Below are 56,431 nucleotides of genomic sequence, written 5' to 3'. Positions count from 1 at the left end.
GATCTACACTGCTCCGCATGACGGGGATCTGGGATCATGCATGTATCGATGCGACGGCCGCACCGCTGGACGAGGCGCTGATCGGGCTGCGGCGGGACATCCACCGGTGGCCGGAGCTGGCGGGTGAGGAGCGGCGGACGGCCGGGCTGGTGGCCGAGCGGCTGCGCGCCGCCGGCCTGGACGTGCGGACGGGGGTCGGCGGGCACGGCGTCGTCGCCGTCGTCGAAGGCGCCCGGGAGGGGCGGACGCTGCTGTACCGGGCGGACATGGACGCCTTGGTGGTCGAGCAGGGCACTGCCGGGGCCGCGCACCTCTGCGGGCACGACGTGCACACCGTGGTCGGGGTCGGCGTGGCCGAGGTTCTCGCGGGCCTGCGGGACCGGTTCGCGGGGCGGGTCGTGGTGGTGTTCCAGCCTGCGGAGGAGACCCTTGAGGGCGCCAAAGCGATGCTCGACGACGGGGTCCTCGAGCCGCACCTGCCGGAGGAGGCGTACGCGCTGCACTGCGGGCCCCTGCCGGTCGGCGTGTTCGCCGCGATGCCCGGCGCCGGCCTTCCCGGGCTCGACGCCGCCCACCTGGAGCTGCCCGGCGCCGACGCCGGACGCGCGCTGCTGGACCGGATCGCCGCGATGTCGACGGTACGGCGCCCCGAGTCGGACGCAGAGTTCGCCGACCTGTTGGCCGCGCTGCAGACCCCGGACGGGCCGCTCGCCCGGTTCGTCCTGACCGGGGCGCAGCTGGACGCGGACGCGGACCCGGTCACCGCCGACGTGTGGGTGCGGGCCTGGCCCGAGGAGCGCCACCCCGAGCTGCGCGACGACCTGCGGCGGCTGGCCGCGGAGGCGGGTGCGCGGATCACGTTCCCGGCGCCGCCGTTCCCGGCGATGGTGTGCTCACCGGAGCTGACCGAGGCGGCGGCCGCGCACCTGCGCGAGCACCCGGGCGTCGACACGGTGATGACGATGCCCGCGGCGTGGCCGTTCAGCGGGGAGGACTTCTCGCTGTTCCTGCACCGGGTCCCCGGCACGATGTTCTACCTCGGCGTCGGCGAGCAGGGTCTGCCCCACTCGCCCGGCTTCGTCGCCGACGAGCGCGCCATCGGCGTCGGCGTCCGGGCGATGACGGCGCTCCTGCTGCACCGCCTCGACGCCTGACGCCGCCCGCCGCTCAGCCGTCCCGGCGGGCCGGCTGAGCGGCGGCGGGGCCGTCCTCGGGGCGGGTCGCCCTGGCGATCAGCAGGACCGCGGTGGCGGCGAAGAGGGCGCCGGCGAGGCGCTCCGGGGTGCCGAGCAGCATGCCGGTGAGCGGCTGGACCGGGTTCGTCAGGTCGAACGCCCGCTCGACGACCCAGCCGGTGGCCACCGCCGCGGCCGAGGCGGCCAGGGTCACCGACACCGCCGGGGAGCGGGCCAGGACGGCGATCGGCACGGCGATGAGCGCCAGCGCGAGCAGCTGTGCGGCCTCCAGGCCGAGGTTGAAGCCGAGCAGCGGCAGGATGAGGTCGGTGCCGGTCAGGGCGAGGCGCTGCAACGTACCGGCGAACCCCAGACCATGGACGAGCCCGAAGACGGCGGTCAGGGCCAGCTCGGTGCGTGCCGACAGGGCCGGGCGCACCGCGTGGGCGGCGGCCACGACGATGGTGAGCGCGATGCCCGCGTCCACCACCCGGGTGGGCAGCGACACCCAGTCGAGCGAGGCGAGCGCGAGGCTCACGGAGTGCCCGGCGGTGAACATGGCGGTGATCCCGGCCATGAGCGTGACCCTGGCCCGCAGCCGGGCGCGGCGCAGCGAGCGGCGGGCGGCGGCGAGGGCGATCACGCACAGGAACAGCAGATGGTCGGCGCCCTGCCGGAAGTGCTCGAAGCCGGCGTGCAGCATCGACGCCGCCGGCACGGACGCCGGTGGCGGGGTGGGCACGGCGAGCCGCACGACCGGGGTCTGGTGGGTGAGCAGCGAGGTCCGCCCGTCGGCGGTGACGAGGACCTTGTGCGAGTAGACGACGTCCGTCACCACGTCCCACCGCAGCTCGGCGGAGCGGGCCCGGGTGGCGGCGGTGGGCAGCGCGGCGGTGAGCCGGACCCGGGCGGTGTTGAGGCCGCGCTGCCGGTCCGCGGAGACGTCGTCGACGGTGACCGGCCAGGTGGCGCCGTCCGCGGCGGTGAGCCGGACCCGGTCGCGGACCACGGTGGCCAGCCAGTTCGCGGATGCCCGCACGGCGGGGGCCGGGTCGGAGTCGAGCCGGGTGTGGTAGGCCAGGTCGATCCGCGACAGCGGGATCTGCGCCGTGATCTCCAGGTCGGCGTCGCCGGAGGACCCGACGGAGACCAGGGTCGTGCCGGGGTCGTGCGCGTGCGCGGACGCCGGCAGGAACGCCTGGAGGACGAGGATGACGGCCGCGAGCGCGGCGGCCTGCAGGAGGCGGCGGATCATCCGGCACCCGTGCCGTAGTCGAGCTGCTTGTCGCGGTACAGGGCGTGCTGATGCAGCCCGCCCGCGGGCGTGCTGGCCCACTCCAGCCACAGCCGCGGGCCGTCGATGCGGAAGTACGCGTTCTCGCTCCTCGGGTCGGCCGTGCCGGCGTAGCCGATCGTGGTCTGGTCCAGCTGCGTCGCGTACAGGTCGAGCAGCGGCTGTGCCAGCTCGGCGGCGGCGTCCCCGACCAGGCCCTTGATGACGGCCCGCACCATGGCCTGCTGTCCGGCGTCGAGTCTCGGGAACGGCAGGCCCGCCCGCACCGGATAGCCGGTGTCGGCGCCGGGTCCCATGACGACGTCGTCGTAGGTGCCGGGCAGCCTGGCGCCGGCCTGCTGCTCGGTCGTGAGCGACTTGAACAGCGCGAACACGTCCGGGCTCGGCTCCCGCGACGGCGATCGGCGCGCCGACGGCCTGTCCGCCCTGCCGCTGGCGGTGGTGGCCGCCGGCTGCGCGCTGCTGAAGTACGGCGAGACGCTGACCGTGCCGCCGCCCGTCGTCACGTGCACCGCGAGGTGCGGGCCGCCGAACTGCAGCGTCCACCGCTGCGCCCCGGACGGCTGGCCGAACAGCGCGATGTGGAAGCCGTCGCGCCCTCCGTCCTCGGCGTCCATCTGCCGCAGCACCTTGGCGTAGCCGCCGGCGGACAGGACGCCGCGCAGCACGGCGAGCGCGGCCGCCTGCTGCGCGTCGCCGAGGTCGCCGAGCCGCAGGCCGGTGCGCCCGGTGAACTCGCCGTCGGGGCGGCTGGACCAGCTGCACCGCTTCGCGTCCAGGACGTCGTCGCGCAGGGCCTGGGTCCGCTGCGACTCGGTGAGCGTCCCCAGGAACGTCTGCACCTCGGCCACGTCCGGAGTGGCCGGGGTGGCCGGCGCGCCTGACGGGGCCGCCGACGGCGTGACCGCCGACGGGACGCACACCTGCGACCCGCCGGCGCTCGCCGGCAGGCCGCCCGTGGTGTCCGTGTCGCCCGCCCCGCCGCACCCCGCCGCGGACAGCAGCACCAGCGCGCAGGCGAGCAGGCTCCAGCGTCTCTGCACAGCGACGAGTATGCCCGTTATGTCCGGACATGCCGGTGAAGTGGCGGCCGTGTCCACCCGACCGGGTCAGGCGGGGTACAGGGTGAGCCGCGGGTCGCGGGCGATGTCGACGGCCTGCTCACCGGTCAGGGGCGGGTTGCCGGTCAGCGACGGCTCGTTGCTGACGGACACCTCGACGGTGCTGCCGTCGCCGCGTTCGTGCCGCGCCACGTTCCGGATCATGCCGGGCCGCTCGTCGCGGTGGGTCTCCGTCGTGTACGACGGAACCCCGTCCTCCGGGATGCACGCGTACGCCGTATACGGCGGCACCAGGTCCGGCTTGACGGTGATCGTGCGGGGGGTGGGGTGGCACGAGGTGGTCACCGACGCCGCGTACTGCCGCACCATGGTGATCCGCAGCGCGCCCGTCACACCGCCGGCGGTCACGTCGGCGGCCACCACGTACGCGTAGGTCTCCTCGAGCGAGTCGGCGGCGGCCGGCACCACCCGCCGCTCCACGGTGGGGCGCCCGACGACCCGCGCCCCGGGGACGACCTGCGCCACCACCACCGGGACCGTCCCGGCGAGCCGCTCGACGGCGGACTCGAGGGGCTCGACCGGCTTCAGCCCGAGCAGGCCGCTCGCCGTCTGCTCCGGCGCGGTCGGAAACGTGTTCGGCGGGGCGCCGGTCAGGGCCGGTGGCGCCGCCCCCGGCAGGATCAGCGCGGCGGCGAACGCGGCGAGGGCCACCCCGCCGCCGGCGGTCGCGAGGCGGCGGTGCCGGACCCGGCGCCGGGAGCGGCGCACGAGCGTGTCGAGGGTGTCGCGGGCCGGGGGCTCGTCGCTGAGGACGGTGTCGAACAGCTGCTGGTGGCTCATCATGCCTGCCTGACGGTCGGGACCGGGGTCGGGGTCGGGGGCGCGGCGAGGGCGCGCAGGGTCTCCAGGCCGCGGGCGGTCTGGCTCTTCACGGTGCCGACGGAGACGCCGAGGATCTCGGCGGTCTCCTCGACGGAGAGGTCGCAGTAGAAGCGCAGCACCAGCACGGCCCGCCGCCGCGGGCCGAGCTGCGCCAGGTAGGTGTCGAGGGTCAGCCGCTCGACGGTCGCGTCGGCGTGCCGTGGCGGATCGGGCGCCGGAAGGTCGTCGCCGGGCACCTCGCGCCGCCACGGGCGGCGGTGCTCGTCGACGACGGCGCGGGCGAGCATGCCGCCGACGTACGCGTCGAGGCTGCGGATCGAGTCCCGGCGGTGCCACTGCCGGAACAGCTTGTCCAGCACCGTCGCCACGAGGTCGTCCGCGAGGTGCCAGTCGCGGCACAGCAGGAACGCGGTCCGGCGCCAGGTGGCCATCCGTGGCCCCGCGTAGTCGCGGAACTCTGCTTCGTCCGACGTCTTCACCCCTGTGGGACGGGCGGCGTGGCGTTCCGGGTTGCCGCGTTGGTGCGACTTCGTAAACCCGGCCCCGCGACGGCCGATCAGATGGGTGGAAGAGGGGGTGTCCGTGCTGGTCCGGGCCTACGTGTGCGTCGTTGTGACGCTCAGCGCGGCGTACTACCTCACGCCCGACTCGCCGCTGCGGTCGGTGCTGTGGACGGTGATCTCGGCGTCGACGGTGGTCGCGATCGCGGCCGGTGTGGCCCGGCACCGGCCGGCGCGGCCGCTGCCGTGGGTGCTCGTCGCCGTCGGGCTGGCGGCGTACACCGTCGGGGAGGCGCTGTTCTACTGGCCGCAACTGGTGGACGACCGGCAGCCGGCGGGGCCGTCGCTCGCCGACGTCTGGTACCTGGCGCTGTACCCGCTGCTCGCGGTCGCCCTGGCGATCCTGGTCCGGCGGCGCAGCCCCGGCGGCGACCGCGCCGCGCTGCTCGACGCCGCCATCATCACCGTCGGCATGTCGCTGCTGACCTGGGTGTTCCTGATCGGCCCGTACCTCAACGACGCCACCCGCGGCACTGTGCTGGAGCGGGCCACGGAGGTGGCGTACCCGCTCGGCGACGTGCTGGTGCTGGCCGTCCTGGCCCGGCTCGGCAGCGGCCGGGCCGCCCGCGACGCGCCGTTCTGGCTGCTGCTCGGCAGCCTCCTCGCGCTGCTGGCCACCGACGCGATCTTCGCGTGGCAGTCGCTGCGGGACCAGTTCCACGCCGGCAGCTGGGTCGACGCCGGCTGGATCCTGTTCTACCTCGGCATCGGCTGCGCCGCCCTGCACCCGGACATGCGCCGGCTCGACGAGCCCGTGGCGCCGGGGCCGGCCCGGCTGACCAGCGGCCGCTTCGCGGTGCTGCTCGCGGTCGCCGCCCTGCTCATCCCGGCCGTGATCACGGTCGAGTCGGCGGCGGTGGCGGAGCTGGCGGTGTTCCTCGCCGCGTCGTGCGTGCTCTTCGTGCTGATCCTGATCCGCATGGCGGACCTGATGGCGGCGCTGCGCGACGTCCAGCGGCGGCGCGCCGAGGACCGGTTCCAGCGGCTCACCGAGCAGGTCACCGACGTGCTGTCGATCTGCGGCCGGGACGCGAGCATCCAGTACGTGACGCCGTCGGTGCGCTCGCTGCTGGACCACCACCCGGACGCGCTGCTCGGCACGCCGCTGACCGACCTCGTCCACCCCGACGACCGGCACCGGGTCGCGGTCCTGCTCGGCAGCGCCGTCGCGGAGGGCGGCCGGGTCGGGCCCATCGAGTGCCGGCTGCGGCGCGCCAACGGGCAGTACATCGTGACCGAGACCGTGGGCCGGGTCGTCGACGACGCCGACGTCAACGGCTACCTGCTGACCACCCGCGACATCACCGAACGCAAGGCCCTGGAGGACCAGCTCACCCACCGGGCGTTCCACGACGAGCTGACCGGCCTGGCCAACCGGGCCCTGCTCGCCGACCGGGTGCACCACGCGCTGGAGCGGCGCGGGACCCCGTACCAGCACATCGCCGTCCTCGTCGTGGACCTCGACGACTTCAAGACCGTCAACGACTCCCTGGGCCGCTCGGCCGGTGACGCCCTGCTGCGGGCCGTCGGCGACCGGCTGCGCACGTGCCTGCGCTCCGCCGACACCGCCGCCCGCCTCGGCGGCGACGAGTTCGCGATGCTGCTGGAGCACCTCGACGACGCCGCCGAGGCCGCCCGGGTCGCCGAACGGATCCTCGCCACATTGCGCCAGCCGCTGTCGATCGGCGGCCGGGAGATCCAGCCGCAGGCGAGCGTCGGCATCGCGCTGCCCGACCCCGACCGGCTCCCCGACGCCGACGAGCTGCTGCGCAACGCCGACGTGGCGATGCACATGGCGAAGCGGCAGGGGCGCAACCGGTTCGCCTACTTCGCCCCGAGCATGCACGCGGGCCTGCTGGAGAAGCTCGACCTCGCCGAGGAGCTGCGCGGCGCCGTCGAGCGGCATGAGCTGCAGGTGTACTACCAGCCGTTCGTCGACCTGTCCGACGGCGCGATCGTGGGCGCCGAGGCGCTCGTACGCTGGCCGCATCCGCGACACGGGTTCATCCCGCCGGACCGGTTCATCCCCCTCGCCGAGGAGAGCGGGCTGATCCTGCCGCTCGGTTACGCGGTCCTGGAGACGGCGTGCCGCCAGACGGCCGCGTGGCCCGGGCTGAAGATCAGCGTCAACCTGTCGCCGCGGCAGGTCCAGGATCCCGCGGTCGTCCTGTACGTGCAGCAGACCCTCGCCCGGTCGGGGCTGGCGCCGCACCTGCTGACGCTGGAGATCACGGAGTCGCTGCTGCGGGAGGACGCGGACGTCGCCCAGCACCGCCTCGGCGAGCTGAAGGCCCTCGGCGTGCAGCTGGCCGTCGACGACTTCGGCACCGGCTACTCGTCGCTGTCCCGCCTGCACGACTTCCCGATCGACGTCCTGAAGATCCCGAAGCCGTTCGTGGACGGGGTCGCGGCGGGCGCCGAGCAGTCCGCGCTGGCGCGGGCGATCCTCGACCTGGCGGCCGCGCTGGGGCTCGGCGTGGTCGCCGAGGGCATCGAGCACGCCGAGCAGGCCGCGGAGCTGCACCGCCTGGGTTGCGAGGTCGGCCAGGGCTTCCACTTCTCCAAGGCCGTGCCGGCCGCGGAGTTCGACGCGCTGCTGCCTATGCGGTTGGGAGCAGCAGGCAGGTGACGAGCTCCGCCATCCAGTCGGCGACCTGCTTGTCGTCCCAGCGGAGATGGTGCGCGACCAGCCAGCCGGCCTGATGGTTGAGCACCGTCCACAGCAGCGTGCCGCCGTGCTCGACGCTCAGCCCGTCGCGCAGCGGACCGAGCGCGGCGACGGACTCCACCAGCCGGCGCATGTCGGTGAGGCGCTGCTCCTCCAGCTCCTCCCACGTCTCGTTGATCGCCGGGTCGGCCCCGGCGGCCTGCATGAAGGCCCGGCTGATCGGGGTCAGCGTCTGCGCCCGGTCCGCGACGGTGCGGGCGAACGCCTGGATCAGCTCCCGCTGGTCGTCGACGGCGAGCGCGGCGCGCACCTCGTCCCGGTCGTACAGCGCGATCGGCCGGTCGTCGCCGACCACCGCCTCCTCGTGGGCGCGGCGCAGCAGCTGCGCCTTGGAGCCGGCCTTGTAGACCGACTCGACGGCGACGCCGGCCTCCTCGGCGATCGCCTGCATCGTGGTGCCGGCGTAGCCACGCTCGGCGAACAGCCGACCGGCGGCGCGCACGATCGCGGCCCGGGTCGCCTCGGCCTGCGCCTGGCGCCGCGGTGAGCGGTACGCCCGGCTCTGTGTCGTGTCCACGATATTGACTCCATACCTGCTGGCTCGAATACAGTGTGGCTGTACCGAATATAACCGAGGAGCGAACACGATGACAGACCAGTCCGGATACCTGTTGATGCACGCCGCGATCCGGGTCGAGCTCGACCGGCTCGCCACGTTCGCGCAAGACTTCGCCGCGGGCCGGCGACGGCCCGGCCCACGCCAGCTCGCCGCGCTGCGCGCCCACATCGGCGACGTGATCGACATGATCCACCACCACCACGTCGGCGAGGACCGGTTCCTGTGGCCGATGCTGCGCGAGGCGGTCGGGCCGTCCGCGGAGCTGGACGCGCTCAGCGACGACCACGACGAGCTGGACCCCCTGATGGACACCATCCGGGCCGCCCTGCAGGAGGGCCCGGGCGGCGCCGCCGACCTCGCCGACGCCGCGGTGCGGCTGCGGGACCTGATGACCCCGCACCTCGCCGAGGAGGAGGCGGTCGTGGTGCCGATCGTCGCCGAGCGCATCAGCCCGAAGCGGCACGCGGCCATGGAGAAGGCCATGCGTAAGGCGCTGCCGATCAGGATGGGCTTCGCCGTGCCGTGGGTGATGACCGCGGACGCCGAGCTGGCCCGGCCCGTGCTGCGCAGCGCCCCGTTGCGGATGATCCTGCGGCTCACCCGCGGCCGGTACACCCGCCGCCTCCAGGACGCGTACGGCGACCTCGCGCCCGCGCACCCCGACATCGCGCTGACGGCCCGCGCGGAGGTCGTCATCCCGGTCGGCCCCGAGGCCGTGTACGCCGCGATCGCCGACGTCACGCGCATGGGCCGCTGGAGCCCGGAGTGCTACCGCAGCGAGTGGGACGACGCCGCGACCGGCCCCGCGACCGGCGCCCGCTTCAGCGGGTCGAGCCGCCACGGCATCGCCCGCTGGACCCGGGAGTGCGTGGTGACCACCGCGAGGCCCGGCGAGGAGTTCGCGTTCCGCACCCTGTGGCGCGCCCCCTTCTTCGACAGCACCACCTGGCGCTTCCAGCTCTCCCCCGTGCCCGGCGGCACCCGGCTCGTGCAGACGATGGCGCTCAGCGCGGGCCGCGGCATGCTCCTCTACGAGCGGGTCACGGGCCGGGACCGCTCGACGCCGAAGGCCATGGCCACGACGCTGGACCGCATCCGCGCCGACCTGTCCGCCCACTCCCCCGCCGGCGTGTGACGCCCGTACCGCGCACCGGCGGCCCGGATCCGAGAAACCGAAAGATTCTCGCTTCCTGTTGACAGTGACCGCTGCCTATCAGACGCTGGTCTGACTTCACCGGCCGCCGGAGCGCGCGTTCCGGCACGCATGAAGGGGCACCGCCTTATGTCCCTGTCGCTACGCCACCCGACCGCATTCCTCACCACACTGCTCGTCTCCGTCGCGGCCGCCTCGGTCGCGGCCGCACCACCGGCCTCCGCCGCCGCGATCACCGCCAACGCCGACGCGCTCGACGGCACCTGCGCCACGCTGCGGGTCTTCAACGGCTCCAGCGCGACCGGCTACGTCGTGCGCAGCGGGGCCGGGTACGGCTTCACGGCCTCCGCCTCCGGTGCCACGCCGTTCCGGCTGGAGGCCACCCAGCTCGGCCGGTACGAGCTGTTCGGCTCCGACGGCAAGCCCGCGTACCAGAGCGTCGTCGGCTTCATCATGGCCGGCGACTCCTACGGGGACCGGGCCGACTTCACCGTCACCAAGGCCGGCGACCGCTACCGGTTCACCGCCACGGCCACCGGCCAGACCATGGGCTCGTTCCTGTGGAGCCTCGGCGCGGCCGGCACGTCGTACACCGTGGCGCTGGCGACCGCGACCGGCTGCTTCACCCCGCCCGACATCGACCCGGGGGTCACCGGCACCGCCGCGCCCGGCGTCGACGGCAGCGGCAGGCTCGTCGGCACGATCGACGCGCACGCCCACATCACGGCCGCCGCCGCGTTCGGCGGGCAGATGCACTGCGGCGAGGCGTGGGCGTCCGGCGGCGTGCAGGTCGCGCTCGCCGGCTGCGACACGCACCGCAGCCTCAACGTCGGCGCGCTCTTCGAGGCCATCGTCGGCGGCACCGACGCGGCGAACTCGCCCGAGGACGGCTGGCCGACGTTCGGCGACTGGCCGCAGCACAACTCGCTGCTGCACGAGCAGTCGTACTACCGGGGCATCGAACGGTCCTGGCGGGCTGGCCAGCGGGTGCTCAACGCGCTGCTGGTCGCGAACCGGTCGATCTGCGAGCTCTTCCCGTTCCGCGACACCCCCTGCGACGAGATGGACCAGATCCGGGTCCAGTCCCGCTACCTGTACTCGATGCAGGACTACATCGACGCGCAGAACGGCGGCGCCGGCAAGGGCTGGTTCCGCATCGCGACCACGCCGGCCCAGGTGCGCAGCATCGCCGCGCAGGGCAAGCTGGCCGTCACGATCGGCGTCGAGAACTCCGAGATCTTCGGCTGCCGCGAGAGCAACGACGTCCCGCAGTGCACCACCGCCCAGATCGACGCCGGGCTGGACGAGCTGCAGGCGATCGGCGTCTCCGGCCTGTACCCGATCCACAAGTTCGACAACGCCTTCGGCGGCACCCGCTTCGACGCGGGCCTCACCGGGGCGTTCGTCAACGTCGGCAACCTGCTGTCCACCGGCCACTGGTGGACCGCGACCAGCTGCACCGGCCCGTCCGACAACGAGCAGCCCCTCGTGCAGGACGACCTCGTCCGGCTGCTGAGCTTCGGGGTGCTGAGCCTGCCGCCCGGCACCGTGCTGCCGGTCTACCCCAGCGGCAAGATCTGCAACACCCGCGGCCTGACCAGCCTCGGCCGCTACCTCATCCAGCGGATGATGGAGCGCGGCATGATCATCCACGTCGACCACATGAGCGTGAAGACCGCCCAGGCCGTGCTCGACATGGCCGCGACCGCCCACTACCCGGGCGTGACCTCGGTGCACAGCTGGTCCGACCCGACCATGATCGACCGGATTCTCGCGCTCGGCGGCTTCGTGGCCACCTACGCCAACTCGGTGCCGGAGTTCCTCAGCGAATGGCGCGCCAACCGCGCCGCCCCGCACGGCAACGCCATCACCGGCTACGGCTACGGCACCGACGTCAACGGCCTCGGCGACCAGGCGAACCCCCGCCCCGACGCGACCACGACCCCGCTGCTCTACCCGTTCACCGCCCCGAACGGCACCACGGTCACGAAGCAGGTCTTCGGCTCGCGCACCTTCGACGTCAACACCGACGGCGCCGCGCAGTACGGCCTCTTCGCCGACTGGACCACCGACCTCATCCAACGCGCCGGCCCCGACAGCACCCTGCTCCGCCAGCAACTCCTGTCCGGCGCCGAGGCCTACGTACGAATGTGGGAACAGGCGATCGCCTGGTAGCTCTTGCTGATCCTCGCCACCCAGCTTGATCGAGTAGCGGATCCGGTCGCCATGACAGCCGGATCCGCTACTCGATCACGGCTCTCCGAGCGACGATCCCGCGGGACGCGACGGGTGGGGAAAGTTTCAGAGGGTCGGGGCGGCGAAAAGATTTCGGGAGCTGTAGAGAACCTTAAATCTCCGCACATCCTGTCACAAGGATTGACGTGGAGCGATTCGTACTGCCAGGGTGCCGAAAAGGATTTCGTCGATGCGCATCGGCCCCGCCCCCACCCTTGTGACAGGGAGTCCGAATCATGCCCCGAAAACGAACCACCCGCCTGGTCGTGGCGGCCGTCGCGGCGCTCGGCCTGGCCGTGACCGGTGCCTTCATGGGCACGGCGTCCGCCGGTGAGAGCAGCGCCGGGCTGCCGAAGAACGACGTCGCCAAAGGGCTTGTCTACGACGGGCTGCAGCGGCGGGCCGCGGGGCCGTGCGGCGCCGGGCTGCTCGAGGTCAAAGGCACCAGCCCGATCATGTGCACGCACGGCCCGGACGCCGCCCCGGCCGGGTTGTCGGTGAAGACGCCCGTGCCCGCTCTCGCCGGCACGGCCAAGGCCGCGGCCGCCGTGCAGTCGCTCGCGGTCTGCGAAGGCGACGGCACGAGCGGCCGCCGGGTCGAGGTGCTGTACATCCACGGCTCGACCAGCCGGTACACGCAGTACCTCGAAACGTTCCGCACCCTCGCCGAGGGCGTCGACACCATCTTCAACGAGAGCGCCAAGGAGACGGGCGGCGAGCGGCACGTCCGGTACGTCACCGAGACCGTCAACGGCGCGTGCCGGCCGGTCGTGCGGGACGTGAAGATCGCCGACTCGGCGCTGAACGCCAACGACTGGGCGCCCCTGCTCAACGCGGTCAAGGCGGCCGGTTACAACCGGACGGACCGCAAGTACCTGCAGTTCGTCGACGCCAACGTGTACTGCGGCATCGGCGGGCTGGCCGGCGACACGCGCAAGAGCGACGCGAACCGGTCCAACACCGGACCGGAGTACGCGCGGGCGGACAACGGCTGCTGGTCGGCCGGCGTCGCCGCGCACGAGCTCGGGCACACGCTCGGCGCCGTCAACAACAACGCGCCGAACGCGTCCGGCTACGGGCACTGCACCGACGAGTGGGACGTCATGTGCTACAAGGACGGCGACAACGTCGTCATCCGCACGGTGTGCACGAACCGGTCCCACGACGACCGGCTCGACTGCAACCACGACGACTACTACCACACCAACCCGCCGGCAGGGTCGTACCTGGCGCAGTACTACAACGTCGCCGACAACCTGTTCCTCATCAAGGGCGGCGGCAGCAACCCGCCGCCGCAGGACAGCAACCTGGCCCGGTCGGCGACGGCGTCCGCGTCGTACACGTCGGCGTGGGAGTCGGTCGCGGCGATCAACGACGGCATCGACCCGCCGTCGTCCAACGACACCGTGAACCCGCGCTGGGGCACGTGGCCGAACAGCGGCCAGCAGTGGGCGGAGCTCACCTGGAGCACCAACCAGGCGCTCAAGCGCGCGCAGGTGTACCTGTTCGACGACAACCAGGGCATCGACGTGCCGTCGAGCTGGAAGCTGCAGTACTGGACCGGCAGCGCGTACGCCGACGTGCCCGGCGCCAGCGGCTACCCGGTGACGGCCAACGCGTACATCACGGTGACGTTCACGCAGGTCAGCACCGCCCGGTTGCGGGTCGTGCTGCAGTCCAACGGCACCAGCTCGGTCGGTCTGCTCGAGGTCAAGGCGTTCGCGAGCTGACCGCCGGCGTGGGCCCGTGCGCCGCGGCTGACGCGCGGGCCCACGCGACGACCGGCGGGACCAGGCCGCCGAGGACCGCGAACGCCGCGCCCAGCAGCAGCCAGCCCGGCGCGCCCCAGCCGACGGCGAGCGTCGTCACCACGAAGGGGGCCAGCATCTGGCCCAGCTGCATGCCCATCGCATAGGCGCCCTGGTACTGGCCGTGCGCGTCCGGCGGCGCGAGCCCGAACGAGATGCCCCACCCGGCGGCCGAGTGCCACAGCTCCGCGGCGACGTGCACCATCGACCCGAGGACCAGCAGCGCCACGGTCACCGGCATGCTCACGCCGCCGCTCAACGCGAACAGCCCGCACGCGGCGAACAGCGCCAGCCCCGCCCGTCGCGAGGCGCGGGCCGCGCCGGGCAGCTCCTCGGTGCCGCGGGCGGCCCGGACCTGGAAGAGCACGACGGCGGTCGTGTTGATGCCGAACAGCACCGCGATCAGCCAGCGCGGCGCGTCGGTGCGGTGCGCGATCCACAGCGGCAGCGCGACCTCGAACAGCCCGAAGTGCGTGGCCATCAGCCCGTCCAGGACCACGAACGCCAGGAACGGCCGGTCCCGCAGCGCGACCAGCCGGGGACCCTCCTGCCGGTTGGGCGCGGCCGGGACCGGGGCGAGGCGGCGCAGCACGAGCGCGGCGCCGGCGTACGTGACCGCGTCGATGGCGATCAGCGTGAGGTACGCCTGGCGGGTGTCCACGGCGAGCCCGATGCCGGCCACCGCGGCGCCGGCCGCGATGCCCGCGTTGGTGACGGAGCGCAGGTAGGCGCGGGTGTAGACGCGCCGGTCGGCGGGCACCGCGCCGGCGATGACCGCGCCCTTGGCCGCCCGCTGCGCCGCGTCGCCGACCGCCATCGGCACCCCGACCAGCAGGTACGTCCAGAAGTCCTGCACCGTCACCAGCGCCGCCGAGCCCGCGCACAGCACGAGGAGGCCGGCGAGCAGGACGCCGCGCGGTCCGCGGCGGTCCGCGACGTACCCCATCGGCGCGCTCGACACGAGGCACACCAGGGCGGTCACGGTCAGCGCGAGGCCGGTCTCCCGCACGCTCAGCCCGACGGAACGGGTCAGGAACAGCGCCACCGACGCCATCGACACGCCGTTGCCGAACGTGTTGACGAGGGTGGCGCCGGCGAGCAGGCGCACGGGTCCGGGTTCGGGAAGCACGCCGCGACTTTAACAAGACGTACGTACGGTTTTCTACCCCGTTGTCAGACGGCGGGCCCGGGGGTCAGGCGGCGGCGGGCCAGCTCGGCGAGCAGGACGGCGCCGTCGTGCAGGACGCTGTCGTCGAAGACCGCGCGCGGCGAGTGGTTGTTGGGCATGACGGTGTGGTCGTCGCCGCCCGCCGCGCCGAGGAACAGGTAGGCGCCGGGGACCCGCTCCAGGACGCGGGAGAAGTCCTCGGAGCCCGGGTCGGGGTGCTCCATGTGCTGGAACCGGTCGGCCCCGAACACGTCGCGGACCGTGCTCGCCACGAACGCCGCCGCCGCGTCGTCGTTGACCGTCACCGGGTACTCCGGCTCGAACCGCACCTCGGCGCGCAGCCCGTGCGCCGCCGCGATGCCCTCGCACAGCCGCACCGAGTCCCGGGCGATCTGCTCCGCGGCGGCGGCGCTGAACGTCCGTACCGTCGCGGAGAACACCGCCTCGTCGGGGATGACGTTGCGCAGCGTGCCCGCGTGGAACTCGCCGACGGTGAGCACGACCGGCTCGAACGGGCTGAACCGGCGCCCCACCATCGTCTGCAGCGCCGTCACCATCTCGCACGCGGCCGGGATCGGGTCGCGGGCGTCGTGCGGCGCCGACCCGTGCCCGCCCGCCCCGACGACCCGCACGTAGAGGCCCGCCGCGGCGGACATCAGCGCGCCCGGCCGGCACGCGAACACCCCGCGCGGGAAGTCCGTGGCCAGCACGTGCAGCCCGTACGCGGCGACCACGGTGGAGCCGGCGGCGTCCAGCACCCCCTCGTCGATCATCAGCCCGGCGCCGTTGCAGCCCTCCTCCCCCGGCTGGAACATGAACACGACGTCGCCGGCCAGCTCGTCGCGGCGCCCGGCGAGCAGGTGGGCCGCGCCGACCAGCCCGGCGGTGTGCAGGTCGTGACCGCAGGCGTGCATGGCGCCCGGCACCACCGAGGCGAACGGCACGTCGGCGAGCTCGGTGACCGGCAGGGCGTCCATGTCGCCGCGCAGCAGCACCGCGGGACTGTCCACACCGCCACGCCGGCCGCCGCGCAGCACCGCCGTGACCGACGACAGCGCGGTGCCGGTCGTCACCTCCAGCGGCAGGCCTTCGAGCGCGGCGAGCACCTTCCGCTGGGTGCGCGGCAGGTCGAGGCCGATCTCCGGGTGCCGGTGCAGATCACGGCGCAGGTCGATGAGGTCGTCACGCAGTCCCATCCCGCAGACGCTATCGCGTTTCGCCGGGCCCGCCGGGCATCGCCATCGCTAGGTTACGGAGAACGAACCGTCGGTGAAGGACAGCGACCGGCCGGCGGTGTGCGAGACGGCGTGGGGGCCGGTGAGCGCGGGCGTGTCGATCGACACGGCGGCGGTGCGCTCGAACTCCAGCGCCCGCGGGTTCCACGGGCCGTCGCCGTCCGGGACGGCCAGATTGACGACCGTGGAGGCGTCGCGCGGGGTGCCGAAGCGGACGTGCGCCGCCACGTGGTGGACCAGGGTGAGCTCGGCCTGCGCGGGCAGGTCCGGCGCCGAGGGCGGCGGGTCGCCGGCCGGGACCGCCGCCCGCGCCCAGTGGCCGTCCGGGAACCGGTCCGTGATGCGGTCCGCCAGGCACGGGCTCGCGGCGAGCCACCCCTCGGCCAGCTCCCGGAACGCGCGGTCACGGACCCGCCGGGGGCGGCCCGCCGCGGCGAGCACGCCGGTGCCCGCCCCGGCGAAGGCGGCGCACAGCTGCCCGAACCGCACCGACCCGACGTTGCTCGCGTAGCGCACCGACCGGAGCTCCAGCATCGCCTGGTGCACCACCAGGGCCGCGTCCCGGGCCGCGCCGCGGGCCGGTGGCCAGCCGATCGGCTCGCGCCGGAACGTGCGGCCGCGTGGGTCGGCCGCCGCCGCGTCCCGGCCCGCACCCGACAGGTGCCACGTGTCGTCGTCGAAGCCGACGTGCGCCGACGCCGCGCCGAACCGGCCGCGGGCGCCGACCCGCACCTCGACCCCGTCGCCGTCGACCGTCAGCGCCGCCCCCGAGCCGTCGCCGGTGTCGAACCGGGCCTCCCGGACGTCCTCCAGCATCACCTCGACGATCGCTTCGCCGGCGTTGCCGGGCGCGGGGTAGCGGCGCGGCGCCTCGAGCCACAGGTAGCCATGGACGCCGCGCTCGCCGCGCTCCAGGTGTACGGTGCGGACCCGGGCCCCGGCCAGGTCATAGTCGCGGGCGGCGCCGGCGGCCGCCGCCGCGGTCAGCGGGACGACGCCCGGCCGCAGGTCTCCCTTGTAGTCCCGCACGTGCGCGGGCTGCTCCTGCCGCTCCGGCAGCAGGGACTCCAGCCGGTGGCCGGCGGCCTGCTCGATCATCCACGCCCGGCGCGCGGGACCGCGGTCCGCCATCCACCGCAGGGCCGCCGCCGCCCGCCGCTCACGCAGCCACGACGGCCGCAGGAGCGCCGTGTCGAACAGCGGGAACGTGCTGTTGTCCCAGATGTCCGCGAGCCCCACGACCGCGCGCCGGTCGAACCGGCGGCCGTCCGCGGACAGCTCGGCGATCCGCGCCACCGAACGGTCGAGCAGCACGGCGAATGCCCGCATCCGTTCCGCTGTCATGGGCGCGGTTTGCCGGCGGCGTCGTACGAGGCCCGCGCCGCGTCGACGACCGGCAGGTGCGCGCCGGCCCAGTCGGCGAGCGTGTGGAACAGCGGCCCGAGGCTGCGGCCGAGGTCGCTGATCTCGTACTCGACCCGCGGCGGGATCTCCGGCGTGTACGTGCGGACGACGAGGCCGTCCCGCTCCAGCTGCCGCAGCCGCTGGGTGAGCACCTTCGCCGTGACCGTGCCGATGCGGCGCTCCAGCTCGCTGAACCGCTGCCGCCCGTGCTCGTGCAGCGTCCACAGGATCGGCGTCGTCCACCGGCTGAACACGATGTCGACCACGGGCGCGATCGGGCACGCCAGTTCCGGGATGGTTTCCTTCTGCATGGTCACTTTCCTGTAGGTACCTACTATCTCCACGATGCTAGCTTCGCCGGCATGAAGATCGTCGTGACGGGTGCGACCGGCAACGTCGGCCGCCCTCTCGTACAGACCCTGACCGCGGCCGGCGCCACCGTCGCCGCCGTCTCCCGCAACGCCGGACCATCGCACGGCTCCTTCGCCGCGGACCTCGCCGACCCGGCGAGCCTCCGCCCCGCCCTGCACGGCGCCGACGCGCTGTTCCTGCTGGTGCCCGGCGCGCCGGTCGACCACCGGGCGCTCGTCGCCACGGTCCGCGAGTCGGGCGTGCCGCGCATCGTCCTGCTGTCCTCCCAGGCCGCCGGCACCCGCCCCGACACCCCGTCGCACGCCCCGCTGCGCGACCTGGAGGCGGCGGTCCGCGGCGCCGGCGTGCGCTGGACGGTCCTGCGCCCGGGCGGCTTCGCGAGCAACACGTTCGCCTGGGCCCCGACGATCCGTTCGCATCGGGTGGCGTACGCGCCGTACGTGGACGTCGCCCTCCCACTGGTCGACCCCGACGACATCGCGGCGGTCGCGGCGACGGTCCTGCTCGCCGGCGCCGAGCACGACGGCGCCACGTACGTGCTCACCGGACCGGCGGCGACCACACCCCGCGACCGCGCGGCGGCGATCGCCGCGGCCACCGGCGCGCCGGTCGACCTCGTCGAGCAGACCCCGGAGGAGGCCCGCGCCCAGCTGCTCGGCTTCATGCCCCCGCCGGTCGCGGACGGCACCCTGGCCATCCTCGGCCGGCCCCGGCCGGACGAGCAGGCGGTGAGCCCCGACGCCGAGCGGGTGCTGGGCCGCCCGCCGGCCTCGTTCCAGACCTGGGTGTCCCGCAACGCCGCGGCATTCGCCTCCTGAGGCTGTCGAATTCGTGGCTCGCCGTTCGTCTTACTGCCAGTCTGGAACCGACGAGGAGGCAGCGATGCAGTACGTCATGCTCATCTACCAAGGCCCGGCGCTCGAGCGGCAGGCCGCGCTCACCGAGGAGGAGCAGAAGCAGGTCTACGCCGACTACCAGGCGATCAACCAGACCCCCGGGGTCACCACCGTGCCACCGCTGGGCCTCGCCGAGCACGCGACCACCGTGCGGGTGGAAGGCGGCAGGACGCTGACGACCGACGGCCCGTTCGTCGGGATGAAGGAGGCCGTCGGCGGCGTGTTCATCCTCGAGGCCGACGACCTCGACGCGGCCATCGAGGTGGCCGCCCGCGTCCCGGCGGCCCGCCACGGCGGAGCCGTCGAGATCCGGCCATCGGAAGTGTATTGGTAACGGCACTCGACGGGATCTTCCGCGCCGAGTGGGGCCGCGTCCTGGCCACCCTCATCGGCGTCCTCGGCGACTTCGACCTCGCCGAGGACGCCGCGCAGGAGGCCTTCGCCATCGCCGCCGACCACTGGCCGCGCGACGGCGTGCCGGCCAACCCCCGCGCCTGGCTGATCCGCACCGCCCGCAACCGCGCCACCGACCACATCCGCCGCGAGCGGGCGCTCGTGCCCAGGCTCGCGCTGCTCGCCGCCGCCGCTGCCCAGGAGGTGGAGATGACCGCGGTCCCCGACGAGCGCCTGGAGCTCATCTTCACCTGCTGCCACCCGGCGCTCGCCGTCGAGGCCCAGGTCGCGCTCACCCTGCGTACCCTCGGCGGCCTGACCACCGGCGAGATCGCCCGGGCGCTGCTCGTCCCGGAGCCCACCATGGCGCAGCGCCTGGTCCGCGCCAAACGCAAGATCAGGGCGGCCGGGATCCCGTTCCGCGTCCCGCCGGACCACCTGCTCCAGGAGCGCCTCGACGCGGTGCTCACCGTCGTGTACCTGATCTTCAACGAGGGCTACGGCGGCCGTGACGAGCTCGCCGCCGAGGCCATCTGGCTGGGCCGCGCGCTGACCGAGCTGCTGCCCGCCGAACCCGAGGTGCACGGCCTGCTGGCGATGATGCTGCTGCACGACTCCCGCCGCGAGACCCGCTTCCACGACGGCGAGCTGGTGCTGCTCGAGGACCAGGACCCGACCCGGTGGGACGCCGCCCAGATCTCCCGGGGCCGCGCCGTGCTCGACCGGGCGATCGCGCTGGGCGGCCGCGGCCCCTACGTCCTGCAGGGCGCGATCGCCTCCCTGCACGCGGAGACACCGTGCGACTGGCCGCAGATCGCCGCCCTGTACGGCGAGCTGGCCCGCCTGACCGCCTCACCCGTCGTCGAGCTGAACCGCGCCATCGCCGTCGCCGAGACCGAAGGCCCACTGGCAGGCCTGCGCATCGTCGACGGCCTGGGCCTGGACGACTTCCGCTACCTGCACTCGACCAGGGCCGAGCTGCTGCGCCGCCTCGGCCGCACCACCGAGGCCCGCGCCGCCTACCTCCGCGCGAGATCCCTCACCGACGACGGCCCCGAACGCCGCTTCCTGGACCGCCGCCTGACCGACCTCCCCGGCACGACACCCTCCGCGGCCGGGGCCGAGGAGTGACCCCGCCGTCAGTCGGGGGGTTCGGGGGCCGTCTCGTCGGTGGTCACGTCCTCGTCGCGGGGGCGTTCGCGGCCTTCCAGGGACACTGCGTCCGAGTCCTTGGACGGCTCCGGGGGCTGGTCGTCGTCGAGGAAGTCGAGGAACTGGTCGGGGTCGGTGGTCATGGCGATTCCCCTCACTGGATCGCGGAGACGGCGGTCAGGTCGACCGTCTCGCCGCGGGACATGGTGCGCACCGGGAGGCCGTCGGCGAGCCGCTCGAAGTGGTGCAGCGGGTCGCGCATGACGGTGTAGTCGTCGTGGTGGATCGGCAGGATGGTGCGCGGGCGGATCAGGCGCGACAGCGCGACCCCGCCGTGGGCGTCCATGGTGAGCGGCACGCCGAGGATGCGGGTGCCGCCGAGGTGGATCAGCGTCGGCTCGAGGCGCCGCTTCGACCACAGGCCGTAGCCGAGGTACGCGCGCTGCCCGGCGGGCAGGAAGTTGGGGTCGGTCAGCAGCGTGAACGCGCCGAGGCGCAGCAGCACCGTCGCGTTGCCGATGAACGTCGCTGACGTCTCCACGGGTCACCGTTCCGGGATCTCGTGCACGGCCAGCTCCTCGGCCGTGGCCCCGCCGCCCGCGGCGCCGGCGTCGTAGGCGATCGCGTCCTTCTCGGTGTCCTCGCCGGTGCCCTCATCGGGTTCGACGAGCCGGCCGACGGTGCCGCCGCGGACGCCGGCGCCCGTGTCGTACATCGAGACCTGCGAGCCGAGGTTGGGCTCGACCGGAGCGTCGTCCAGCGCGGTGTCCCGGTCGACGGCGTCCAGCGTCTCGCCGGACGCGTCGGGGTCGAACGACTCGGCGGCGATCGGCGACGCGGTCGCGTCGGGGCGCGGGCCGGCCTCCCCCAGCGACGTGTCGGGCAGTTCGCGGTCGAGCTTGTCGTCCAGCGACTCGGGGTCGGCGTGGTCGAGCCCGAGCGGCTGGTCGTCGCGGTCCAGCGGCAGCAGCGCGGGGTCCGGGCCGTCGGCGACCCGTCCGGTGTCGACATCGTCCCCCGCGGTGGAGTCGTAGTCGGCAGTACCGGGAAGCCCCAGGGCCTCGGGGTCGGACACCAGCCTCGGGAAGTTGTCAGTACGCATACTCACCCGCTACCCCACCCGCACGGGGTGACACGCGAACCGGGGCGAATTGTCAGAATTCGCCCCCGGGCGAAACGGGGTCCGGCGTGGCGAGGGGCAGCATCCGCCGCGCGGCGTCCCGGCCCCACTCCACCAGCAGCAGCGTGACGTCGTCGGCCGGGGCACCCTCGTAGTCCGCCAGCGCGGAGTGGCAGAGCCGGCGCAGCGTCTCGGGGGCCGGCAGCTCGCCGGTGTCGCGTTCGACGAGCTCGACCAGCCCTTCGACGCCGAACACCCGGCCGTCACGGCCGACGGCCTCGGTGGCGCCGTCGGTGTACAGCAGCAGGCGGTCACCGCGCTCCAACAGCTCCTCGGCGACCTCGTCCCGCCCCTCGACCCCCACCCCCACCTCGCCGAGGCCCAGCGGGAGCCGCTTGCCGCCGTCGAGGCCGCGGAGCACCCTGCCGCGGCGGATGAGCAGCGGCGGCGGGTGGCCGGCGTTGACGTACCGCAGCCGGCCCGAGTCCAGGTCGAGCTCGGCGAGGACCGCGGTGGTGAACCGCAGCTCCGGCAGGTGCCGCTCGAGCGCGCGGTCGGCGGCGCGGGCCATCGCGGCGATCCCCTCGCCGCCGCGGCGGGCGGCGCGGATCGCGGACATGACGACGGCGGTGCCGAGCCCGGCGCGCAGCTCGTGGCCGGCGGTGTCGAAGATCGCGAAGAACAGCGTCCCGTCGTTGGCCGCGTAGTCGAACGCGTCGCCGCCGACCTCGTAGCAGGGTTCGAGGACCGCCGAGACGACCGCTCGTTCGCTCACGAACGTCATCGGCGGCTGCAGGCGCCACAGCAGCTCCGACGCCTCCGACATCCGCCGCTGCCGGCGGACCTGCAGCAGCGCGTCGCCGTACGGCATCTTCGTCGCCACGAGGTGGCCGACGAGCTGGCCGAACAGGTCGCAGCCGGCCAGCAGGGCGGGGTCGTCGGCGGACCCGCCGTCGCCGAGCCCGAACTCCAGCACGCCGAGCCGCTCCGTGCCGTCCAGCAGCGGCATCCACAGCCGCTGCCGTCCGTCCACCGTGGACGCCCGTGGCCGGACGGTCATGAAGACCTGTCCGGCCACAGTGGACTCGACGGGGAGCGGAGGTGGTGGTGCCGCGGGCGGGCGCGGCACCGGCAGCAGGACCCGCTGCTCCTGGTCGACCAGGTAGACCCAGACGTCCAGCCCGAGCGGCGCGGCCGCGGCGGCGGCCACGGCGCCCAGCTCGTCCGGCTGGGCCAGCCGGTCCCGCTGGAGCAGGTCCACCACGGCCGCCCGCCACGGCCAGCGGTCCTCCGACGCGGCCACGGCACACCCCCTCGGTGCGGTTCCTACCCCACCGCCGGCGCGCGAACCATCAACGGCTACGCCAGGGTCCACCGCTGGTTCGTGCCCGTGCCGCACGCCCACAGGATGATCTTCGTGCCGTTGGCGGTGCCGCGGTTGCTGGCGTCCAGGCACAGGCCGGACTGCGCGCTGCTGATGGTGCCGTCGGCGTTGACGTTCCACTGCTGGTTCGCCTGGCCGTTGCAGTCCCAGATGACGACGGCGGTGCCGTTCGTGGTGCCGTTGTTGTAGGCGTCCAGGCACTTGGTGCCGTACACCGTCAACTGCCTGCTCGACGTCACGGTCCAGGCCTGGTTGGCCTGCCCGTTGCAGTCCCACAGCTGCACCTGCACGCCGTTGGTGGTGCTGGAGTTGTCGACATCCAGGCACCGGCCGGACTGCACGCCCTGGACGCGCACCGCCGCGGGCGCCGACGCCAGCTGGCGGACCTCGATCGCGTCCAGGTCCGGCGCCCAGGCGGCCGCGTTGGAGAACGTGAGCGTGTTGGCCGAGCCGGCGGTCAGCGGCACGATGACCGAGACGGTGCCGGCGGTGGTCCACGACCCGGTCGGCGGGAACGCGACGACCGTCGAGGGCTGCCCGTTGACCTGCAGCGTCGCCGTGCGCGTGGCGGGGTCGCCGTTGGTGTACGCGATGGTCGCCACGGCGAGGCCCGCGGACGGTGCGGCGACGGCGTTGAAGCGCAGGGTGCCGCCGTTGCCGATGCCACCGACCTTCGAGCCGCCCGAGCAGCCGGCGCAGGCGACGACCGTGGCGCCGGTGCGGGTGTTGCCGGTCGCCTCGGCCTCGTAGGTGGTGGCGGCGGCCTCGGTGCCGGTGACGGTCAGCAGCACCGCGTCGTTCGCCGGGACGTTGACTGTGTACGACGTGGCGAAGCTCCCGGCGTTCTGCGCGGACCACAGGTTCCGTACGGACGCCGACGTCGCGGCGAGGCCCAGGTCCGCCCACCGGACGGTCATCGACGCCGCGGCGGTCCCCCGGTTGAGCAGCAGCACGGCGCGCCGTCCCGAGCCGGCGAGCACCTTCCCGTACACCTGCCGCCCCTGCGAATCGGAGACCTTGACGCCCTGCAGTCCGCGCGGGTCCTGGTCGACGGCGATCACCTCGGCGTTGCCGAGCGTCGCCCTCGTCGTGGCGTCCATCGTGGCGAGGTCGTCGCCGATGAGCAGCGGCGCGCCGGAGATCGCCCACAGGCCCATGTGGGTGCGGTTCTGCGCGGCGGTCAGGCCGGGCATGCCGGCGATCATCATGTCGGGGTCGTTGTAGTACCCGGTGTGCTGGGCGGCGGGGTGCAGGCCCTGGTCGAAGTTGCTGAGGACCATCGCCTGGGTGGCGGTCTGGCCGTAGTAGATGATGTCGGTGCTGGTGCGCCACATCGCGCCCATGCCGGGCGCCCAGTTCCACGGGCTCTGCACGCCCCAGTTGCAGATGGACAGCACGAGCGGGCGGCCGGTGGTCGCGGCGGCGCTGGTGACGGCGGCGCTGATCGCGCGGTACGTGCTCTGCGGGTCGAGCCCTTCGGCGCTGCCGCCGCACCAGTCGACCTTGACGAAGTCGAAGCCCCAGCGGGAGAACTGCAGCATGTCCTGCGCGTAGTGGCCCTCGCTGCCGCTGCCGGGCGCCGCCGGGCGGCCGGTCGGGTAGTAGTAGCCGCAGCCGTCGCGGCCGGCGTCGGTGTAGATGCCGGCCTTGAGGCCCTTGCCGTGCAGGTAGTCGGCGATCGCGGCCATGCCGCCGGGCCACTCCGCGGTGTCGACGGTGATGTTGCCGGCGGCGTCGCGGGTGCCCTGCCACCAGCCCTCGTCGATGTTGACGTACTTGTAGCCGGCGGCGGCCAGCCCGGACGAGACGAGGGCGTCGGCCTGCGCCTTGATGACGTTGAAGTTGATCTTCGCGGCGAACGTGTTCCACGAGGCCCAGCCCATCGGCGGCGGCGGGACGGGCACCTGGGTGCCGGTGACGGCCGCCAGGGCGGGCCGGGCCGGGGTGGCGACACACACGGCGAGCAGGGCGAGGAGCGCGAGGAGGCGGACCGCATGCTTCATCTGCTGGTGTCCATGTCTCTAGGCGGGTGGCGACGATTGTTATCGCTCACATACCGTCGCGTCAATGCCCAGCCCGTCGCGGATGTGCGCGCTAACTTGTCGCGGTGACCAGGTAGTCGTCCGCCTCGGGGTTCCAGCGCAGCTGGACCGCGCCGCCGGTCGCGGCAGCCTTGCAGAACTGCAGGAACGTGCGGTAGCCGAGCTTCTTCTCGCTGAAGTCCGGCCGGACCCGGCGGACCTGGTTCTTCAGCCCCGACAGCGCGGCGCCGCCGCCCCCGGCCTCGAGCACCACGGACCGCAGCAGCGCGAACCCCGCCTCCTGATCGCCGTGCTCGGGCAGCGCCACCTCCGGGTCACCCTTGGCGCGGCCGCCGGACAGCTCGATGACGTTGCGGTCGGCGAGGTGGCGCAGCAGCTCCCCGAACGCGCGGAACCCGTAGTCGGACTCGCTGAACGTCGGGTCCTTGCGCAGCAGGGTCCGCTTCAGCGTCGAGGCGGTGACCTCTCCCCCGGAGCTGCCCTGCAGCCCGGCGACGGTCTGCGCCACGATCACGGCGAGCTCGTCGACGTCACCGACCTCGGGCACCGGCTCCGGCTCGGGCACCGGCTCGGGCACCGGTTTGGCCCGGCGCGGCTCCGGCTCCGCGGTGGCGCGGGCGGGCCGGGCGTTTCCACCCCGGGGCCGGCCCGAGCGCGCGTCCACGCCCTCGAGCCGGTCGTAGTACAGGAACTCGTCGCACGCCGGTGGCAGCAGGGCCGACGTGGACTTCTCGACGCCGACGCCGATGACCCGCTTGTTGAGCCCGCGCAGCTTGTCGACCAGCGGGGTGAAGTCGCTGTCGCCGGTGCACAGGACGAACGTGGAGATGTAGTCGCGCTCGAACGCCAGCTCCATCGCGTCGACCGCCATCTTGATGTCGGCGGCGTTCTTGCGCGAGGCACCCATCCGCTGCGGCATCTCGATCAGCTCGACGTGCGAGCGGGTCAGCATCCGGCGGTCCTCGTCGAAGTACGACCAGTCCGCGTACGCCCGGCGGACGACCACCCGGCCGCGCTCGGCGAGGGCGTCGGCGATCGGCCGGAAGTCGAACGTCATGCCGCCGAGGTGGTCCCGGGCGCCGAGCGCCAGGTTCTCGTAGTCGAGGAAGAGCGCGATCCGGTCTTCGGAGTCCACGCCGGTCACCCTACGCCCGTCGGCGATCATCGGCGCGCCATGCCAGACTTTTCGTCCAGAAGCTGGACGTCTACTATGAGCCGGTGGATGCAGGGGCGGACGCGATCCTGGCGGCGCTGCTGCCGGTCATCGACGGGCTGGCGGCGACGTTCGGGCCGATGTGTGAGGTCGTCCTGCACGACTACCGGCGGGGCGAGCAGTCGGTCGTCGCGGTCGCCGGCTCGGTGACGGGGCGCAAGGCCGGCGACGCGATCAGCGAGATCGGCCTGGCCGTGCTCGCCCAGGGCGACGCCGCCACCAACGACGTCAACTACGTCACCCGCGCCCCCGACGGCCGGATCGTCAAGTCCTCGACCATGCCGCTGCGCGACGGCGCCGGCCACGTCTTCGGCGCCCTCTGCGTCAACGTCGACGTCACGGCGCTGCGGCAGGCCGGCGACCTGCTCACCGCCCTGGCCGGCGCGGCGGCCGCGCAGGTGCCGGCCACCACGTTCAGCGACGACTTCGACGATGTCGTCGATGCGTTGGTACGGGCGGAGGAGCTCGCACGGGGAAGGCCGGTGGCGGCGCTGACCCGGCCCGAACGGCTCGCGCTCCTGCGCGCGCTGGACCGGCGCGGCGTCTTCGCCGTCCGCAACGCCGTGCCCCGGGTCGCCGCGCGGCTCGGGGTCTCCCGGTCCGCGGCCTACGCCGACCTCGCCGAGAGCCGGAGGAGCTCCGTTGACACTGGATGACGCGCAGACACCGTTCCTGGCGGTCGACGCGACGGTGGTGCGGGCCAACGCCGACCGCCTCAGCAAGCACCTCGCCGGGCTCGGCGTGCCGCTGCGGGCACACGTCAAGACGACGAAGTCCGTCGACCTCGCCGCGCTGCTCGACGACGGGCGGCCCGTCCCGATCACCGTGTCGACGCTCGCCGAGGCTTCCGCGTTCGCCGACGCCGGGTACCGCGACATCCTGTACGCCGTCGGCATCGCACCGGACAAGCTGCCGCGGGTGACCGCGCTGCGGGACCGGGGCGTCGACCTGACCGTGCTGCTCGACAGCGTCGAGCAGGCCGCCGCCGTGCCCGCCGGCGTGCCGGCGCTGATCGAGGTCGACTGCGACGGTCACCGCGGCGGCGTCCAGCCCACCGGCCCGGTCCTGCTGGACATCGCGCACACCCTCGCCGCGCGCGGCGCCGTGCCCCGCGGGGTGCTGACGCACGCCGGCGAGTCGTACTTCGCCGACGGCGTCGCCGCGCTCCGAGCGGCCGCCGCGCACGAGCGCGACTGCGCGGTGCGGGCCGCCGCGGTACTGCGGTCGGCCGGCTTCGAGGCGCCGGTGGTGAGCGTCGGCTCCACCCCGACCGCGCACTTCGCGACCGACCTCACCGGCGTCACCGAGGTCCGGGCCGGCAACTTCCTCCTCTTCGACCTCGTGATGGCCGGCATCGGCGTCTGCACGCCGCAGGACCTGGCGATGACGGTGGTCGCCACCGTGATCGGCCACCGCCCCGACAAGGGCTGGATCCTCACCGACGGCGGCTGGATGGCGACGTCCCGGGACCGTGGCACCGCCCGCCAGCGCGTCGACCAGGGGTACGGGCTGGTCGCCGACCTCGACGGCACCCTGTACGACGACCTGCTGATGACCGACGCCAGCCAGGAGCACGGCATCCTCTCCGTCCGCCCCGGCAGCTCCGCCGCGCTGCCCACCCTGCCGGTCGGCGCCCGGGTGCGGATCCTGCCCAACCACGCCTGCGCCACCGCCGCGCAGCACGACCGCTACCACGTGGTCCGGCCGGGCTCCCGCGCCGTCGAGGCCGTGTGGCCCCGAATCAGAGGATGGTGACCACGATGCGGTTCCTGCCCGAGGCCGAGTCGGCCGCGCTCGTCAACGAGGAGCTGGCGTTCACCGCCGTGCGCTCGGCCCTGATCGCCGCCGCCGAGCCGCAGTCGTCGGTCTTCCCCGCCGTCGCCTGCCACGGCTCCGACCCGGCGAACCGGTTCACGGTCAAGCCCGGCGCGTCGGCCTCGCTGGCGGGCGTCAAGGTCGGCAGCTACTGGCCCGGCAACGCCGCCATGGGGCAGCCCAGGCACAACTCCGTCGTGCTGCTCCTCGACCAGTCCGTCGGCCGCGTCGAGGCGGTCGTCGAGGCGGGCGTCGTGAACGCCTACCGCACCGCCGCCGCGGACGCGGTCGCCGCCTCCGTGCTGGCGCGGGACGATGCCCGTACACTCGCCATCTTCGGAACGGGACACCAGGCGCTCTACGAGTGTCTGGCCCTCGCCCGGGTGCGGCCCATCTCGACGATCCTCGTGGTCGCCCGCAGCGCGGCCGGCGGCGCGGAGTTCCTGTCCCGGCTCGCCGCCCGCGGTCTCACCGGCACGCTCGCCCCCGCCGAGGAGGCCTGCGCCGCCGCGGACATCATCGTCACCGCCACCACCGCCACCGCGCCCCTCTTCGACGCCGCCTGGGTGCGGCCCGGCACCCACGTGGCCAGCATGGGCTCCGACGCCGCCGGCAAGCAGGAGCTCCCACCGGCCCTGCTGACCGCCGCCCGCCTCTTCTGCGACCTGCCGTCCCAGTCCGTCCGCATCGGCGAGCTGCAGCACGTCGCCGCCCTCGTCGCCGAGGGCACCCTCACCGTGACCGCCATCGGCGACGTCCTCGCGGGCCGCACCCCCGGCCGCCGCACACCCGACGACATCACCGTCTTCGACTCCTCCGGCATCGCCCTGCAGGACCTCTTCATCGCCGAGGCCCTGCTCCGCGCCGGATGACGGTCATTCCCGCGCCGCGTGCGGTGGCGTGGCGGGCAGCCAGGCGGCAAGGATTGGCAGCACGGCACGAAGGTCCGTCCCGTCCGCTCGCCGGGCTGGTGGGGCACTGGGGTCTGTCGGCCGTGATCCCGCCGGAGGGGTGGCCGCCCCGGCTGCTGTTCGTGACGTACGCGGTGTGGGTGCTCGTCGTCAGCGCCCGGGTGCGGCGGGGTGGGTGAGGTCAGGCGGGGTGCAGGTTGGTCCAGGTGCGGGTGGTGGGGTGGTCGGCGGCCCAGGCGGTCAGGAGGGTCTGGGCGTCGGGTTCGGGGGCGGCGAGGAAGAGCTGCTGCTCGCCGGCGAAGTCGCGGGGCTCCTGGACGATGGAGGAGCGGCTGCAGCAGGCGCACAGGTCGACGCGGCTGGCCAGGATCTCGAAGCCGAACTTCCGGCCGGCGAAGGAGGCCGCCAGGGACGAGAGGTCGTCCGCGCCGGCCGTGACGAGCACGGACAGGGTCGCCGTGGGGGACGCTGCGAAGAGGGCGACCTCGTCGAACACCGGCACCGTCATCTCCCCGAACGTCCGGGAGCCGCTGGGGGCGCCGTCGTGGACGACGACCTCGCCGAAGCGGCGGGACGGGTCGAAGGGGACGTTGATGACGCGGGCCCGGGTCGGGCACAGGCGGACCGCCCAGACGACCTCCTCCACGCCGGTGAGGCGGATGCAGGCGGGTCCCAGGTCGGCGTCGATCTCGCCGGTACCGGCGAACGGCGCCAACCCGTAGCCGATCCAGGCGTCCCGGGCGGTCTCCCAATCGTGCAGGACGGTGGCGGCCGTGCCGAGGTTCCAGTAGGCGGGCTCCTCGGCGCCCCGCTTCACAAACGTGACGGCAGACTTGCCGGTCTCCAGCGCGCGGGGCCAGTCGCGGGCGAACTTGAACGCCAGGGCCGCGTCGAACCAGACCGCCTTCGCCGCTCGCCGGGGAACCCGCGGCGCCACCGCGGCGAGCAGGTCGCCGGCGCGCGGCCAGTCCTCGGCCTCGAACGCCTCGTAGCCGTGCGCGACCGCGACGACCACGTCACGGCCGGCGGAGCGCAGCGGGTTGAACCACCGGGAGAGCATGCCGCGGAACGGTACGGGGCGAAACCCCGGCGCGGCAAGATCAGGAGGCGAACGCCTTGCGGTACTCGCGGGGTGGCACGCCGCGGCGGCGGACGAACTGCTCGCGCAGGGTGGCGGCGGTGCCGAAGCCGACGCGGCGGGCGACCTCCTCGATCGGCAGGTCGGCGGTCTCCAGCAGTTCCTCGGCCCGGTGCAGGCGCTGGGACAGCACCCAGGCGTGCGGGGTCGAGCCGGTCGCGGCGGCGAACCGGCGGGCGAAGGAGCGTTGGCTCATCAGCGCCCGGGCGGCCAGGACCTCGACCGTCAGCGGGGCGTCGAGGTTCTCCCGGGCCCAGCCGAGGACCGCGCTGAGGCGTTCGTCGTCGCAGTCGGCCGGCACGGACGCCGCCACGTACTGCGCCTGCCCGCCGTCGCGGTGCGGCGACAGCACCATGTCCCGGGCGATGGCGTTCGCGACCGCCGAGCCGTACTCGCGGCGCAGCAGATACAGGCACATGTCCACGCCGGCGGCCGCGCCCGCGCCGGTGACGATGCGCCCCTCGTCGACATACAGCACCTCGGGCATGAGCAGCACGTCCGGGAAGCGCGCCGCCATCGCCGCGGCCCACCGCCAGTGGGTCGTCGCCCGCCGGCCTTCGAGCAGGCCCGCGCACGCCAGGACGAACGCGCCGGTGCAGTGGCCCGCGATGGTCGCGCCCCGCTCGTACGCCGACCGCAACGCTTCCAGCACCGCCGGCGACGGCGCGACGTCGAAGTGCTCCCACGAGGTGACGAGGACGAGGTCGGCCTGGGCGAGCCGGTCCAGGCCGTGCTCCACCATCAGCTTGAGCCCGGCGTCGGTGGCCACCGGCCCCGGCTCGTCGGCACAGACCGCGAAGTCGAACCCGGGCAGCCCGCGGGACGTGCGGTCGTAGCCGAAGATCTCGCTCACGATCCCGGCCCCGAACGCGCCGGTGCCGTGGTGGACGTACGCGGCGACGTTGCGGAACGGATGATGCATGCCGCCATGATGGCAGAAAATCTGCGATCGCGTGCAGATCTGCCACTGTTGTGTTCCCGCCGCCGGGCGCAGGCTGAGACCATGTTCGTCATCGACTGCCCCACCCATGGGTCCCGCGTCCTGCTGTCCGAGCGCCGCATCCGCGCCCTGCGCAACACCGACACCGGCGTCCTGCTCGCCCTCGAGTGCTACTGCGGCCACGTCGAGAAGATCAGCACCGGCCGCCGCGCCCCCGCACGGCACGTCCCGGAGTGACAAGATGGCGCGATGTTGCGGGGGTGGCTGAACGCTCGGGCGGTCAAGCGGTTCGAGCGGGTGCAGGACGAGGCACGCATGGCGCGCCGGCAGCTGTACGACGCCGGCCGGTTCGCGGCGTACGCGCAGGCGTTGAAGGACCTCGAGCCCGGCTATCACGAGCCGCGGGTGATCGGCGCGGGCGAGCAGATCGCGCACACCCGGATCGAGCGGTGCTGCGCGCTGGTGCGGGCGAACCGGCCCGCCGAGGCCGAGGCCGAGGCCGCGCAGTTCGTCGCGGACGGATGGAACGACTGGCTGCAGGTCCGGCTGCGGCACTGCATGCAGTACGCCCACCGCGACGAGCCGTCGCCGTTCATGTCGTTGCACACCGAACGGACCGGCTGGATCCGCCTGTACGACGACTGGCTCCCACCGGGCCAGGTCGAGCACCCCACGACCGAGCTGCTGCGCACGGGGATCCGGCAGGGCTGGCTGCTCGCCGCGGAGCACGACCAGCTCACCGCGTGGGTCGACGGCGTCGGCGACCGCCAGCTCGCCGACGTCGTGCGCCACATCGAACGTTGGGACTAGAAGCCCAGGCGGCCGAACCTGCTGCGGTGGAAGACGAGCGGGGACGGGTCGGGCAGGGCCGAGCGGCCGGCGGCGCTGAGCCGCAGCAGGATGATGGTGTGGTCGCCGGCGGGGACCTCGTTGTAGATCGTGGTGTCGAAGTGGGCCAGGCCGTCGTCGAGGATGAGGGCGCCGTCGGCGGTGGCGGTGACGGGCAGGCCGTCGAAGCGCCGGTCGACGGCGCCGGCGAGCTGGCGGGCGACGGCGGAGTGGTGCTCGGCGAGGATCGTGACCCCCAGGTGGGCGGCGCGGCGCAGGTCGGGCCACGTCTTCGAGGTGTTCGCGATGCAGAACGACACCAGCGGCGGGTCCAGCGAGACGGACGTGAAGGAGCTCGCGGCGAGGCCGACGGGCGCGCCGTCGACCAGCGCGGCGACCGCGACCACGCCGCTGGGGAAGATGCCGAACACCTCGCGCAGGCGGGCCGGGTCGAGGTCCTGGTTGGTCCGCAGCGTGCTCACCGGGTCACCGCCCCGCCGAACGGCACGGACGCGGTCGCCCCGGCGGGTGGCGCGGGATGCCGCCAGCGGCCGCGGGCGGCCAGCTCGGGCAGGACGCCTTCGCCGAAGCGGTACGCCTCCTCCAGGTGCGGGTAGCCGGACAGCACGAACTCGGTGATGCCGGCCGCCGCGTACTGCTCGATGAGGTCGGCGATCTGCCGGTGGCTGCCGACGAGCGCGGTGCCGGCGCCGCCGCGGACGAGCCCGACGCCCGCCCACAGGTTCGGGTGGATCTCCAGGCCGTCCTTGGTGCCGCCGTTGAGGTCGAGCATCCGCCGCTGCCCCTCGGACTCGCTGCGGCGCAGCCCGTCCTGGACCTGGCGGATCTGCTCCTCGGAGATGCCGGCCAGCAACCGGTCGGCCTCCGCCCACGCCTCCTCGGCGGTGTCGCGGGCGATGGTGTGCACCCGCAGCCCGTACGCCAGCTGCCGGCCCTCCGCGTCGGCGAGGTCGCGGACCCGGGCGACCTTCGCGGCCACGGCCGCCGGTGGCTCGCCCCAGGTGAGGTAGACGTCGACGTGGCGGGCCGCGACGTCGAGGGCCGCCGGGGACGAGCCGCCGAAGTACACCTGCGGCAGCGGTGCGGGGAGCTGCGCGAGCACCGCGTCGGACAGCTGGAAGTGCCTGCCCTCGAAGGTGACGGGCTTGCCGGACCACAGGTCGCGGACGATCGACAGGAACTCCCCGCAGCGCTCGTAGCGGGCGTCCTTGTCCAGGAAGTCGCCGTACATGCGCTGCTCGTGGCTCTCGCCGCCGGTGACGACGTTGAGCAGCAGCCGGCCGCCGGACAGGTTCTGGAAGGTGCCGGCCATCTGCGCGGCGAGGAACGGCGAGGTGAGGCCGGGGCGGAACGCGACGAGGAACTTCAGCCGCTCGGAGACGCTCGCCAGCATGGCGGTGGTGATCCAGGCGTCCTCGCACCACGCCCCGGTGGGGGTGAGCGCCGCCTCGAAGCCGAGCTGCTCGGCGGAGCGCGCGATCTGGCCGAGGTACGGCACGGAGGCCGGGCGGCCGGCGGCGCCGGCTGGGGTGCCGTGTCCGCCGCCGACGACCTGCCGGCCGTCTCCGCCGTTGGTGGGCAGGAACCAGTGGAACTTGAGGTCGGTCATCACGCCTGTCCGTGGTTTGGGGGTGGGGTACCGTCGACGGCCCAGCGGCCGAGGTGCTGGATCTTCCATGCGGTCGGGTCGTGGAGGGTGTGGGTGCGGGCGTTGCGCCAGTGCCGGTCGAGGCCGAGACCCGCGGCCGCGGACCGGGTGCCGGCGACCTCGAAGAGGCGGCTGCCGGCGTCGACCGCGGCGCGGCTGGTCGCGGCGCGCGCGGCGGCGACGGCGAGCGAGGCCGCACCGGCGAGGGCGACAGCGTCGGTACGGGCGGCGTCCACTGTGAGCGCCGCACCGGTACGGGCGGCGTCCACTGTGAGCGCCGCACCGGTACGGGCGGCGTCCACTGTGAGCGCCGCACCCGTACGGGCAGCGTCCGCCGTGAGCACGGCGTCGGCCCGGTCGATCGCCCCGGCCGCCTCGGCGAGCAGCGCCTCCCCCGCCCGGACGGCCAGCTCCAGCTCGCCGAACGCGTGCACGACGAGCGGGTCGTCCGCCGCTCGGTCGACTCCCGCGTCGGGGTACGGGCGGCTGCGCTCCCGCACGAACGCGGCGGCCTCCGTGAGCGCGGCCCGGGCGATGCCGGCGTCGATGGCGGCGTGCAGCACCTGCGCGAACGCGCCGTAGGTCTGCGGCCCGTCGAACGTCACCGCGTACGGCGTGATCAGCGAGTCGGGGACGTCGACGCCGCGCAGCACGACGGAGCCGCTGGCGGTGGTGCGCTGGCCGAGTCCGTTCCAGTCGTCGACGACCTCCACGCCGTCCGCGTGCCGGTCGACCCACGCGACGTGCAGCGGCCCGTCGGGCCCGAGGTGGGCGAGCACGGGGATGCGGTGCGCGAGCAGCGCCCCGGTGGCGTAGAACTTGCGGCCGTCGAGGCGCCAGTGACCGTCGCCAACAGCGGTCAGCGTGGTCCGGATGTCCCGGACGTGTTTCGTGCCGGCCTCGGACTGGGCGTTGCCGAAGCGGCGCCCGGCGAGCACCTCCCCGAACAGCTCCCGCTGCTGGGCGTCGGTGCCGTTGCGGCGCAGCTGGCCGATGTACGCGTAGTGGCTGTGCGGGATCTGCGCGATGTTCGGGTCGCCGGTTGCCAGCAGCCGGACCACCTCGGCGACAACCGCCACGGGCAGGCCGGCGCCGCCGTACCGGACGGGCACGGTGATGGCGAGGAGCCCGGACGCGCTGAGCTCGTCCAGCTCGGCGACCGGCAGCACCCGGCGGGCGTCCCGATCGGCGGCGCCCTCGGCGAAGCGCCGCGCGAGCCCGGCGGCGACCTCGACCGCCGCGCCGGCGGTGAGCACGGGGACGGTGGTGAGCGCCCGGGTCATGCGCCCTCCCGCAGCTTCGCGTAGGCCGCGCTGGGGCTGGTCCCGTCCAGGTGGTACTGCCCGACGATCCGGTCGCGGTAGATCACCGGATTGTGGGAGGCGAGGGTGCGGGCGTTGCGCCAGTGCCGGTCGAGCCGGAACCGTTCGGTGACCGCGGACGCGCCGCCGACCTCGAACAGCTCGGTGGTCAGGTCGAGGACGAGCCGCGCGACCACGCCCTGCGCACCGAAGACGGCGATGTCGGCGGCGTCGGACGGGCCGTCCTCGATGGCCGCGGCCGCCGCCAGCACCGCGGCGGACACGACGGTCGAGGCACCGGCGATGCGGCCGACGACCTGCTGCACCTGCGGGTCGGTGGCCGGCGACGGGTGCGCGGGGTTGTGCAGGTTGCGGGTGCGGCCGGTCACGTAGGCGACGGTGTCGGCGACCGCGGCTCTGGCGATGCCGGCCAGGCTCGCCAGGTGTACCAGCTGAAACACCGCCATCAGGGTGGAGCGGGTCTCCTCGAAGGGCTCGGCGTCCTCGGCGGCGACCGGCACGTCCTCGAAGATCGTGGTGCCGCTGCCGGTGAGCCGCTGCCCGAAGCCGTCCCAGTCGTCGATCCGGGTCACGCCCGGCGCGGACGCGGGGACGAGGACGTTCACCGTCCCGTCCTTCCCGGCGGCGGTGGTCTGGATCCAGTCGGCGAAGAGGCTGCCGGTGGAGTAGAACTTGCGGCCGTCGAGCCGGAAGCCGTCACCGGCGGGGCGCAGCGTGCTCTCGGGGGCGAACCAGGAGGTGCTGGTGCGCTCGCTCTGCGCGTTGCCGACGATGACGCCGGCCGCGATCCGCCGCAGCCACCGGTCGCGGACGTCCGCGGCGGGGTGGGCGAGGCGGCTCTCGACGAAGCCGATGTGCCCGCGCAGCAGCTGCGGCAGGTTCGAGTCGGCCCGGCCGAGCTCGATGAGCTGCTCGGTGAACTCGGGCAGGGTGGCGCCGAGCCCCCCGTGCTCGACGGGGATCCGCAGTTTCGTGAACCCGGCCTCCCGCAGCCACTCGACCTCCTCGGCCGGCAGCCGGCGGTCGGCCTCCCGCTCGACGGCGCCCTCGGCGATGCGCGCGAAGACGGGCGCGAAGCGCTCGGTGAACGTCATGACGCCCCCAGCCGGGGCAGCGCGGTCAGCAGTTGTCGCGTGTACGGGTGCCGCGGCCGCTCGAAGATGTCGGCGGCGGTGCCGTGCTCGACGATCCGGCCGTCCTTCATGACCAGGATCCGGTCGCTGACGTGGTGGATGACGCCGAGGTCGTGGGAGATGAACAGGTAGCTGACCCCGAGCTCGTGCTGCAGGTCGGTGAGCAGGTCGAGCACCTGCGCCTGGATCGACACGTCGAGCGCGGAGACGGGCTCGTCGCACACGACGACCTTCGGCTCGGGCGCGAGCGCGCGGGCGATCGCGACCCGCTGCCGCTGCCCGCCCGACAGCCGCAGCGGCGCCGCGTCGAGGTGGACGGCGCCGAGGCCGACCTGTTCGAGGAGCCGCACGGCCCGCTCCCGGGCCTCGGCCTTCGAACCGGGCGGCCGGTCGCCGGTGCCGAGCGCGTCGGTCAGGATGCGGCCGACGGACCAGCGCGGGTCGAAGGAGCTGTGCGGGTCCTGGTAGACGACGCCGACCTGTCTGCGCAGCGGCCGGCGGCGCTCGGTGGTCAGCGCCGACCAGGGTTCGCCGCGCAGCAGTACCTCACCCGACGTCGCCGCCAGGAGGGCGAGGGCGATCCGGGCGGTGGTGGTCTTGCCGGAGCCGGACTCGCCGACGATGCCGAGGGTCTCGCCGCCGAACAGCTCGAACGACACGTCGTCGACGACGGTCCGGTCCACCTTGTCGGGGCCGCGGAACACCTTCGTGAGGTGCCGCGCCTCCAGCACGGGCCGGCCGCGGTCGATCGTCCTCGGCTTCCGGTCCACTGTGGACGGGCCGCTCAGCCTGGTGCCGCGGGTGTGCTCGGACGGGATCGCGGCGAGCAGCATCCGCGTGTAGTCGTGCCGCGGCTCGTGCAGCACCTGCGCCGCCGGGCCGTGCTCGACGATCTCGCCGTCGCGCATCACGGCGACCTCGTCCGCGAGCCGCGCCACGACGGACAGGTCGTGGCTGATCAGGATGATCGACGTGCCGCGGGCCTTCGACGCGGCGAGCAGGTCGAGCACCTGGGCCTGGACGGTGACGTCGAGCGCGGTCGTCGGCTCGTCGGCGATGAGCAGCGGCGGGTCCAGGGCGATCGCCGAGGCGATCAGGGCCCGCTGCCGCAGGCCGCCGGACAGCTCGTACGGCCTTTGCCGCGCCCGCACCGCCGGCTCCGGCACCCCGACGGACCCGAGGAGCTCGACGGCCTTGTCGGCCCGTTCGGCGCGGCCGCCCCACCCGTGGATCCGCAGCGGCTCGGACACCTCGTCGCCGACCCGGCGCAGCTGGTCGAGGGAGACGAGCGCGTCCTGCAGCACGAAGCCGACCCGGCGGCCGCGGACGGCCCGCCACGCCCGTTCGGAGGTGTGCAGCAGGTCGGTGCCGGCCAGGTCGATCCGGTCCGCGGTGACGCGGGAGCCGGCGCCGGTGAGCCCGACGAGGGTGCGGGCGGTGACGCTCTTGCCGGATCCTGACTCGCCGACGATCGCGAGGCACTGCCCGGGCCGGGCGGTGAACGAGATCCCCTTGACGACCTCGTCGCCGCCGAACGCCACCCGCAGGTTCTCGACCCGCAGCAGCGTCGCCTGTTTCACCAACGGTCGTGCGTCCACTGTGGTCATCGGGCGGCTCCTCCGAGTCGGTGCTGCAGGGTGCGGCCGAGCGAGGTCACGGACAGCGCCACCAGCACGATCACGACGCCCGGCAGGATCTCCAGCCACCACGAGGTGGTGATGTGCAGGCGGCCGGCGTCCAGCAGCGCGCCCCACTCGGAGCTGGGCGGGGCGACGCCGAGGCCGAGGAACGACAGCGCCGACGCCCACACGATCGACTGGCCGACGCCGAGGGTGGCGACCGCGACGAGCGGGCGCATGGCGTTGGGGAACAGGTGCCGCCGGATGACGGTGAGCCTGCCGTGCCCGAGCGCGGTGGCCGCCTCGATGAACCCGGCCTGCCGCACGGCGAGGACCTGGCCGCGGATCATCCGGGCGTACCCGGGCGCGGAGCCGATCCCGACCGCGACGATCGACGTGGCGAGCGACGGGCCGCGGACGGCGATGACCAGCAGCGCCAGCAGCAGCGACGGGAACGCGAACGCGACCTCGAGGACGCGGGTGATGGCCGCGTCGACGACCCCGCCGGCCAGCGCCGCCGTGAAGCCCAGGCCGATCGCGAAGGCGAACGCCAGGGCGGTCGCGCCCAGGCCGAGGCCGAGCGACTCGCGCGCCCCGTAGATGACGCGGGTGAGCAGGTCGCGGCCGGCGTCGTCGGTACCGAACGGGTGCTGCACGGACGGCGCCTGCAGGGTCCCGGTCAGGTCGATCGCGGTCGGGCTGTCGCCGGTGAGCAGCCACGGCGCGATCGCGGCGACGACCACGAACCCGACGACGAGCAGCGACAGCACCGTGCCGGGCCGCGGCAGGCTCACGGGGCGGCGCGCGGTGAGCGGGATCGTGGTCATCGCGCGCCCGCCGTCCGCAGCCGCGGGTCGATCAGCGCGTACGCGAGGTCGACCAGCAGGTTCGCGATGACGTAGATGGCGGCGACGACCAGGACGATCCCCGACACCGTCGGCAGGTCGCGGGTGTTGACGGCGGTGACGAGCACCTGCCCGATCCCGGGCCGGCCGAAGATGTTCTCGGCGATGACGGCGCCGGAGACGAGCGCGCCGAGCGCCCAGCCGGACAGGGTGACCGCCGGGAGGATCGCGTGCCGCAGCACGTGCCGCAGCCGCACGCCCAGGTCCGACATCCCGCGGGTGCGGGCGGTGGTCACGAACGGCTGCCGCAGCACCTGCTCGAACTCGTCGCGGGTCACCTGGCCGAGGAAGCCGGCGAGCGGGATCGCGAGCGTGAGCACCGGCAGGACGCTCCCCCAGGCGCTGGTGCCCCCGATGATCGGGAACGCCCGCAGCTGGACGGCGAAGACGACGAGGAGCACGACCCCGACCCAGTAGTGCGGCAGGCTCGCCGTCAGCGCCTCCCAGGTGGTGCCGAGGCCGGTCAGGAACCGGCCTCGTTTCACGGTCAGCAGGGTGATGCCGAGGGCGAGGGCCCAGGCGACGAGCAGCGCCGCGCCGGTGAGGGTCAGGCTCGGCAGCAGCTGCCCGCCGATGATCTCCAGCACCGGCCGTTTCTGGGTGTACGACGTGCCCAGGTCACCGTGCAGCAGCCCGTTCAGGTAGTCCAGGTACTGCACGACGACCGGGTCGTCGAACCCGAACCGCTCGTTGAGCGGCGCGAGCTCCGCGGCGCTCCACTGCTTGTCCTGCCCGGTCTGCAGGTTCATCAGCGTGTTGGCCCGGTCGCCGGGGACGGCCAGCTGGGCGAAGAACGTGACCGACGCGGCGGCCACGATCACCGCCAGGGACGCCACGGTCTTGAAGACCACCCGGATCGCGGCGCTCATCCGACGAAGTACGCGTCGGAGAAGACCGGCTCGCCCTGGCTCTTCTCGAGCCACACGTTCTTCAGGTTCTGGGCGACGGCGTAGGTGGAGTTCTGCGTGTACAGGCCGATCCCGGCCGCGTCGTCCTGGATGATCTGCTGCGCCTTGCCGTACAGGGCGTTGGCCTTCGCGGCGTCGGCCTCGGCGTTGGCCTGCTGGATCGTCGTGGACAGCGTCTCGTTGTTGTAGAAGGACCGGTTGCTGCCGTTCGGCTTCTCCGCGGTCGAGGGCCGCCACACGATCCACAGGATCGCGGCGCTCGGGCTGGTCCAGTAGGACGGGGTGGCGTCGAACGTGCTCGGGTCGGAGTACTTGCCGCCCCACAGCTCGGCCTGGGTCGCGGGGATCAGCTTCACGTCGAAGCCGACCTGCTTCCACTGCTCCTGCAGCACCTGCAGGACGGTCGCGCCCTCCTGGGTGAAGATGAACCCGGAGCCGTAGACGAGCTTGATGGTGAGCGGCTGGCCGTCCTTGGTGCGGACCTTCTCGGCGTTGCGGCCCGTCCAGCCGGCCTCGTCGAGCAGCTGGTTGGCCTTGGCCGGGTCGTAGGCGTAGGCCTTGGCGGCCTCGGCGTTGTAGCCGGGCGTGGACTGGCTGACCGCAGGGTTGCCCTCGTACGGGATGACGCCGTGGAATCCGGCTTCGACGGCGGCCTTCCGGTCCGCGCCGTAGGCGAACGCCTTGCGCACCGCGGCGTCGGTGAACGGGCCGGTCTTCGTGTTGATGTAGAACGAGACGGGCTTGCCGGGCGTGATGTAGCGGATCGTCTGGTACCGCGCGGTCGCGTCCTTCCAGTTGACCGTCGGCACCTCGTACACCACGTGGGACTCACCGGTGCTCAGCGACGCGTACCGGGAGACGCCGTCGGCGATGAACTTCCAGCGCACCTCGTCGACGATCGCCGGGCCCTCGTGCTTCGCGGTGGCCGGCCAGGACGTGTAGGCCGGGTTCTTGGCGAGCACGACCTCCTCGCCGTGCTTCCACTCCTTGACGGTGAAGCCGCCGGAGCCGATCGGCTTCTCGCAGTTCTCCTTCTCCGTGCGGCTCTTGTACGCCGTCGGCGACTGGATGCCGAAGTAGCCCTGCGTGATGAGGTTCAGGAACGGCGGGTACGGCGAGTTCAGCGAGATCTCGACGGTCCTGGCGTCGACGGCCTTCGCCGACTTGTAGTACGGGTCGATGGAGACCTTGGCGGTGCTGTTGCCGCCCTTGTTCTCCCACAGGTCGAAGTTCCAGGCGACCGCCTCGGCGTCGACCGGCGTGCCGTCGGTGAACTTCACGCCGTCCTTGAGGGTGAAGGTGTACGTGAGGCCGTCCGCGGACGCCGCCCACTTCGTCGCCAGCCACGGCTGGACGCTGCCGTCCTCGGCGAGCGTGACGAGGCCGTCGAGGACCTGACGGGAGATGTACGCCTGCTGGATCCAGCCGCCGAAGATGCACGGCGGCTCCTGGACGTGCCCGTAGACGATGGTGCCGCCGGTCTTCGGGTCGCCACCGGCCGCGGCGGGGTCGCTGCCGCACGCGCTCAGCGACGCGGTCGCGAGCACGGCGGCGGCGATCAGGGTGGCGCGTGTTCTTGTCACGGGGTTTCCTTCGGATCGGTGATGCCGTTCACGGGGAGGTGTGCGCCGCCGCGGTACCGGGCGCCGTGGTGCCGCTCGGGCAGCCGGTCGCCCTCGCCGAAGATGCGGTCGCGGAGGGTCTCGCGCTCGTCGTACGTGCTGCGCAGGCGCCCTCGCTCGCGCAGGACGGGCACGACGTGCTCGATGAAGTCCCGGGTGGTCTCGTGGGAGTGGTACTGCAGCAGGTTGATGCCGTCGATGCCGACCTCGTCGAGCCAGCGTTCGATCTCGTCGGCGACCTGCTCGGGGCTGCCGACGGCGAGCAGCGGCTGGCGGCCCAGGTCGCCGAAGCCTTCGAGCAGCTCGCCGACGGTCTGCTCCGGGTCGATGACCCGGAACCGGCTGACCCGGCCCTCGCCGGTGGCGACGTCGCCGACCTTCGTGTCCGGCGGGTACGCGGTCGGGTCCCACGGCAGGCCCGCGTGGGCGAGGTAGCCGTCGGCGCTGGCGAGCTCCTGGTAGCGGGCGAACTTCGCCTTCGCCTCGTCCTCCGTCGGCGCCACGACGACGCCGGCGATGGTGATGAACCGCACGTCGTCGGCGCGCCGGCCGGCGGCGACGGCCGCCTCGCGGATGCCCGCGATCGTCTTGCGCAGCGCCTCCGTGCCGGGGCCGCCGGTGAAGACGACCTCGGCGTGCTTGCCGGCGAACCTCGTGCCGGCCGCGCTGGCGGTGGCCGTGAACAGCACCGGGGTGCGCTGCCGGCTCGGCGACGGCAGGTGCGGCCCCTCGACCTTGAAGTACTCGCCGTCGTGGTGGATCGGGCGGATCTTCGCCGGGTCGGCGAACACGTTACCCTCCCGGTCGGCGACGATCGCGTCGTCGTCCCAGGAGCCTTCCCACAGCTTGTACAGCACGTCGAGGTACTCGTCGGCCCGCTCGAACCGGTTGTCGTGCTCGACCTCGTCGTCGTGGCCGAAGTTGCGGGCCGCGTTGGGCAGGTAGGACGTGACGATGTTCCAGCCGACCCGGCCCTTGGTGAGGTGGTCGAGGGTGCTGGCCCGGCGCGCCCACGCGAACGGCGGCTCGTAGGTGGTGGAGAACGTGATGCCGAACCCGAGGTGCTTGGTGACGGCCGCCATCGCCGGCACCACCGACGCCGGGTCGTTGTTGGGGATCTGCAGGCCCTGCCGGATGGCGGTGGCCGCGGAGCCGCGGAACGTGTCGTAGGTGCCGACGACGTCGGCGAGGAAGACCGCGTCGAAGCCGCCCTCCTCGAGCAGCACGGCGAGCTCGGTCCAGTACTCGATGTCGTTGAACCGCTCCCGGTTGTTGTCCGGCAGCCGCCACAGCCCGTGGGTGATGTGGCTGACGCAGTTCATCTCGAACAGGTTGAGGATAAGGCGCTTCACGACGCTGCTCCCACTCGTGCCCGCCGGTACCGCGCCGCCGGGTGCGTCACGGGCAGTCGGTCGCCGTGGCCGAAGAGCTTCTGGCGCAGCGTGCCCTCGCGGTACTCGCGCCGGGCCAGGCCGCGGTCGCGCAGCACCGGGATGACGTGGTCGACGAATTCCTCATAGCTGCCGGGGATCTCGGCGTTGACGACGTTGATCCCGTCGACGCCCGCGGCCCGCCAGCGCTCCAGCTGGTCGGCGATCTGCTCCGGGGTGCCGGTGACGCGGCCGTTGTGGGAGGTGTAGTGCGCGACGTCGCGCAGCGTCGGCGGGCGGTCGGTGACCAGGTCGTTGATCCAGCTCAGGATCGACCGGACGCCCTCGGTCTTCAGCTCGCCGACGGGCCGGTCGAGGTCCTTGAGGGCCTCGTGACCGAGGTCGATGCCGATCGCGCCCGACATGTGCGACAGCTGCGCGTCGTAGTCGATCCACTGGTCGAGCTCGTCGCTGCGGCGCTTCGCCTCCTCCTCGGTGGAGCCGACGACGAAGTGCAGGCCCTGGAAGAACTTGAGGTCGTGCGGCGAGCGGCCGTGCTGGACCGCGCGGGCGCGGATGTCGGCGGTGTCGCGGGCGGCGGCCTCGACGCTCGGCGCGACGATGAACACCGCCTCGGCGTTCTTCGCGGCGAACGTGCGGCCCGCCTCCGACGCGCCGGCCTGGAAGAGCAGCGGCGTGCGCTGCGGCGACGGGCTCACCAGGTGCGGGCCTTCCACCTTGTACCGGGGGCCCTCGTGGTCGATCCGGTGGATCTTGTCGTAGTCGGCGTGGATGCCGGTCGCACGGTCCTGGACGAGCGCGTCGTCCTCCCACGAGCCTTCCCACAGCTTGTACGTGACGTCGACGTACTCGTCGGCCCACGCGTAGCGCTCGTCGTGCTTCGTCAGCCCCTCCAGGCCGAAGTTGCGTGACGCGTTGGGCAGGTAGTTCGTGACGATGTTCCAGGCGACGCGGCCCTTGCTGGCGTGGTCGAGCGTGGAGATGCGGCGGGCGAAGTTGAACGGGTGCTCCTGCAGGATCGACGCGGTGAAGGCGATCCCGAGGTGCTCCGTCGCGTAGGCGATGGCGCTCGCGAGCACCGACGGGTCGTTGCTCGGCACCTGCAGACCGGCCTCGACGTATTTGCGTTCGTCGCCACGGTACGGCGCGTACAGCCCGACCACGTCGGCGAAGAAGATCGCGTCGAACGTGCCGCGCTCCAGCGTCCTGGCGAGGTCGACCCACAGGTCGAGGCTGTTGAAGTCGGCCTGGCGGGCGCTCGGCCGGCGCCAGGTGCCCTGAATGATGTGGCCGGTGGTGTTCATCACGAAGGCGGCGAAGTGCAGGGGTCGCATGCGTCTCTCCTTGTTTCTCTGTAAATACTATAGACTTAGTAGGGTATTGACGCGCAAGACCCCGGGTGGAAGGCGTTGCCGATCCCCCCATCCACGTTTGGAGTGCGTATGCGGATCGAGCAGCTCACGTACCTGGCCGCGGTGACCCGGCACGGCTCCCTGCGCCGTGCCGGCGAGGAGCTGCACGTGTCGCAGCCGGCGCTGAGCGAGGCGGTCCGCAAGCTCGAACAGGAGCTGGGCGTGCGGCTGCTGGACCGGCGCCGCTCGGGCGCCCGGATCAGCGCCGCGGGTCAGGAGCTGCTGCAGCCGATCGTCGACGTCCTGGAGGCCGTGGACCGGCTCAAGGCCGCCGCCGGCAACCAGCGGACCAGCCGGCGGCTGCTGCGCATCGGCACCGTCAACGCCGGCACCGCCGCCCTCGTCCTGCCGGCCGTGCGCGCCTTCCAGGCCGCCGACAGCGCCGCCGTGGTCGAGGTCCGCAACCTCCAGCAGGACGAGATCCACGTGTCACTCGCCGAGGGCACCCTCGACCTGGGCCTCGTCAACCTCCTCGACGGCGACGACGTGCCACCCGACCTCGAGGCGACCCCGCTGCTCACCGGCCGGCCCGCCGCCGTCCTGCCCGCCGGCCACCCGCTCACCGCCGGCGCCGAGGTCACCGTCGACGACCTGCGCGCCGAGCGCTTCGTCGCCATGCGCGCGGGCTACCTCATGCACCGCTTCGCCCACCGCCTCTTCGGCGCCGACCTGCCGAGCCGCTGGCACTCCACCGACGGCGCGGAGATGGGCAAGATGATGGTCGCCGAGGGCATCGGCCTCACCGTCCTGCCCGACTACAGCGTGCACGGCGACCCGCTCGAACGCGCCGGCCTCATCGTCACCAGGCCCCTGCGCGGCGACACCACGGTCGTCACCATGGCCGCCCTGCACCGCCGCCAGCCCCGGATTCCGCCGGCCATCGTCGAGATCCTGTCCCACCTGCGCGCCCGTGCCCGCACCTGACGCCTTTCAGGTGGCCGCCCGTTCTTTCAGGTGGCCGCCCGTTCTTTCAGGTGGCCGCCCGCAGCCGCTCGCGCCAGGCCGCGGTGTGCTGGTCGAGGGTGGCGAGCCGCTGGTGCCGCACCGGCCCGGGCTCCAGCGCCCGATGCATGCGGATCTCGCGGGACAGCAGCAGGCCCAGGTTGACGGTGAACGGCGGCGTCAGGCCGCGGTCGCGCACCTCGGCGTCGATGGCGGCGGCCAGGGTGGGCGCGGCGGCGGCGCCGACCGTGTACAGCACGGCCAGGTCGTAGCCGGGCAGGAAGCGGCCGCTGAGCTCCCAGTCCACCAGGGCCGCGGAACCCTCGTGCACCAGGATGTTGGTGGGGATCGGGTCGCCGTGCGCGAACACCGCCTCGCCCGCCTGCTCGACGAGTGGGCGGAGGCGGTCCCGCGTGTCCCGGTCGAACTCCCGCTCGATCCGTCGCAGGCACTCCCCCGCCGGGTCCTGTGGGTCGAGGTCCGGCGGTGGGGTCCGCTCGCCCACCTGCCGGAGGGTCGTGAGCACCGCCCGTACCGTCGCCGCATCGAGATCCCGGTCGAGATGGCGCTCCTCGTGCAGGCGGGCGCCGGGCAGCGCCCTGAGCACCATCACCCGGTCGTCGGCCCACAGCACCTCCGGCTCCCCGAACCACCGGCAGGCGGCCAGCTCACGCCGCCGCCGCTCCACCCAGAACGCGTCGTCCGTCGTGATCGTCTTCACGACCACCGGCACCCCTCGGTAGCTGCCGGCGGTCACCAGCGACTTGCCCGTGCGGTGCAGCACCCGGCCGACGGTCAGCCCGGCCGTCACCGCGTCCCGTCCACCACTAGCAGCGCGTCCGGCCAGGTCCGCTGGTCAGGGGTGTCGGGGACGGGCACGCCGCGCGCGTCCTCCAGGCGCTGCCAGGCGAGTGCGGGCGGGACGCCGTTGAGGGCCAGGATGCCGGCGGCGAGCATGGCCGAGCGCCCGATCCCGAACCGGCAGTGCGTCACCACGTGCCCGCCCGCGCGGACCAGGCCGGCGAGGCGCCGCAGCTCGGGCAGGACCGCCTCGGGCGCCGGCACGCCGCGGTCCGGGATAGGGACGGCCACGAACTCCAGGCCCGCGTCGCCGGCCGCCCGGGGCTCGCCGGCGAGGTCGACCTCGGCCAGTTCCTCGGCGGTCAGCGCGCACACCAGCACACTGACGCCGGCCCCGCGCAGGGCGGCCATCTCGTCCGCGAGCCAGTCCCCGCCGCGCGGTTTCGCCATGGTACTGACGCTGTCCGGCCCGGGCAGGTCGACGGTGAACAGGTTCGGGCGCATGCGGCTCCGTTTGCTCTGCGGCCCGCCGGCACGGGTGGTCCGTGCCGGCGGACCCGTGGATGTGGGTCAGGCCACGTCGAGGACCCAGGTGACGCCGAAGCGGTCCTTGAGCATGCCGTACAGCGGCGACCAACCGGACGGCGCGAGGTCCTGGACGATCGTCGCGCCGCTGGACAGCGCCTTCCAGTAGGCGGTGATCTCGTCGGCATCGGTGCCGCGGACCGAGACGAAGACGGGCTTGTCGCCGGCGTCGTACGACAGCGCGGCGGGCACGTCGTAGGCCATGACGTGGAAGCCGTTGTCCGCCCGGACCTGCCCCCACATGACGTGCTCCACGTCGTCGGCGTGGGGGACGAGGACGATCTCGCCGCCGAAGGCGGACTGGTAGAACTCCAGCGCCTGCCTGGCGTCGCCGCGGAAGTTCAGGTGCGTGGTCGTGATGATGCTCATCGTAGCTCCTCGTGTTTGTTTCGCTGTGGACCCGAGGCTGCCAGCGGTAGGTGCCAGGTTGTGGCACCTTTGCCGGGCAAGATGGATCTCATGCCGAAGACGTCCGCCCGCCTGCTCGCCCTGCTGTCGCTGCTGCAGACGCGGCGGGACTGGCCGGGGCTGCTGCTCGCCGAGCGGCTCGAGGTCAGCCTGCGGACGGTGCGCCGGGACGTGGACCGCCTGCGGGAGCTCGGCTACCCGATCGTGGCGCTCAAGGGCCCCGACGGCGGTTACCGGCTCGGCGCCGGCACCGAGCTGCCGCCGCTGCTGTTCGACGACGAGCAGGCCGTCGCGTTGAGCATCGCGCTGCAGGTGGCCGCGACCACCCCCGGCAACGGCACCGCCGAGGCCGCCGCGCGGGCGCTGCACACCGTCAGGCAGGTCATGCCCGCGCGACTACGCCACCGGATCGACGCCCTGCACGTCACCGCCGTCGCCCGTCCGACCTCTTCCGCCGCCTCTTCTTCGTCCGCTTCGGCTCCGGCCCCGGCTTCGGCTTCTGTTGGCGGCGACGCACTCATGGCACTCAGCGCCGCCGCACACGCACGGGAGGTCCTACGCTTCGACTACGCCGACCGCGGCACACGCCGAGTCGAACCTCACCACGTCGTAACCTGGGACGGCCGCTGGTACCTGGTCGGCTGGGACCTCGACAGGAATGACTGGCGCATCTTCCGCGCCGACCGAATCACCCTGCGCACCCCGAACGGCCCACGATTCACGCCACGCACCCTCCCCGGCGGCGACGTCGCCGCATTCGTCACCGGCACCTTCCACCGCAACACCTGCCGCGGCGTGGTGATCCTGGACCTGCCAGCCGCAACGGTCGCCCAGTACACCCGCGACGGCGTCGTCGAAGAACTCAGCCCCGACCAGTGCCGCCTGACCCTCGAGTCCTGGTCCTGGATGTCCCTCGCCGCCTCCGTAGCCAGATTCGACGCCGACCTCCAGGTCATCGACCCCCCAGAACTACGCGCCGCCTGCACCCGCCTGGCCCACCGCTTCCTGAACGTGACCCCCTAACCCCCGCTCCACACCGCACCGCTCCACACCGCACCGCATCGCACCGCTCCACACAGCTCCACACCGCACCGCACCGCACCGCATCGGCATCGGCATCGGCATCGGCATCGGCATCGGCATCGGCATCGGCATCGGCATCGGCATCGACTACCTCACGTCCAACCGGAGCCCAACACCCCACCCACACCGGCAACCGAACCACGCTCACCGCCGTGGTCAACCCAGCACACCCTGCACCGAACCCGACCCCACCCACACCAGAACCGCGACAGCCTGAACCACCCCACCCCCGACCAGAGCCCAACCACCCACACCGCCCCAGCACACCCCGCACCGGACCCAGCCCACCCACGCCAGACCGCAACAGCCCGAACTCCCCCGCACCAGACCTGGAAGGCAAGACCACCCCTCACCCGACCAGAGCCCAACCACCCACACACCCCAGCACACCCCGCACCAGACCAGCCCCACCCACTCCAGACCGCGACAGCCTGAACTCCCCCGGGCGCCAGACCTGGAAGGCAAGACCACCCCTCACCCGACCAGAACCCAACCACCCACACCGCCCCAGCACACCCCGCACCAGCCCGCCCATGCCGAGCTCCGATGGCCTGACCGACTCCACGCCCGACCAGAGCCCAAACATCCCATCCGCACCGACCCAACGCACCCGCGCCGGACCCGCCCCACCCATGCCGGACCCGCCCCACCCATGCCGGGCTACGGCTGGCCCAGCCGCTCGTCCAGGCCGACCCTGCGCACCGCGCCGGACCGGCCCAGGCGCTGGCCGCACGCCGCATCATCCGGATGCGGCCCCTGTCTCCGGACAACCAAGACGCACCCCCGAACGCCCCTCGGATCTCGCCTCGCCCCCTCCTTCTGGTACAGGCGCTTCTGGTACAGGCGCTAACCGTTGCTCGGCGGGCCAGCACGCCCCGGTTCCACGACTCTCAGGCCGCGCCGGTCGCGCTCAAACCGTCGCTGGCCCCTCCTGGGCGGCGGCGACCGGCGTGCCTCACCGCGCCGAAGACGTTGAGCGCCACACCCCAGATCAGCAGGACGGTCAGCCACTGCAGCCAGGCCTGCGTGCTCATCTGGCCGGATAAGAGGTGCCGCGCCGTCTCGTACGGTGTGAGCCAACGCCACTCGGCGACGGGAGCCAACGCGAGCCACACCGCGAACGGCAGGAACGTGGCGGGGAACGCCGCCCAGGGCGAGCGCAGCAGCAGCTCCATGCCGGTGCCGACCAGCTGGGCGAGCACCTGCACCAGCACGCCGCCGGCCGCGATGGTCGCCGCGTGTTCCCACGCGCCTGCCGACGCTTTGAACGCCAGACCCGTCGCGCAGAACAGCACGCCGAGCGCGCCGACGCCGGCCGCCACCAGGACGGCGGCCAGCAGCGTCGAAGTCAGGCCGGCGCGGATGTCTGCGCGGTGCAGGTCATGGACGAGCAGGATGCCGAGCAACGGCACGGTGACCGACATCAGACTCTGCGCCGGGTCGCTGATCCCGGCGAAGGTGCGGTCGGGCACACCGAATGCCACCGCCGCGCCCACCAGCAGGGTGGCCGCGACCAGCCAGCGTCGGCGCCTCGTTCCTGTGCATCGCCGGACCGCGGTGAGTGTGTGCTGCCACATCGGGTCGCCTCCGTTTCGATCTGAGGCCAACTCTGACGCGGGCGGCGCGGCGGCGCATCGGCCAAACTATGGGAACCGATACCCGACTTTGGTAGGTGCCGCCGCGGCGGGTGTCGCTCGTAGGCTGCGTGCATGTCGGCGCTGCTGTTCGCACTGCTCGTCCCCGGGCCCGGGGACGAGATGTCGACGCGCCGGCGTGATCGGCTGGCCGACGCGATCGCGATCGGGCTGGCCACGGTGTATGGGGCGCTGATGGTGCCGCTCGGCGACGCGACGAAGCCCGGGGCGGCCATCCCGTGGCAGGTGGACGTGGGCATCGGCGTGCTGTGCGTCCTCACGTTGGTCGCGCGGCGGCGACATCCGCGCGCGGTGGCGCTGGCGCTGCTGCCGTTCGGGGCGGTGTCGGTCATGGCGACCGGGGCGATCACCGTGGCCCTGTTCACGGTCGCGGTCCGGCATCGGGCGGCGGTCGTGCTGTGGCTCGGCGCGGCCAACGTGGCCACCGCCGCCGTGTACTTCCTGCTGCAGGACGACCCGCCGTTCCCCCTGTGGGTCGACCTGCTGATGCGGTCCGTGGTCACGGCCGCGGCCGTCGGGTGGGGGCTGTTCGTGCGGGCGTACCGGCGGCTGACCCAGTCGCTGCGGGACCATGCGGCGCGTCTCGAGGCCGAGCAGCACCTGCGGGTCGAGCAGGCGCGACTGACCGAGCGCACGCGGATCGCCCGGGAGATGCACGACGTCCTCGCCCACCGGCTGTCGCTGATCAGCCTGCACGCGGGGGCGCTCGAGGTGCGCACCGACGCGCGGCCGGAGGAGACCGCGCTCGCCGCCGGCGCGATCCGGGGCAGCGCGCACGAGGCACTGCAGGAGCTGCGCACGGTCTTCGGGATCCTGCGGGACCGGCCCGAGCCGCCGCAGCCCGGCCTCGGCGACCTGCCCGACCTCGTCGACACGGCCCGCGCTTCGGGCATGACGGTCGGCTTCATTTCGACGGTACCGGCGGACGGCCCGGCCATGATGCTCGGGCGGACCGTGTACCGGTTCGTGCAGGAGGGCCTGACGAACGCCCGCAAGCACGCCCCGGGCAGCGAGGTGCAGGTGCGCCTCGACGGCGCCGCCGGCGCGGAGCTGCGGGTCACGGTCACCAACGCCCTGGCCCAGGCACACCGTTCGCCGATTCCGGGCTCGGGCCTGGGCCTCGTCGGCCTGCGCGAGCGCGTCGCTCTCGCGGGCGGCCGGGTCGAGCACGGCACCGACCGCGACACGTTCCGCCTCCAGGCCTGGCTCCCATGGCCGCCGTGACCCCGCCTCGGCCAAGCGGAGCCGGACAGCCGAGCGGGGGCGACCGACCGAGCGGCACCGGACAGCCAGACGGACCCGGCCAGCCAAGCGTGGCCGAGCAACCAGGCAGAGCCGAGCAGCCGGGCGGGGTGGAGCGGGTGGGCGGGGTGGAGCGGCCGATTCGGTTGGCGATCGTGGACGATGATCCGCTCGTGCGGGCTGGGTTGCGCATCCTGATGGGTGGGTCGCCCGACATCGAGGTGGTGGCGGAGGCGGGAGACGGGGCGGAGGCCGTCAACGTTGCCGGGGCGCACTGGCCTGACGTGATGCTCATGGACATCCGCATGCCGCGCGTTGACGGGCTGGTCGCGACGCAGCGGATTCGGGGGCGGGTGGGGGCGCCGCAGGTGGTGGTGTTGACGACGTTCGACGCGGATGAGTATGTGCTCGAGGCGCTGCGGGGCGGGGCGAGTGGGTTTCTGCTGAAGGACACGCCGCCGCGGGAGATCATCGAGGCGGTGCGGACCGTTGCCGGCGGCGGTGCGATCCTCTCCCCCACGGTCATCCGGCGGCTCATCGACCATGTCGCAGACCCGCATGCCGGGCCGCGGCGGGACAGGGCACGGGCGCGGCTCGCGGGGCTGACCGAGCGGGAGCGGGAGGTCGCGGCCGCGCTCGGGCGGGGGCTGACCAACGCGGAGATCGGCGCCGAGCTCGGTATGAGCGTGCCGACCGCCAAGGGGCACGTGTCGCGGCTGCTGTCGAAGCTGGAGCTGAACAACCGCGTGCAGGTGGCGTTGCTTGTCCATGACGCCGAGAACCTGCCGTTCGGCCCGTGATGCGACCCGCAGCCGGTGCTGGCGTTGATGGACAGTGGATCTGGTTGAGCGCGTCGGTCTGGGTGGCGTTGATGGCACGAGCCTCGATGGTTTCGCGTGCCGGCGTCTCCTGCTGGACGGGCAACAGCTGGCCGCGGTGCTGCGTCGACGCCGCCGAGGTTCTGGACCTGATCCGCCGGCCGGTCGCCCGCAGCACGGAGCCGATCCGCCGGCCGGTCGCCCGCGGCAGGGAGCCGATCCGCCGACTGGTCGCTCGCGGCGGGGACCTGATTCGTTGGTGCCGGGGAACGGCGGGTCGGGGTGCGGGTCAGGCGGCGCCGAGGCAGACGAACGGGCCGGGGTGGTCCTTGGTGGCGGCGGCGAGGGCGGTCGCGGCGTCGGCGCCGGCGTGGATGTGGCGGTGGAACGCCGTCATCGTGGCCATGGCCGTTTCGTCGCCGACACGGCTGGTGCTGGCGACGACCGTGGCGGTGCCGGTGGCGAGGAGGGCGGCGGCCATGCCGAGGGTCTCGTCGCCCGGGCGGACCTCGGACTGGCCGAGGTCGCAGGCGGACAGGACGACCATCGTCGGGGGTTTGGTCAGGCGTTGGAGGTCGTAGCCCATGAGCGGGCCGCCGGCGAGGTCGAGGGCGGAGAAGAGTGGGTTGTCGGGTTCGTGGTGGCCGTGAGCGGCGATGTGGGCGATGCCGGCGCCGTCCATGGCGGACAGTGCGGCGGCGGGGGTGGCGGCCGCGCCGGTGAGGACGGTCGCGGCGCGGTCCAGGGCGGCGATCGCGTGGATCTCAGCCTCGGCGCGGTCGTTTCCGGGCCCCGCGAGCAGCACCGTGGCCGAGGTGACGGCCGAGCCGGTCAGCACCGCCGCCGCATGGGCAGCGGCCGAGGCGGCCGGCACCGCCGCGGTCTGGTCCAGGGCGGCGGTCGCGTGCGGCGGTCCCGAAGCGCGGTCGTTGCCAGGCTCCGCAAACAGCGCCGAGCCGGTCACCGGCGGCGCGGTCCGGTCCGGTGCGGCGATCGCATGGCTCTCCGCCGAGATGCGGTCGTTGCCAGGCATCGCGGCCGAGATGACGGCCGAGCCAGCCAGCACCGCCGTGGCATGCGCAGCTGCCGAGCCAGTCAGCGCCGCAACGGCAGGGGCAGCGGCCGAGCCGGTCAGCACCGCCGCGGCAGGGGCAGCGGCCGAGCCAGTCAGCGCCGCAGCGGCAGGGGCAGCGGCCGAGCCGGTCAGCGCCCCAGCGGCATGGTCGGCGGCCGAGACGGTCTGTGCCGCAGCGGCACGAGCAGCGGGCGAGCCGGTCGGCGCCGTCGCGGCGCGGTGCAGGGCGGCGATCGCACGGCGCTCTGCTGCGGCGCGGTCGTTGCCAGGCCCCGCGAGCGGCACCGCGGAAGTAGCCGAGCGGCGCAGGCGGGAGCGGGCGGCGAGCCATGTCGTGGCGGACAGGGTGACGGTGACGGGACGGCCAGTGCAGCCGGGCAACAGCCCCCACGGGACGGTTACCAGGGCGCCGGTCGGCACGACCACGAGGGCGCGGTCGGTGATGCGGTCGAGGACGGGGGTGAGCAGGATGCCGGCCAGGGTGGCGGCGTCGCCGGCGGTGGCGGTTGCCAGGGCGGCGGCCATCCTCGGTGGCAGGGAGCGGCCCGCGGCGGCGTCGAGGTCGGCGCGCAGGCGCAGCAATGATTCAGCGGCCGCGGCGTAGGAGCCGAGCGGGACGACGGTGGCGTGGCCGTCCACAATGGTCAGTGCTAGCAGGCGCGGGCCGTCGCGGAGGTACATGACCATCGCGGTGCGGCCCAGGGCGGCGCAGACGGCGGTGAACGACGCGGGCCGGGTGGCCGTGCCGGGGCCGGAGACGGTCCAGGACTGTTCGCGGATCGTGCGCAGCAGGGCCGTCTCCCGGTGCCGCAGGTCGGACAGCGTGCGGCCGGGACGGTCCCGGGTGGTGGGGCGGACACTACCGTCCAGCTCCGCCTGGCGGAGGACGGCGCGGACCTGGCGCAGTTCCTCCAGGGCGGAGGCCGCGGCCGGGTCGGTGGGCGGGCGGACCGGTGGCAGGAGCATCGCCTGGGCGCGGGCGAGCTCGGACCAGCGGTAGATGTCGCGTGGCGTGCCGTCGCGGACCGCCGCCGCCAGGCCCGCGGCGGCCAGGTCGCGGCCGTGTGCGGAGGCGCCCGTCTGCAGGTCGAGGCAGCCGAACCGGGCGCGGTGCCGCTGCAGCTCCCGCAGTCCGGCTTCCCGGTGCCGGGCGGCGGCGGGCGCGTCGAGCAGTTCGCTGCGGGTGAGGTGCCACAGCAGCCGCGTGTCGAGGCGGCTGGATCGTGGTGGCGGCGGTGGGAGGGTACCTGAGGACCTGGCCGCGACGAGGCGGGCGACGGTCGCGTCCTCCCGCAGGCCCAGGTCGTCCAATGTGGACGCGAGCGCGGCCGCGCGGCCGGTGAGGGCGGGACGGCCCGCGGCCTGCTCGGCGCGCAGGACCAGCAGCAGCGACAGCGCGGCCCAGCGGTGGTTGTCGCGGCGCAGGAACGCAGCTCTCGCGACGGTCGCCAGGTCGCGGGCGGCGGAAGGGTCGCCGCGCAGGAGGGCGGCCTCGGCGCGGGCGAGCTGCGCCTCCGCGTAGTCCTGGCCGGTCCGCCGCCGGCGGAACTGCGCGACGGCCCAGACCAGCTCCTGCTCGGCGTCGCGGAAGAGCCCGGCGGCCGTGAGGGCCCGCGCCCTGTCCAGCGCGAGGATCGGCAGCATGCCGGGTTTGCTCAGCTGGTACCGCGGAGCCACCTCCCGGTACACGGCGAGCGCGGCGGGGATGTTGCCGTTGAGGTAATCGAGGTAGCCGAGGCTGTGCCTGGCCATCGGGATGATGCGGTCGAAGCCGGCCCGCTCGGCGACGCGGACGGCGCGCTGGAAGTCGTTGCGGGCCGCCCGCATCCGGGCGAGTCCCATGTGGACGTTGCCGCGGTTGTACAGGGCGCGGGCGAGCGCCTCCGGTTCGCTGCCGGACCGCAGGGCGGCGACGGCAGCGTCGAACTGCCGCAGCGCCTCCTCGTCGCGGCCGAGGCGGCTGAGGACGACGCCGCGCTGGCCGTAGACGGCGCCGCGGCCGTCCAGGGGTAGCAGCTCCTCCGCCTCGTCGAGCAGGCGCAGGCCGGCGTCGACGCGGCCCTGGTCGACCTCCGCGTAGCCGAGCGTCGCCAGCAGCCGCGCCCGGACGGTCGCGGCGCCGGCCTGGTCCGCCGCGGGGAGCCGGTCGAGCAGGCGCAGGCCCTCCCGCAGCAGCTTGGCGCCCTGGACGGGACGCATGTCGGCGGTGACCCGCTGCCCCCGGTCGTGCAGCGCCGCGGCCCGCTCCACGACGACAGCGAGCCCCCCACGGCCACGCGCCACCGGCAAAGCAGCCGGGCGCCCAGACGGCGAAGCGGCCGGCACAGCAGCCAGCGAAGCGGCCGGCACAGCAGCAACCGAAGCAGCCGGCACAGCAGCAACCGAAGCAGCCGACACAGCAGCAACCGAAGCAGCCGACACAGCAGCAACCGAAGCAGCCGACACAGCAGCAACCGAAGCAGCCGGCGGCGCGGCGGGCGGCGGCGCGTCTGCCGTGCTCACAGGGCCAGCGCGGGGGTCACGACGGTCGGGCCGGACGGCGGTTGGACGACCAGCTGCGCCAGGCCGCGCGGGACGTTGTCGAAGACGAACCGGCCGTCGGCCCCCGCGTGGACGGCGCTGTCGGGGTGGGCGGCGACGCGCAGCTCGACGCGCAGCGGGCCGGGCGGGGCCAGCCAGCCGTCGAGCCGGACCCGGCCGTCGGCCCGCTCGACGACGGAGATCATCACGGTGAGGCTGGCGGAGTCGAACGTGATGGTGCGGCTGTGCTCGCTGGCCCGGGCGCCGGAGCCGGTCAGGACCTCGCGCTCCAGCCAGGCCATCTCCGTGTCGACGGCGTCGACCTCGAGGGCGAACATGACACGGTCGTCGAGCCCGGCCGGTGGCGGGTCGGTGCGGTCGAGGGCGCCGGCGAGCAGGCGCAGGAGGGTCAGTTCGTCCATGTCGGGTCCCAGGCGGCGTCGGCGAGGAGGAGGTCGCGCAGCTTGTTCAGGCAGCGGCCGCGGGTCGGGCCGATCGAGCCGCGCGGCATCAGCAGCGCCTCGCCGACCTCGGTGTAGTCGGGGCGGTGGACGGTGGCGACGATGCGCAGCAGCCGCCGGCAGCGCTCCGGCAGCTCCGCGAAGTGCCGCAGCAGGATCCGGTCCCGCTGGTCCGTGAGGACCTGTTCGACCGGCCCGGGTGCCGGGTCCTCCAGCTCGACGAGCGCGTCGGGGTCGCCGGCGGGCTTGCCGTGCAGGCGCTGGCGGGCCCGCCACGCGCCGTGCCGGGTCGTGGAGACGAGCCAGCCGGTCAGCGACTGCGGTGAGCGGATGCCGTCCAGGTGCCGCAGCAACGCCAGCCACGTCGCCTGCACCACGTCCTCGGCGTCGTCGGGCGGCAGGCCGGCGGCCCTCGCCACGTGCCACAGCGTCGGGTTCAGCTCGACGACGACCTCCCTGAGCGCCTCCCGGTCGCCGCCGCGGGCGCGTTCCAGGCAGCCGGCGAGTCGCGTGTACCGGTCTGCCTGCGCCTCCTCCACGTGGGTGTTCACAAGGCGGCCAGCTCGCCGGCGTGCAGCGCGCAGGCGAAGGACGTGCCGCTCCACCGGGCCCAGCCGCGGAACGCGTCGGGGTCGACGCCGATGCCCGCCGAGCCGCGGACCGGTGGCTGCTCGTCGCCATCCCACACCGGCATCAGGCTGATCAGCGCCGAGCCCGGCCGGCGGACCTGCACCCATTCGCCATGGTTGCTGTAGTACGCGTCGCTGCCGTCCGGGTTGAGCGCGCCGACGGTGACCACCGGGACGTCCGGCGTGCCGGCGACCGAGAGCGCCGTGAACGCGCCCGGGAAGGTCGGCATCGGCGAGCCGTCGTTGCCCGCGGGCACCACGACCGGCACGCCGGCCCCGCCGAGCGCGCCGAGCACCGCCCGCAGCCAGCCGAGCACGAGGGCGTCGTCGGGCAGGTTGGCGGTGACGGTGATGGGGCAGCACACGACGTCGACGAACGTGGGGTCGGCGGCCCGCTGCTCGTGCAGCCAGCCGAACGCGTTGATGAGCTGGTCGATGTGGGTCGTGCCGTCGTCGTCGACCACGGGGACGGACAGGATCCGCGCGTCCGGGGCGACCTGGCGGATCAGCCCGGCGGAGAACGTGCCGTGCCCGAAGCACTTCGGCATGCTGCGGAAGGACGCGGTCTCCGGCGGCCGGAGCCGGGCCGGGCCGCGCCGCCATCCGTACTGGCCGGCGTCGGCCCAGACACCGTCCGGGCCGGGGTCCGGGTCGCCGAGCCACGGCGCCGGCCGGCCGGGCGCGTGCGGGTCCAGCGCGGTGTCCAGCAGCGCGACCACGGGCCGCCGGCCCGCCGCCCGCTGTCGGCGCTGCCGGGCGGCCGGC

The 56,431-nt window shown here is 73.7% G+C and carries 52 protein-coding genes; 17 read left to right on the top strand and 35 right to left on the bottom strand.

Annotated features, from left to right (window positions below; translation table 11 throughout):
• Window positions 1–17: 17 nt before the first annotated feature.
• Window positions 18–1,154 (top strand): M20/M25/M40 family metallo-hydrolase, encoded by a 1,137-nt coding sequence (locus AB0J72_RS37015; RefSeq protein WP_363407355.1) that lies wholly within the window; start codon window positions 18–20, stop codon window positions 1,152–1,154.
• A 13-nt stretch (window positions 1,155–1,167) separates the two neighbouring features.
• On the opposite strand, the gene AB0J72_RS37010 is transcribed toward AB0J72_RS37015, so the two are convergent.
• From AB0J72_RS37010 to AB0J72_RS36995, 4 genes are all read right to left on the bottom strand, one after another.
• A complete protein-coding gene (locus AB0J72_RS37010; protein ID WP_363407352.1) occupies window positions 1,168–2,430 on the bottom strand; it encodes a HupE/UreJ family protein in 1,263 nt (420 codons plus the stop codon).
• Window positions 2,427–3,512 (bottom strand): DUF3500 domain-containing protein, encoded by a 1,086-nt coding sequence (locus AB0J72_RS37005; RefSeq protein WP_363407349.1) that lies wholly within the window; start codon window positions 3,510–3,512, stop codon window positions 2,427–2,429. Before AB0J72_RS37005 ends, AB0J72_RS37010 begins: the two co-directional genes overlap by 4 nt.
• A 66-nt stretch (window positions 3,513–3,578) precedes the next feature.
• The gene (locus tag AB0J72_RS37000; RefSeq protein WP_363407346.1) at window positions 3,579–4,370 is read right to left on the bottom strand and encodes a hypothetical protein; all 792 of its coding nucleotides are present in this window, start codon (window positions 4,368–4,370) and stop codon (window positions 3,579–3,581) included.
• A complete protein-coding gene (locus AB0J72_RS36995; RefSeq protein WP_363407343.1) occupies window positions 4,370–4,891 on the bottom strand; it encodes a SigE family RNA polymerase sigma factor in 522 nt (173 codons plus the stop codon). Before AB0J72_RS36995 ends, AB0J72_RS37000 begins: the two co-directional genes overlap by 1 nt.
• An 85-nt stretch (window positions 4,892–4,976) precedes the next feature.
• On the opposite strand from AB0J72_RS36995, the gene AB0J72_RS36990 reads away from it, so the two are divergent.
• Window positions 4,977–7,601 carry an EAL domain-containing protein gene (locus tag AB0J72_RS36990; protein WP_363407340.1) on the top strand — a complete coding sequence of 875 codons (2,625 nt, stop codon included), beginning with the start codon at window positions 4,977–4,979 and terminating at the stop codon, window positions 7,599–7,601.
• On the opposite strand, the gene AB0J72_RS36985 is transcribed toward AB0J72_RS36990, so the two are convergent.
• Window positions 7,573–8,217, bottom strand: coding sequence for a helix-turn-helix domain-containing protein (locus tag AB0J72_RS36985; RefSeq protein WP_363407337.1), 645 nt, complete (start codon window positions 8,215–8,217; stop codon window positions 7,573–7,575). The genes AB0J72_RS36990 and AB0J72_RS36985 overlap by 29 nt on opposite strands.
• Window positions 8,218–8,287: 70 nt before the next feature.
• On the opposite strand from AB0J72_RS36985, the gene AB0J72_RS36980 reads away from it, so the two are divergent.
• From AB0J72_RS36980 to AB0J72_RS36970, 3 genes are all read left to right on the top strand, one after another.
• Complete coding sequence (locus AB0J72_RS36980; RefSeq protein ID WP_363407334.1) at window positions 8,288–9,394, top strand: hemerythrin domain-containing protein; 1,107 nt, start codon at window positions 8,288–8,290, stop codon at window positions 9,392–9,394.
• A 147-nt stretch (window positions 9,395–9,541) separates the two neighbouring features.
• Window positions 9,542–11,587, top strand: coding sequence for a hypothetical protein (locus tag AB0J72_RS36975; RefSeq protein ID WP_363407331.1), 2,046 nt, complete (start codon window positions 9,542–9,544; stop codon window positions 11,585–11,587).
• A 296-nt stretch (window positions 11,588–11,883) separates the two neighbouring features.
• Window positions 11,884–13,377, top strand: coding sequence for a hypothetical protein (locus AB0J72_RS36970; RefSeq protein ID WP_363407328.1), 1,494 nt, complete (start codon window positions 11,884–11,886; stop codon window positions 13,375–13,377).
• On the opposite strand, the gene AB0J72_RS36965 is transcribed toward AB0J72_RS36970, so the two are convergent.
• From AB0J72_RS36965 to AB0J72_RS36950, 4 genes are read right to left on the bottom strand one after another with little or no spacing between them, the layout of a single operon-like run.
• Entirely contained in the window at window positions 13,358–14,584 is a 1,227-nt protein-coding gene (locus tag AB0J72_RS36965) for an MFS transporter (protein ID WP_363407325.1), read from the bottom strand. The genes AB0J72_RS36970 and AB0J72_RS36965 overlap by 20 nt on opposite strands.
• A 44-nt stretch (window positions 14,585–14,628) precedes the next feature.
• Window positions 14,629–15,819, bottom strand: coding sequence for a M20 family metallopeptidase (locus tag AB0J72_RS36960; protein ID WP_363407322.1), 1,191 nt, complete (start codon window positions 15,817–15,819; stop codon window positions 14,629–14,631).
• Window positions 15,820–15,867: 48 nt separating this feature from the next.
• Window positions 15,868–17,187, bottom strand: a complete 1,320-nt coding sequence (locus AB0J72_RS36955) for a hypothetical protein (protein WP_363407319.1) — start codon at window positions 17,185–17,187, stop codon at window positions 15,868–15,870.
• Window positions 17,188–17,198: 11 nt separating this feature from the next.
• Entirely contained in the window at window positions 17,199–17,573 is a 375-nt protein-coding gene (locus AB0J72_RS36950; RefSeq protein WP_363407316.1) for a helix-turn-helix domain-containing protein, read from the bottom strand.
• A gap of 51 nt (window positions 17,574–17,624) precedes the next feature.
• Between AB0J72_RS36950 and AB0J72_RS36945 the strand changes: the two genes are divergently transcribed.
• From AB0J72_RS36945 to AB0J72_RS36935, 3 genes are all read left to right on the top strand, one after another.
• Window positions 17,625–18,452 carry an NAD(P)H-binding protein gene (locus AB0J72_RS36945; protein WP_363407313.1) on the top strand — a complete coding sequence of 276 codons (828 nt, stop codon included), beginning with the start codon at window positions 17,625–17,627 and terminating at the stop codon, window positions 18,450–18,452.
• 64 nt (window positions 18,453–18,516) lie between these two features.
• Entirely contained in the window at window positions 18,517–18,864 is a 348-nt protein-coding gene (locus tag AB0J72_RS36940) for a YciI family protein (protein ID WP_344499512.1), read from the top strand.
• On the top strand, window positions 18,858–20,054 hold the full coding sequence (locus AB0J72_RS36935) for a sigma-70 family RNA polymerase sigma factor (RefSeq protein WP_363407310.1): 1,197 nt from the start codon (window positions 18,858–18,860) through the stop codon (window positions 20,052–20,054). Before AB0J72_RS36940 ends, AB0J72_RS36935 begins: the two co-directional genes overlap by 7 nt.
• An 8-nt stretch (window positions 20,055–20,062) precedes the next feature.
• Here the strand turns inward: AB0J72_RS36935 and AB0J72_RS36930 are convergent, their stop codons facing one another.
• The 6 genes from AB0J72_RS36930 to AB0J72_RS36905 all read right to left on the bottom strand — a co-directional run bounded on the left by AB0J72_RS36930 (window position 20,063) and on the right by AB0J72_RS36905 (window position 25,756).
• On the bottom strand, window positions 20,063–20,218 hold the full coding sequence (locus AB0J72_RS36930; protein WP_363407307.1) for a hypothetical protein: 156 nt from the start codon (window positions 20,216–20,218) through the stop codon (window positions 20,063–20,065).
• Window positions 20,219–20,229: 11 nt separating this feature from the next.
• Complete coding sequence (locus AB0J72_RS36925; protein ID WP_363407304.1) at window positions 20,230–20,616, bottom strand: hypothetical protein; 387 nt, start codon at window positions 20,614–20,616, stop codon at window positions 20,230–20,232.
• Window positions 20,617–20,619: 3 nt separating this feature from the next.
• Window positions 20,620–21,177 (bottom strand): DUF5709 domain-containing protein, encoded by a 558-nt coding sequence (locus AB0J72_RS36920; protein WP_363407523.1) that lies wholly within the window; start codon window positions 21,175–21,177, stop codon window positions 20,620–20,622.
• Between the two features lie 52 nt (window positions 21,178–21,229).
• Window positions 21,230–22,498: a PP2C family protein-serine/threonine phosphatase gene (locus tag AB0J72_RS36915; protein WP_363407301.1), complete on the bottom strand. Its 1,269-nt coding sequence runs from the start codon at window positions 22,496–22,498 to the stop codon at window positions 21,230–21,232.
• Between the two features lie 56 nt (window positions 22,499–22,554).
• The gene (locus AB0J72_RS36910) at window positions 22,555–24,582 is read right to left on the bottom strand and encodes an RICIN domain-containing protein (protein ID WP_363407298.1); all 2,028 of its coding nucleotides are present in this window, start codon (window positions 24,580–24,582) and stop codon (window positions 22,555–22,557) included.
• A 91-nt stretch (window positions 24,583–24,673) separates the two neighbouring features.
• On the bottom strand, window positions 24,674–25,756 hold the full coding sequence (locus AB0J72_RS36905; RefSeq protein ID WP_363407295.1) for an NYN domain-containing protein: 1,083 nt from the start codon (window positions 25,754–25,756) through the stop codon (window positions 24,674–24,676).
• Window positions 25,757–25,839: 83 nt separating this feature from the next.
• Between AB0J72_RS36905 and AB0J72_RS36900 the strand changes: the two genes are divergently transcribed.
• From AB0J72_RS36900 to AB0J72_RS36890, 3 genes are read left to right on the top strand one after another with little or no spacing between them, the layout of a single operon-like run.
• Window positions 25,840–26,490 carry a helix-turn-helix transcriptional regulator gene (locus AB0J72_RS36900; RefSeq protein ID WP_360562608.1) on the top strand — a complete coding sequence of 217 codons (651 nt, stop codon included), beginning with the start codon at window positions 25,840–25,842 and terminating at the stop codon, window positions 26,488–26,490.
• A complete protein-coding gene (locus AB0J72_RS36895) occupies window positions 26,477–27,589 on the top strand; it encodes an alanine racemase (protein ID WP_363407292.1) in 1,113 nt (370 codons plus the stop codon). Before AB0J72_RS36900 ends, AB0J72_RS36895 begins: the two co-directional genes overlap by 14 nt.
• 5 nt (window positions 27,590–27,594) lie before the next feature.
• Window positions 27,595–28,521: an ornithine cyclodeaminase family protein gene (locus AB0J72_RS36890; RefSeq protein WP_363407290.1), complete on the top strand. Its 927-nt coding sequence runs from the start codon at window positions 27,595–27,597 to the stop codon at window positions 28,519–28,521.
• A gap of 220 nt (window positions 28,522–28,741) precedes the next feature.
• Here the strand turns inward: AB0J72_RS36890 and AB0J72_RS36885 are convergent, their stop codons facing one another.
• Entirely contained in the window at window positions 28,742–29,620 is an 879-nt protein-coding gene (locus tag AB0J72_RS36885) for a hypothetical protein (protein WP_363407288.1), read from the bottom strand.
• Window positions 29,621–29,660: 40 nt separating this feature from the next.
• Entirely contained in the window at window positions 29,661–30,620 is a 960-nt protein-coding gene (locus tag AB0J72_RS36880; RefSeq protein ID WP_344499492.1) for a helix-turn-helix domain-containing protein, read from the bottom strand.
• 81 nt (window positions 30,621–30,701) lie between these two features.
• On the opposite strand from AB0J72_RS36880, the gene AB0J72_RS36875 reads away from it, so the two are divergent.
• Together AB0J72_RS36875 and AB0J72_RS36870 are read left to right on the top strand one after the other, a co-directional pair.
• On the top strand, window positions 30,702–30,875 hold the full coding sequence (locus AB0J72_RS36875; RefSeq protein WP_344499490.1) for a hypothetical protein: 174 nt from the start codon (window positions 30,702–30,704) through the stop codon (window positions 30,873–30,875).
• A 12-nt stretch (window positions 30,876–30,887) separates the two neighbouring features.
• Window positions 30,888–31,448, top strand: a complete 561-nt coding sequence (locus AB0J72_RS36870; protein WP_363407284.1) for a hypothetical protein — start codon at window positions 30,888–30,890, stop codon at window positions 31,446–31,448.
• Here the strand turns inward: AB0J72_RS36870 and AB0J72_RS36865 are convergent.
• From AB0J72_RS36865 to AB0J72_RS36820, 10 genes are read right to left on the bottom strand one after another with little or no spacing between them, the layout of a single operon-like run.
• Entirely contained in the window at window positions 31,445–31,948 is a 504-nt protein-coding gene (locus AB0J72_RS36865; RefSeq protein WP_363407281.1) for a flavin reductase family protein, read from the bottom strand. The genes AB0J72_RS36870 and AB0J72_RS36865 overlap by 4 nt on opposite strands.
• Window positions 31,945–33,096, bottom strand: coding sequence for an LLM class flavin-dependent oxidoreductase (locus AB0J72_RS36860; protein WP_363407278.1), 1,152 nt, complete (start codon window positions 33,094–33,096; stop codon window positions 31,945–31,947). The genes AB0J72_RS36865 and AB0J72_RS36860 overlap by 4 nt, the downstream gene beginning before the upstream one ends.
• Entirely contained in the window at window positions 33,096–34,418 is a 1,323-nt protein-coding gene (locus AB0J72_RS36855; RefSeq protein ID WP_363407275.1) for an acyl-CoA dehydrogenase family protein, read from the bottom strand. The genes AB0J72_RS36860 and AB0J72_RS36855 overlap by 1 nt, the downstream gene beginning before the upstream one ends.
• Window positions 34,415–35,551, bottom strand: a complete 1,137-nt coding sequence (locus AB0J72_RS36850; RefSeq protein WP_363407272.1) for an acyl-CoA dehydrogenase family protein — start codon at window positions 35,549–35,551, stop codon at window positions 34,415–34,417. Before AB0J72_RS36850 ends, AB0J72_RS36855 begins: the two co-directional genes overlap by 4 nt.
• Complete coding sequence (locus AB0J72_RS36845) at window positions 35,548–37,197, bottom strand: ABC transporter ATP-binding protein (RefSeq protein ID WP_363407270.1); 1,650 nt, start codon at window positions 37,195–37,197, stop codon at window positions 35,548–35,550. Before AB0J72_RS36845 ends, AB0J72_RS36850 begins: the two co-directional genes overlap by 4 nt.
• Window positions 37,194–38,036 carry an ABC transporter permease gene (locus AB0J72_RS36840; RefSeq protein ID WP_363407267.1) on the bottom strand — a complete coding sequence of 281 codons (843 nt, stop codon included), beginning with the start codon at window positions 38,034–38,036 and terminating at the stop codon, window positions 37,194–37,196. The genes AB0J72_RS36845 and AB0J72_RS36840 overlap by 4 nt, the downstream gene beginning before the upstream one ends.
• Window positions 38,033–38,983 carry an ABC transporter permease gene (locus AB0J72_RS36835; protein ID WP_363407264.1) on the bottom strand — a complete coding sequence of 317 codons (951 nt, stop codon included), beginning with the start codon at window positions 38,981–38,983 and terminating at the stop codon, window positions 38,033–38,035. The genes AB0J72_RS36840 and AB0J72_RS36835 overlap by 4 nt, the downstream gene beginning before the upstream one ends.
• A complete protein-coding gene (locus tag AB0J72_RS36830; RefSeq protein WP_363407261.1) occupies window positions 38,980–40,605 on the bottom strand; it encodes an ABC transporter substrate-binding protein in 1,626 nt (541 codons plus the stop codon). The genes AB0J72_RS36835 and AB0J72_RS36830 overlap by 4 nt, the downstream gene beginning before the upstream one ends.
• Window positions 40,602–41,996: an LLM class flavin-dependent oxidoreductase gene (locus AB0J72_RS36825; protein ID WP_363407258.1), complete on the bottom strand. Its 1,395-nt coding sequence runs from the start codon at window positions 41,994–41,996 to the stop codon at window positions 40,602–40,604. Before AB0J72_RS36825 ends, AB0J72_RS36830 begins: the two co-directional genes overlap by 4 nt.
• Entirely contained in the window at window positions 41,993–43,369 is a 1,377-nt protein-coding gene (locus AB0J72_RS36820) for an LLM class flavin-dependent oxidoreductase (RefSeq protein WP_363407255.1), read from the bottom strand. Before AB0J72_RS36820 ends, AB0J72_RS36825 begins: the two co-directional genes overlap by 4 nt.
• Window positions 43,370–43,477: 108 nt before the next feature.
• Here AB0J72_RS36820 and AB0J72_RS36815 point away from each other — a divergent pair, with 108 nt between their 5' ends.
• Window positions 43,478–44,371: a LysR family transcriptional regulator gene (locus tag AB0J72_RS36815; RefSeq protein WP_363407252.1), complete on the top strand. Its 894-nt coding sequence runs from the start codon at window positions 43,478–43,480 to the stop codon at window positions 44,369–44,371.
• Window positions 44,372–44,417: 46 nt separating this feature from the next.
• Here AB0J72_RS36815 and AB0J72_RS36810 read toward each other — a convergent pair whose 3' ends face one another.
• The 3 genes from AB0J72_RS36810 to AB0J72_RS36800 all read right to left on the bottom strand — a co-directional run bounded on the left by AB0J72_RS36810 (window position 44,418) and on the right by AB0J72_RS36800 (window position 46,144).
• Complete coding sequence (locus AB0J72_RS36810) at window positions 44,418–45,200, bottom strand: phosphotransferase (protein ID WP_363407249.1); 783 nt, start codon at window positions 45,198–45,200, stop codon at window positions 44,418–44,420.
• Window positions 45,197–45,694, bottom strand: a complete 498-nt coding sequence (locus AB0J72_RS36805; RefSeq protein WP_363407246.1) for a tyrosine protein phosphatase — start codon at window positions 45,692–45,694, stop codon at window positions 45,197–45,199. Before AB0J72_RS36805 ends, AB0J72_RS36810 begins: the two co-directional genes overlap by 4 nt.
• Window positions 45,695–45,760: 66 nt before the next feature.
• Window positions 45,761–46,144 carry a VOC family protein gene (locus AB0J72_RS36800; RefSeq protein ID WP_363407243.1) on the bottom strand — a complete coding sequence of 128 codons (384 nt, stop codon included), beginning with the start codon at window positions 46,142–46,144 and terminating at the stop codon, window positions 45,761–45,763.
• Between the two features lie 90 nt (window positions 46,145–46,234).
• On the opposite strand from AB0J72_RS36800, the gene AB0J72_RS36795 reads away from it, so the two are divergent.
• Window positions 46,235–47,206 (top strand): WYL domain-containing protein, encoded by a 972-nt coding sequence (locus tag AB0J72_RS36795; RefSeq protein WP_363407240.1) that lies wholly within the window; start codon window positions 46,235–46,237, stop codon window positions 47,204–47,206.
• A gap of 950 nt (window positions 47,207–48,156) precedes the next feature.
• Here AB0J72_RS36795 and AB0J72_RS36790 read toward each other — a convergent pair.
• Window positions 48,157–48,750 carry a hypothetical protein gene (locus tag AB0J72_RS36790; RefSeq protein WP_363407237.1) on the bottom strand — a complete coding sequence of 198 codons (594 nt, stop codon included), beginning with the start codon at window positions 48,748–48,750 and terminating at the stop codon, window positions 48,157–48,159.
• A 225-nt stretch (window positions 48,751–48,975) separates the two neighbouring features.
• On the opposite strand from AB0J72_RS36790, the gene AB0J72_RS36785 reads away from it, so the two are divergent.
• Complete coding sequence (locus AB0J72_RS36785; RefSeq protein WP_363407234.1) at window positions 48,976–50,145, top strand: histidine kinase; 1,170 nt, start codon at window positions 48,976–48,978, stop codon at window positions 50,143–50,145.
• Complete coding sequence (locus AB0J72_RS36780; RefSeq protein ID WP_363407231.1) at window positions 50,133–50,963, top strand: response regulator transcription factor; 831 nt, start codon at window positions 50,133–50,135, stop codon at window positions 50,961–50,963. Before AB0J72_RS36785 ends, AB0J72_RS36780 begins: the two co-directional genes overlap by 13 nt.
• A gap of 307 nt (window positions 50,964–51,270) precedes the next feature.
• On the opposite strand, the gene AB0J72_RS36775 is transcribed toward AB0J72_RS36780, so the two are convergent.
• From AB0J72_RS36775 to AB0J72_RS36760, 4 genes are all read right to left on the bottom strand, one after another.
• Window positions 51,271–54,306 carry a CHAT domain-containing protein gene (locus AB0J72_RS36775; RefSeq protein ID WP_363407228.1) on the bottom strand — a complete coding sequence of 1,012 codons (3,036 nt, stop codon included), beginning with the start codon at window positions 54,304–54,306 and terminating at the stop codon, window positions 51,271–51,273.
• Between the two features lie 248 nt (window positions 54,307–54,554).
• The gene (locus AB0J72_RS36770) at window positions 54,555–54,998 is read right to left on the bottom strand and encodes a hypothetical protein (RefSeq protein ID WP_344499450.1); all 444 of its coding nucleotides are present in this window, start codon (window positions 54,996–54,998) and stop codon (window positions 54,555–54,557) included.
• Window positions 54,986–55,588 carry a sigma-70 family RNA polymerase sigma factor gene (locus tag AB0J72_RS36765; protein ID WP_363407224.1) on the bottom strand — a complete coding sequence of 201 codons (603 nt, stop codon included), beginning with the start codon at window positions 55,586–55,588 and terminating at the stop codon, window positions 54,986–54,988. The genes AB0J72_RS36770 and AB0J72_RS36765 overlap by 13 nt, the downstream gene beginning before the upstream one ends.
• The coding region (locus tag AB0J72_RS36760) for a S8/S53 family peptidase (protein ID WP_363407221.1) at window positions 55,585–56,431 on the bottom strand (847 nt) is incomplete at its 5' end. The genes AB0J72_RS36765 and AB0J72_RS36760, both read right to left, overlap by 4 nt.

Source organism: Dactylosporangium sp. NPDC049742, from assembly GCF_040674675.1.
GTDB lineage: Bacteria > Actinomycetota > Actinomycetes > Mycobacteriales > Micromonosporaceae > Dactylosporangium > Dactylosporangium maewongense.
Note: the sequence above shows the minus strand (reverse complement) of the source record. Positions and strands in the feature narration are given on the sequence as shown.

Excerpts from the sequence above, each read along its gene's own strand:
- AB0J72_RS36840 (WP_363407267.1), bottom strand. The coding sequence starts at position 38,036 with ATGACCACGATCCCGCTCACCGCGCGCCGCCCCGTGAGCCTGCCGCGG.
- AB0J72_RS36890 (WP_363407290.1), top strand. The coding sequence starts at position 27,595 with ATGCGGTTCCTGCCCGAGGCCGAGTCGGCCGCGCTCGTCAACGAGGAG.
- AB0J72_RS36980 (WP_363407334.1), top strand. The coding sequence starts at position 8,288 with ATGACAGACCAGTCCGGATACCTGTTGATGCACGCCGCGATCCGGGTC.
- AB0J72_RS36800 (WP_363407243.1), bottom strand. The coding sequence starts at position 46,144 with ATGAGCATCATCACGACCACGCACCTGAACTTCCGCGGCGACGCCAGG.
- AB0J72_RS36855 (WP_363407275.1), bottom strand. The coding sequence starts at position 34,418 with ATGACCCGGGCGCTCACCACCGTCCCCGTGCTCACCGCCGGCGCGGCG.
- AB0J72_RS36835 (WP_363407264.1), bottom strand. The coding sequence starts at position 38,983 with ATGAGCGCCGCGATCCGGGTGGTCTTCAAGACCGTGGCGTCCCTGGCG.
- AB0J72_RS36850 (WP_363407272.1), bottom strand. The coding sequence starts at position 35,551 with ATGACGTTCACCGAGCGCTTCGCGCCCGTCTTCGCGCGCATCGCCGAG.
- AB0J72_RS36945 (WP_363407313.1), top strand. The coding sequence starts at position 17,625 with ATGAAGATCGTCGTGACGGGTGCGACCGGCAACGTCGGCCGCCCTCTC.
- AB0J72_RS36930 (WP_363407307.1), bottom strand. The coding sequence starts at position 20,218 with ATGACCACCGACCCCGACCAGTTCCTCGACTTCCTCGACGACGACCAG.
- AB0J72_RS36860 (WP_363407278.1), bottom strand. The coding sequence starts at position 33,096 with ATGACCGACCTCAAGTTCCACTGGTTCCTGCCCACCAACGGCGGAGAC.
- AB0J72_RS36795 (WP_363407240.1), top strand. The coding sequence starts at position 46,235 with ATGCCGAAGACGTCCGCCCGCCTGCTCGCCCTGCTGTCGCTGCTGCAG.
- AB0J72_RS36955 (WP_363407319.1), bottom strand. The coding sequence starts at position 17,187 with ATGCGGGCATTCGCCGTGCTGCTCGACCGTTCGGTGGCGCGGATCGCC.
- AB0J72_RS36970 (WP_363407328.1), top strand. The coding sequence starts at position 11,884 with ATGCCCCGAAAACGAACCACCCGCCTGGTCGTGGCGGCCGTCGCGGCG.
- AB0J72_RS36880 (WP_344499492.1), bottom strand. The coding sequence starts at position 30,620 with ATGCATCATCCGTTCCGCAACGTCGCCGCGTACGTCCACCACGGCACC.
- AB0J72_RS37010 (WP_363407352.1), bottom strand. The coding sequence starts at position 2,430 with ATGATCCGCCGCCTCCTGCAGGCCGCCGCGCTCGCGGCCGTCATCCTC.
- AB0J72_RS37015 (WP_363407355.1), top strand. The coding sequence starts at position 18 with ATGACGGGGATCTGGGATCATGCATGTATCGATGCGACGGCCGCACCG.
- AB0J72_RS36770 (WP_344499450.1), bottom strand. The coding sequence starts at position 54,998 with ATGGACGAACTGACCCTCCTGCGCCTGCTCGCCGGCGCCCTCGACCGC.
- AB0J72_RS37000 (WP_363407346.1), bottom strand. The coding sequence starts at position 4,370 with ATGAGCCACCAGCAGCTGTTCGACACCGTCCTCAGCGACGAGCCCCCG.
- AB0J72_RS36910 (WP_363407298.1), bottom strand. The coding sequence starts at position 24,582 with ATGAAGCATGCGGTCCGCCTCCTCGCGCTCCTCGCCCTGCTCGCCGTG.
- AB0J72_RS36780 (WP_363407231.1), top strand. The coding sequence starts at position 50,133 with ATGGCCGCCGTGACCCCGCCTCGGCCAAGCGGAGCCGGACAGCCGAGC.
- AB0J72_RS36920 (WP_363407523.1), bottom strand. The coding sequence starts at position 21,177 with ATGCGTACTGACAACTTCCCGAGGCTGGTGTCCGACCCCGAGGCCCTG.
- AB0J72_RS36815 (WP_363407252.1), top strand. The coding sequence starts at position 43,478 with ATGCGGATCGAGCAGCTCACGTACCTGGCCGCGGTGACCCGGCACGGC.
- AB0J72_RS36950 (WP_363407316.1), bottom strand. The coding sequence starts at position 17,573 with ATGCAGAAGGAAACCATCCCGGAACTGGCGTGCCCGATCGCGCCCGTG.
- AB0J72_RS36805 (WP_363407246.1), bottom strand. The coding sequence starts at position 45,694 with ATGCGCCCGAACCTGTTCACCGTCGACCTGCCCGGGCCGGACAGCGTC.
- AB0J72_RS36820 (WP_363407255.1), bottom strand. The coding sequence starts at position 43,369 with ATGCGACCCCTGCACTTCGCCGCCTTCGTGATGAACACCACCGGCCAC.
- AB0J72_RS36975 (WP_363407331.1), top strand. The coding sequence starts at position 9,542 with ATGTCCCTGTCGCTACGCCACCCGACCGCATTCCTCACCACACTGCTC.
- AB0J72_RS36875 (WP_344499490.1), top strand. The coding sequence starts at position 30,702 with ATGTTCGTCATCGACTGCCCCACCCATGGGTCCCGCGTCCTGCTGTCC.
- AB0J72_RS36940 (WP_344499512.1), top strand. The coding sequence starts at position 18,517 with ATGCAGTACGTCATGCTCATCTACCAAGGCCCGGCGCTCGAGCGGCAG.
- AB0J72_RS36870 (WP_363407284.1), top strand. The coding sequence starts at position 30,888 with ATGTTGCGGGGGTGGCTGAACGCTCGGGCGGTCAAGCGGTTCGAGCGG.
- AB0J72_RS36960 (WP_363407322.1), bottom strand. The coding sequence starts at position 15,819 with ATGGGACTGCGTGACGACCTCATCGACCTGCGCCGTGATCTGCACCGG.
- AB0J72_RS36785 (WP_363407234.1), top strand. The coding sequence starts at position 48,976 with ATGTCGGCGCTGCTGTTCGCACTGCTCGTCCCCGGGCCCGGGGACGAG.
- AB0J72_RS36845 (WP_363407270.1), bottom strand. The coding sequence starts at position 37,197 with ATGACCACAGTGGACGCACGACCGTTGGTGAAACAGGCGACGCTGCTG.
- AB0J72_RS36885 (WP_363407288.1), bottom strand. The coding sequence starts at position 29,620 with ATGCTCTCCCGGTGGTTCAACCCGCTGCGCTCCGCCGGCCGTGACGTG.